The following is a 41,509-nucleotide window of genomic DNA, read 5'->3' as shown; positions in this document are numbered from 1 at the left end:
TGTAGCCCTTGGTGTAGTCGAACTTCTCGACCGCACGGATCAGGCCGAGGTTGCCCTCCTGGATCAGGTCGAGGAAGAGCATGCCGCGGCCGGTGTAGCGCTTGGCCAGCGAGACGACGAGGCGGAGGTTCGCCTCGAGCAGGTGGTTCTTCGCCCGGCGACCGTCCTCGACGATCCACTCGAGCTCCTCGTGCACCTTCGCGGAGACCTTGCCGCCGGAGGCGAGCTTCTCCTCCGAGAACAGGCCGGCCTCGATCCGCTTGGCGAGCTCGACCTCCATCTCGGCGTTGAGCAGCGGGACCTTGCCGATCTGCTTCAGGTAGTCCTTGACCGGGTCGGCCGTCGCGCCGGCCACCATGACCTGCTGCTCGGGCTCGTCGGTGTCGTCGGCCGCGGAGACGACGAAGGAGGCCTCCTTCTCGTCCTCCTTGATCGACGGGTCGGCGGCGAGGTCCTTCTCGAACTGCTCGTCGGGGAGGTCCGGCAGCACCTTCTTGCCGTCCGGCCCGACGACGACCTCGGCCCCTTCGGCGGCCGGCGCGGCCTCGTCCTTCGCGGTGGCGGCCTTCTTCGCCGGGGGCGCCTTCTTCGCGGTCGCCTTCTTCGGTTCCGCCGCGGCCGTAGCGGTGGTCTTGGTGGCGGTCCGGCTCGCCGCCGCGGTCTTGGCCGGCGCCTTCTTCGCGGGGGCGGCCTTGGCCTCGTCGGCGGCCTTCTTCGCGGGCGCCTTCTTGGCGGTCTTCGCGGTGGTGGTCCGCCGGGTGGACGTCGCCGCCACGGCACGGTGGTCGTCGGCGTTCAGGGCGACCGTGATGCCCTGGCTGCTCAGGTGGACCATCAGCGCCTTCAGATGGCGGGGCTCGATCTCGGCCGCCTCGCTGGCGCGCCGAACCTGCTCGGGGGACACGGTGCCGGTGACCTTGCCCTGCTCCAGGAGCCCGGTGATCTCCGGGTGGGACAGGACTGCAGCGGGGAGCAACTTGCGCGAGCTCGCAGACACGAACAACCTCTCGGAAAAAGCATTCGGGGCGCGGCAAAGCCCGGTGTCGTCAAGAGCCGCACGAGCCATTCTGCCACGCCCAGCGTGTGATCCAAGCCCGACCCCACCGATGGACGGTGTGATCTGCGTAGTTCGTCCCTCAGCCGGCCGGTTGCGCCGCCCGGGCTGCGGCCTTCTTGGCCTTCTTGTAGTCGCGGACCTTCTGCAGCGAGACCGGGTCGACGACGTCGGCCACCGACCGGAAGCCCTCCTCGGCGTAGCCGCCGGCCGCGGCCTCCCACCCGTCAGGGCGTACGTCGATCTGCTTGGCGAGCAGGGCCACCAGGATCTGGGCCTTCTGCTTGCCGAAGCCCGGCAGCTGCTGCACCCGGCGGAGCAGGTCCCTGCCGTCCTTCGCCTCGGTCCACAGCCGGGTCACGTCGCCGTCGTACTCCTCGACCACCAGGGTGGCCAGCGCCTGGATGCGCGCGGCCATCGACCCGGGGAACCGGTGCACGGCGGGCGGGGTCGAGGCCATCGCGGCGAAGTCCTCCGGGTCCGCGGCGGCGATCCGGGCCGGGTCCAGCGTGCCGAACCGGTCCAGCACCTTGGCCGGGCCGCGGAACGCGTGCTCCATGGGGTACTGCTGGTCCAGCATCATCCCCAGCACCAGCGCGAACGGGTCGTCGGTCAGGACCTGGTCGGCGCGCTCGTCGCCGGTGATGTGGATCGCCATGGCCCCCATCCTCCCCCATGCTCGAGCGCGGCGTGAGCGACGGATCGTACTCATCGGGTGACCCGGTCCCGCCCCGGGCCCAGCAGCATGGGTCGGGTCTCGGGCCCAGCGACCGAGGCACGGAAGAACGAGGCCGGGAATGAGTGACGTCGCCTTCGCCGTCGTCGCGCTCCTGATGTTCGGGTGGGCGGTTGCGTCCCGCGCCCTGGCCCGCCACGACGTCACCGGTCCGATCATCTTCACCGTGGTCGGTTTCCTCCTGGCCAACCCGGACTGGGGAGTCCTGGCCGTCGACGTCGAGACCGGGACGGTGCACACGATCGCCGAGGTGACCCTGGCGCTCGTCCTGTTCTCCGACGCCGCACGCGTGAACCTCACCGAGCTGCGGCGCGACGTCGGGCTCTCGGTCCGTCTCCTCGCCATCGGGCTCCCGATCACCCTGGTCGTCGGCGGGCTCGCCGCGGCCGTCGTGTTCGACGACTTCACCTGGGGGCTCGCCGGCTTCGTGGGCGCGGCGCTGGCCCCGACCGACGCCGCCCTCAGCGCCCAGGTGATCAGCGACCGCCGGGTCCCGGGGCGGCTGCGCACCGCGCTGAACGTCGAGAGCGGCCTCAACGACGGGATCGCGACCCCCGTGGTCAGCTTCATGCTGGTCGCGTATGCGTCGCAGGCGGACCTGGGCGGTCACGGGGAGGCCGCCGCGACCGGCGGTTCGGCGGGCGACCTGCTCCTCGGCACCGGCATCGGCCTCCTGTGGGGCCTCGGGGGCGCGGCGGCCGTCACCGTCGCCACCCGCAGGAGCTGGGTGGCGAGCGGCGGCCGGCAGATCGCGACGCTGGCGCTGGCGCTGGGCGCCTTCTCCGCGGCGCTGGCGATCGAGGGCAACGGGTTCATCGCCGCCTTCGTGGCCGGGCTCGCGTTCGGGTCGGTGCTGGACGACCCGGACGAGATCGAGGGGATCGTGGAGCTCCCGGAGCTCGGCGGCCAGCTGCTGGCCCTGGTGGTGTGGTTCCTGTTCGGTTCGGTCCTCCTCCCCATCGCCTTCCACCAGGTGGACGAGGTGACCGTGGTCGTCTACGCGCTGCTCGCCCTCACCGTCTTCCGCATGGTCCCGGTGGCGATCGCCCTGGTGGGCTCGGGGCTCTCCCGGAAGGACGTGGTGTTCGTCGGGTGGTTCGGCCCGCGGGGGCTGGCGTCGGTCGTGTTCGCGCTGCTGGCGCTCGAGGAGCTGGGCGACAGCTCGGAGCTCGTCCTCGAGGCCGTCAGCGTGGTCACGTTGACCGTGCTGCTCAGCGTCGTCCTGCACGGGGTCTCCGCCGGACCTGCGGCCCGGAGCTACGGACGGGCTGGTTCGACCGGAGACGGGGCGACCGGGGACGGGGCGACCGACACCCGCGCGACGCCGCGCGGCTTCGTGCACCACGCGAAGCGCTCCTAGTACTCGTGCCGCGCAGTCACTCGTACCGCGCAGCCTGGCGCAGGCGCTTCCACCCGGCCTGTGGAGGACGCCGGCACCGGACGCCGTACGTCGGGCAGGGTGGCGGGCATGACCGCGACCGGAGCGCGCACGGGCCGCACCGCGCGACCGCCGTCGCTCAAGGCACGGGCGGCCGCACGGCGGGCGCTGCGTCGCGACCTGCGGCAGGCGGTCTCCGACCTCCGCACCGGCGTGCGCCGGCGCCGGTTCGCCCCGATGCTGCACGTCGGGCGCCTCGGGGGCCCGGTGGTGACCTGGCCCGACGACGGTACGGACGACCTCGACGGTGGCCTGCGGGAGGAGGTGGCGGCCGCCGTGCTCAGCCGGGCGCTGCTCACCTCGGCCGAGCCTGAGGCGTGGCTGACCCGCGAGGGTCATCCTGAGCCGCACGACGTCGACCTGGCCTGGCTGCCCGTGGTGCGCCGGGTCTTCGCCGAGGCCGGACTGGCACCGCGCTGCGTCGCGGTGGTCACCAAGAACGGGTGGTACGACCCGGTCCTGGAGGAGCGGGTCGTCTGGGAGCGGCTCCGGATCCGCGACCGCTGAGCTGCCGGGTCCGCGGATCACTCGACCCAGGTGTGGACCGGCTCGTTGGTGTGCATGAGCTCGCGGTAGGCCACCAGCGTCCGGCGCAGCGCCTCGGGGCGCTCCTGCGAGGCCGCCTCGGCGTGGAACCGACGGACGAACCACTCGGAGCCGTTGGTGCCCACCAGGCAGCGTTGCTCGATGATCCCGAGCAGCCGGGACGCCTCGTCCTCCGGCACGCCCCAGCGGGCCAGCCCCTCACGCGCCATCGGCAGCAGCCGGCGCAGCACCAGCTCGGTGGCGCGGACCTGCCCGATCGCCGGCCAGTAGACCTGGGCGTCGATCCCCTGCCGGGCGGCGGTCTGGAAGTTCTCCTCGGCGGCGCTGAACGACATCTGCGACCACAGCGGCCGCTCGGCCTCGGCGAGCTGCCGGACCAGGCCGAAGTAGAACGCCGCGTTCGCCATCGTGTCGACCACGGTCGGGCCGGCCGCCAGCACGCGGTTCTCGACCCGGAGGTGCGGCGTGCCACCGGCGATGTCGTAGATCGGGCGGTTCCAGCGGTAGATAGTGCCGTTGTGCAGCCGCAGCTCGTGCAGCCCCGGCACTCCCCCACCCTCGAGCACCGCGAGCGGGTCCTCGTCCTCGGTGACGGGGAGCAGCGCCGGGAAGTAGCGGACGTTCTCCTCGAACAGGTCGAACACGGAGGTGATCCACCGCTCGCCGAACCAGACCCGCGGCCGGACCCCCTGGGCCTTCAGCTCCTCGCTCCGGGTGTCGGTGGCCTGCTCGAACAGCGGGATCCGGGTCTCGCGCCACAGCTCCTTGCCGAGCAGGAACGGTGAGTTCGCACCGACGGCCAGCTGGATCGCCGCGATGCACTGGGAGGCGTTCCAGTACTCCGCGAAGTCGTCGGGGGACGTCTGCACGTGCAGCTGGGTGCTGGTGCACGCCGCCTCCGGGATGATCGAGTCCGCGGTCGTGATCAGCCGCTCGACGCCCCGGATGTCGATGGTGATGTCCTCGCCGCGGGCAGCCAGGATCTGGTCGCTGAGCAGCTGGTAGCGCGGGTTGCTGCTGAGGGTGGTCGGGCTCATGTGGCCCTCGGCCAGCGTCGGCAGGATGCCGATCATCACCATGTGCGCGCCGATGGTGCTCGCCTTGGACTCGGCGTCGTTGAGCGATTCCCGCAGGTTCTTCTCGTACGTCGCGAACCCGCCGTCGCGCAGCCGCTGGGGAGGCACGTTGATCTCGACGTTGAACTGCCCGAGCTCGGTCTGGAAGTCCGGGTTCGCGATCTGGGCCAGTGCGTCGGCGTTCTTCAGCGCGGGGTCACCGGCGTCGTCGACCAGGTTGAGCTCGATCTCGAGCCCGGTCATCGGGTCGTCGGTGTCGAACGCGGCCTCGCGGAGCATCCGGGCGAACACGTCGAGGCACCGTCGCACCTTCTCGCGGTGACGCGTGCGATCCGCCCGGGAGAACTCTTGTGCCGCGACCTCTTCGCCCATGAATGCACCCTAGTGTCTGGTTCCCCGCGCTGTCTGTGAGCGCACCCGGAGTGCGGTCGCGTCGGCGGCGAGGTCCGGGTCCGGGTCGCGGGGTGGGTGCCAGGTCGACGGCGGGACGGCGTGGTCGAGCAGGGTGGCGACCAGCCCCGCCAGGCGGTAGTCGGGGTCGGCCCCACGGCACCGGTCGAGCGCGCACCACGCCAAGGCCCCGTGGCCGGCCAGCCACGCCGCGAACGCGAGCAGGCACGCGGGCGCCGGGAGGAGGTGGGCCGGGCACCGGCGCACCACGTCGCGCCATACCTCGACGTGGCCGGCAGCGCTGCTGCGGGTCATCCGCAGCCAGGCCAGGTCGCGGAGCCGGACGTCTCGCAGGTCGACCAGCAACCGGGCGACGTCCCCGTCGGACCAGGCCTCGCCGGCGAGCCGGCGGTCGAGGGCTGAATCCACCCACTGCCGCTCGGACTCGTGGCCCTCCGGACCGGCCCGGTCGAGCGAGCGGGCCAGCTGGTCGACGGCCTCGACCGCCGCCTGGTCGTCCGCGATGAGGCCGGCCGCGAGGGCGTCGCGGGAGCCGAGCGTGACCCGGCCGTCGAGCACGGCCTGGGCCAGGAACGGGTGGCTGCGGTCGTCGTACGGCGTGCCGGCGTAGGCCTCCGGCGGCCGACCGGGAAGCAGCGCGAACCAACGCTTCCCGTCGGCGTGCAGGAGGTCGACGAGGTCGACGCCAGCCTCGGTGAACCTTGTCGCGAGCACGCCGGCCGCCTGCGCCGCCAGAGCGGCGTCGGGGGTGTAGACGACCAGGGCCACGCGGTCGATGCGGTGCCGCAGCACCGGGTCGAGCAGGGCGTCGGCGACCTCGGGCAGGTCGGCGGGGCTCGCGGGCAGGTCGATCCGGGCGTGGAACGCCTCGGGCTGGCGCGACGGACCGGCACGTCGGCGACGACGTGGTGGCGTGCGGGGGAAGGTCAGCATCACGACGGAGTCGGTGGCCCGGAAGCCGAGCACCACCGGGACCGCGGCCAGCAGGTCGCCCGGCGATCGGGCCAGCAGGGTCCGTGCCGGCAAGCCACCGCCGGGTGACGGGACGGGAGTGGGCGAGGGGAGGGACGGATCGGTGTGGGTCATGCCGACCACGCTTCCCGCGGGCACCGACGCGGCCCGGCCGCCGTGCCCCGTCCTGTGGACGACAACCGCCGACGCGCGCCCTGTGCACGGAAAGTGGGTCGTCGGCGGTAGTTTCCGGCCCATGAGGGCGGGTCGGGCCACCGTGGGGGCGGCAGCGAGGACGGCGGGATGAGAGGCGAGGCTTCCGTCCTGCACCTCGACCTCGACGCGTTCTTCGCCGCGGTCGAGCAGCGCGACAAGCCCTCGCTGCGCGGCAAGCCCGTCGTGGTCGGCGGGGTCGGCGGCAGGGGCGTGGTGTCCACGGCGTCGTACGAGGCCCGCGCGTTCGGTGTCCGGTCGGCCATGTCGACCCGCGAGGCGCGCGCCCGCTGTCCGCACGCGGCGTTCCTCAGCGGCCGGTTCCACGCCTACCGTGACACCAGCCGGGCGGTCATGGAGGTGCTCCGGGCCGCCTCGCCCCTGGTCGAGCCACTGTCCCTCGACGAGGCCTTCGTCGACCTGCGGACCGCGCCGGGGCTCGCCGGCCACGACGTGGCGGCGGTGACCGCGTTCGGCGAGGAGCTCCGGGCCCGGGTGCGTGAGGCCACCGGCGGCCTGACCGCGAGCGTCGGCATCGGCACCTCGAAGTTCATCGCCAAGGTGGCCAGCGACCTCGACAAGCCGGACGGCCTGGTGGTGGTGGCGCCCGGCACCGAGCAGGACCTGCTCCGGCCGATGAAGGTCACCGTCATCCCCGGCGTCGGTCCCGCCACGACGGAGCGGCTGCGCCGGGCCGGGGTGCACACGGTCGAGGACCTCGAGGGGGTCAGCGAGGACGAGCTGGTCCGGCTGGTCGGGAAGGCCCATGGACACGGCCTGTGGCGGCTGGCGCGGGCGCTCGACGACCGCGCGGTCGAGCCGGAGCGCGAGACCAAGTCCGTCAGCGTCGAGGGCACCTACGAGGACGACCTCACCGACCGCCGGTTGATGGAGGGGCTGCTGACCCGGCAGGCGGGCAACGTCGCCGAGCGGCTGCGCAAGCACGGCATGTCGGGCCGGACCGTCACGATCAAGGTCCGGCTGCACGACTTCACGACGCTCAACCGGTCCACCACGCTCGCGTCGCCCACCGACAACGCCGCCGTGATCGGGCGCCTCGCGCGCACCCTCCTGGGCGACCTCGACACCTCCGGCGGCGTCCGGCTGCTCGGCGTCGGAGTCTCCGGACTGGCCGACTGGGTGCAGGACGACCTGTTCCAGACCGAGGAGGGGGCGCAGCCCGAGGAGCCGGTCGCGCTCCCCGACGTGCCGCGCCGGGTCTGGTCGCCGGGGATGGACGTCGAGCACGCGGAGATGGGTCGCGGCTGGGTGTGGGGATCCGGCAAGGGCGTGGTCACGGTGCGCTTCGAGACCGCGGACACGGCTCCCGGCCCGGTGCGGTCGTACGCCGCCGACGACACCGACCTTCAGCCCTGGCCGACTCAGTCGCCCGAGCCCGCCCCGGGTCTCCCGTAGCCACCTCCGCCCGGCGTCTGGATCACGAAGACGTCGCCGGCGGCGACCTCGACCGTCACCCGGCCAGGCAGCCGGTCGACGCGGCCGTCGACGCGCTCCACCCTCTGCTCGCCCAGGCTGCCCGGCCCACCACCTGCCATGCCGTACGGCGCCACCCTCCGGTTGCTGCTCAGCAGGTTGAGGGTCATCGGCTCCAGGAACCGGATGCGGCGCCGCCCGCCGTCCCCGCCCCGCCACCTGCCGGGTCCGCCGGTCCCCGGGACGACCTCGTAGCTCTCCACCCGCACCGGGTAGCGCCACTCCAGCACCTCGGGGTCGGTCAGCCGGGAGTTCGTCATGTGCGTCTGCACCACGTCGGTGCCGTCGAACCCCGGCCCCGCCCCGGAACCGCTGGCCACGGTCTCGTAGTACTGGTGGCGGGCGTTGCCGAAGGTCACGTTGTTCATCGTCCCGGCACCTTCGGCCTGGGCGCCGAGGGCCGCGAACAGGGCACCCGTGACGGCCTGAGAGGTCTCGACGTTGCCGGCGACGACCGCGGCAGGGTACCCCGGAGCGAGGAGACAGCCGTCGGGGATGACGACCCGGATCGGTGCCAGGCAACCGGCGTTGAGCGGGATGTCGTCCTCGACGAGGGAGCGGAAGACGTAGAGCACCGCCGCCATCACCACCGAGGAGGGAGCGTTGGCGTTGCCCGCCAGCTGCGCCGACGTGCCCGTGAAGTCGATCTCCACCTCACGCCTCTCGCGGTCCACCCGGACAGCCACCTCGATCACGGAGCCGTCGTCGAGCTCGTAGGAGTACGCGCCGTCGCTCAGCGCCGGCACCACACGACGTACCGCCTCCTCGGCGTTGTCGCGGACGTGCCGCATGTAGGCGGCCACGACGTCGAGGCCGAAGTGCTCCACCATCGCGCGGAGCTCCTCGACGCCCTTCTCGTTGGCGGCCACCTGGGCCCGCAGGTCCGCCAGGTTGGCCTCGGGGTTGCGGGAGGGGAACTCGGCGGTGCTGAACAGGTCCAGGGTCTCGGACTCCCGCAACCGGCCCTGGTGGACCAGGAGCCAGTTGTCGACGAGCACCCCCTCCTCCTCGATCCGGGTGCTGTCGGACGGCATCGAGCCGGGGCTCTTCCCGCCGATCTCGGCGTGGTGCCCGCGTGAAGCCACGAAGAACAGCAGCCGCTCCCCCGCCTCGTCGAAGACCGGGGTCACCACGGTGACGTCCGGCAGGTGCGTGCCGCCGGCGTAGGGGTTGTTGAGCACGTAGGAGTCGCCGGCCCGGATCCGCCCCGCGTTGGCGCGCAGCACCGCCTTGATGCTCTCCCCCATCGACCCGAGGTGGACCGGCATGTGCGGCGCGTTCGCAATGAGGTTGCCCTCGGCGTCGAAGACCGCGCAGGAGAAGTCCAGCCGCTCCTTGATGTTGACCGAGTGTGCGGTGCTCTGCAGCCGCGCGCCCATCTGCTCGGCCACGGACATGTAGAGGTTGTTGAACACCTCCAGAAGCACGGGGTCGGCCCGACGCCCGCTGACGTCGGCATCCGGCCGAGCCTCCACGCGCGCCAGGATGAGGTTGCCGAGCCGGTCGACGCTCGCCTCCCACCCGGGCTCGACGACGGTGGTGGCGTTCTCCTCGGTGACCAGCGCCGGACCGGTGACCCGGTGGCCGCGGCGCAGGGCCTCCCGCTCGAAGAGCCCCACGTCCTTCCAGGCCCCCGCCTCGAAGAGGCGCACCCGGTCGGAGGGGGGCGCGGGGGTTGCCGCGGCGGGCAGCTCGGGCAGCCGGTCGCCGTGCTCGGCGACCGCCGCGACCTCGACGGTGACCGCCTCGACCACGAGACGCTTCTCCGGCATGAGGAAGGAGAACCTGCGGCGGTACGCCGCCTCGAACTCCGACGTCATGGCAGACAGAGGACCGAGCGTCACCGGCACGGCGGTGTCGGTGCCCTCGTACCGCAGCAGGGCCCTTGTCACCACGGTGGGACGAGCAGCGGTGCCCTCGTCGGTCAGCCCACCCTCGTCGGTCAGCTCGGCCTCGGCGGCCGCCCGGAGCTCGGCCACCAGGCTGTCCAGCTCGTCGAGCAGGGCGGGCTCCAGCGGCCGCTCGACCGCATGCTCCCGCAGCGCCGTGATGTCGGCCAGCCCCATGCCGTACGCCGACAGCACGCCGGCGAAGGGGTGGATGAGCACGGTCGTGATGCCGAGCTCGTCCGCGACGGCGCAGGCGTGCTGCCCGCCCGCCCCACCGAACGTGGCGAGGGCGTAGCGAGTGACGTCGTAGCCACGCTGCACCGAGATCTTCTTGATCGCCGAGGCCATGTTGGCCACCGCGATCCGTAAGTACCCGGCGGCGACCTGCTCCGGCCCCCGCGTGTCGCCCGTGGCCACGCTGATCTCCGCAGCCTGGGCCTCGAACCCCTTGCGTACGACGTCCACGTCCAGCGGCTCGTCGCCGGCGGGGCCGAAGACCCGCGGGAATCGGTCGGGGTGGATACGGCCCAGCATCACGTTGGCGTCCGTGACGGTGAGCGGTCCGCCGTTGCGGTACGCCGCCGGGCCGGGGTCGGCGCCCGCCGAGTCGGGCCCGACGCGGTAGCGGCTGCCGTCGAAGTGCAGGACCGACCCGCCTCCCGCCGCGACCGTGTGGATGCTCAGCATCGGCGCCCGCAGCCGTACGCCGGCGACCACCGTCTCCAGCTCGCGCTCGAGCTCGCCGGCGTAGTGGCAGACGTCGGTGGAGGTGCCGCCCATGTCGAAGCCGATCACCCGGGAGAAGCCGGCCGCGACCGCGGTGCGGGACATCCCGACCACCCCGCCAGCAGGTCCGGACAGGATCGCGTCCTTGCCCCGGAAGTGGTGCGCCTCGGTCAGCCCGCCGTTGGACTGCATGAACATCAGGCGGGACCTCGCGAGCGGAGCGGTCACCCGGTCGACGTATCGCCTCAGGATCGGCGACAGGTACGCGTCGACGACCGTCGTGTCGCCCCGGGCCACCATCCGCATGAGCGGGCTCACCTCGTGCGACAGCGAGACCTGGGGGTAGCCGACCTCAGCCGCGATCCGGCCGATCGCCTGCTCGTGCTGCGGGAACCGGTAGCCGTGGAGGCACAGCACGGCGACGGCGCGCAGGCCGTCGTCGTACGCCGCCTGGAGCCCCTCGCGGACCGCGTCCTCGTCCAGCGGCACCAGCACCTCGCCGTGCGCGCTCACGCGCTCGAGCGCCTCGACCACCCGACTGTGGACCAGGTCGGGCAGCATGATCCGGCGGTCGAAGATGCGGGGGCGGTTCTGGTACGCGATCCGCAGGACGTCCCGGAAGCCGGCGGTCACGACCAGCAGCGTCGGCTCACCCGTGCGCTCCAGCAGCGCGTTGGTGGCGACGGTCGTGCCCATCTTGACCACGTCGACCCGCTCGGACGGGATCGGCTCACCGCGCCGCGTGCCCAGCAGTCGACGGATCCCCTCGAGGACCGCGTCGTCGTACTGCCTCGGGTCGTCCGACAGCAGCTTGCAGGTCACCAGGTGCCCGTCCGGCCGCTGCGCCACGATGTCCGTGAACGTGCCACCCCGGTCGACCCAGAACTGCCACCGACCGGACGCCACCGTGGAATCGGCTGAGGTCATGGGGCCGAGGATAGGCCGGGGATAGGGTCACCGGCATGCAGTCTCCCACCGGTGCTCCCGCCGCTTCCGGGGCCACCCCCGCCGCCCCGCCCGCCGCCCCGCCCGTCGCCCCACCCATCGCACAGACCCGTCCCTCCGAACGCACCCTCCACGGCGAGGTGCGGGTCGACGAGTACGAGTGGCTCCGGGACAAGGACGACCCCGCCACCACGGCGTACCTCGAGGCCGAGAACGCGTGGACGCAGTCCCGCACAGCCCACCTGGCCGACCTGCGGCAGGCGATCTTCGACGAGATCAAGGCCCGCACGTTCGAGACCGACCTGTCGGTGCCGAGCCGGATCCGCGGCCACTGGTACTACTCGCGCTCCTTCGAGGGCAAGGAGTACGGCGCGAGCTGCCGCGTCCCCGTCACCGACCCGGACGACTGGACTCCCCCGAAGCCGGCCGAGGACTGCACCGTCGACGAGCCGGCGCTCCCCGGCGAGCATGTGCTGCTCGACCTCAACGTCCTGGCCGAGGGCCACGAGTTCTTCTCGCTGGGCGGCTCCTCGGTGAGCCCCGACGAGACGCTGGTCGCCTACGCCACCGACGTGGTGGGCGACGAGCGCTACACGATCCGGGTCCTGGACCTGCGCACCGGGGACCTGCTGCCCGACGAGATCACCGGCACCCTCGGCGGTGCCACCTGGGACCGGGCGGGCGAGCACTTCTACTACGCGACCGTCGACGACAGCTGGCGGCCGGACAAGATCTGGCGGCACCGGCTGGGCACTTCCCGCGAGGACGACGTGCTGGTCCACCACGAGACCGACGCCCGGTTCTGGATCGGCGTCGGCCGCTCGCGCAGCGACCGCTACCTGATGGTCGTGGCCGGATCGAAGACCACCACCGAGTACCGCGTCCTGGACGCCGACGACCCCGAGGGCACCTTCGAGGTCTTCCATCCCCGCGAGCAGGACCTGGAGTACCACCTCGAGCACGCCGTGATCGGCGGCGAGGACGTCTTCCTGGTCATGCACAACGGATCCGGCCCCGACTTCGAGCTGGCCCGCACCCCGGTCCGGCCGACCCCGCGCGCCGACTGGGAGCCGGTCATCCCCCACGACCCCAGCGTCCGGCTGGAGGACGTCGACGCGTTCGCCGGGCACCTGGTCGTGCACCAGCGCACCAACGGCCTGACCCAGCTGCGGATCCTGGAGCTCGGCGAGGGTGGCATCACCGACGACTACCAGGTCGGGTTCGACGACGAGGTCTACACGATCGGCTCCGGCGGCAACCCGGAGTTCGCGCAGCCCGTGGTGCGGTTCGGCTACACCACGCTCGCCACCCCCGGCGGCGTGCACAGCTACGACGTCCGCACGCGCGAGACCACGCTGCTGAAGCAGACCCGGGTCCGCGACTTCGACCCCGCGGCGTACGAGCAGCACCGCACGTGGGCCACCTCTCAGGACGGCACGCGGGTGCCGATCTCGATCGTGGTGCCGGCCGGGGCGCCGCGGGACGGGTCCGTCCCGTTCCTGCTCTACGGGTACGGCGCCTACGAGATGTCGACCGACCCGTACTTCTCGATCGCCCGGCTCTCGATGCTCGACCGCGGCGCCGGGTTCGCGATCGCGCACGTCCGCGGCGGCGGCGAGATGGGCCGGCACTGGTACGAGGACGGAAAGCTCGCCCACAAGCAGCACACCTTCACCGACTTCGCCGCCTGTGCCCGGCACCTGGTCGCCGAGGGCTGGACCTCCCACGACCGCCTGGTCGCCGAGGGTGGCAGCGCCGGTGGACTGCTGATCGGCGCGGTCGCGAACCAGGCGCCCGAGCTCTTCGCCGGGCTGGTGGCGCAGGTGCCGTTCGTCGACGCCCTCACCAGCATGCTCGACTCGTCGCTGCCGCTGACGGTGATGGAGTACGAGGAGTGGGGCAACCCCGAGGACGACGCCGAGGCCTACCGCACGATCCGCGCCTACGCGCCGTACGACAACGTGGCCGCGCACGACTACCCGCCGATCCTGGCGGAGAGCTCCCTCAACGACACCCGGGTGCTGTACGTCGAGGCGAGCAAGTGGGTCGCCCGGCTGCGGGCGCGCGCCACGGGACGTCGCGACTTCCTGCTCAAGACCGAGATGTCGGCCGGCCACGGGGGTGTCTCGGGCCGCTACAAGGCCTGGCACGACCGGGCGTTCACCCTGGCCTGGGTGCTGGACCGGATGGGTCTCGCGGACGCCCCCGGACACGCTTCCTGAGCGCTCCCCTGAGAAGTCCCTGAGAAGTGCTCCGACCGGCAACTCACGACGTTCCTCGCACGTCTATCTGGGTACAGACGCGCCGACGGCAGCGGGAATCTCCGCAGCGCGACGGACGTTGGACCGATTGCGTGGTGACTCACCAGTAACGAGTCGCCAGCGAAGTGAGGAGGGCGTGCACGATGGCCACCAGGACCGCTACCGCGACGCGCGAGATCGAGGGCCGCGACAGCGTCGGCCTGTACCTCGACGAGATCGCTCGCAACCCGCTGCTCGACGCGGAGACCGAGGTCGAGCTCTCCAAGACGATCGAGGCCGGGCTCATGGCCGAGCACCTGCTCCGTGAGGGCCGCGTGGGTCGCCGGAAGGGCGGCGCGCCGAAGTCCGCGACCGAGGAGGAGCTCGAGTGGCTCGCCGAGGAGGGCCGCAAGGCGGTCCGGCGCTTCACCGAGGCGAACCTCCGGCTGGTGGTCTCGATCGCCCGCAAGTACGGCCGCGCGCAGATGCCGATGCTGGACCTCATCCAGGAGGGCAACACCGGACTGATCCGGGCCGTCGAGAAGTTCGACTACACCAAGGGCTACAAGTTCAGCACCTACGCCACGTGGTGGGTGCGCCAGGCGATCACCCGGGGCATCGCCCAGCAGGCGCGCGTCGTGCGCCTCCCCGTGCACGTGGTCGAGGAGCTCAACCAGGTGGGGAGTGCCCGCCGCACCCTCGAGCGCCAGCTCGGCCGCGACCCGGAGCCGGAGGAGATCGCCGCCGAGCTCGACATGGACATCGAGCGGGTGCTCGACCTGCTGCGGTGGGGTCGCGAGCACGTCAGCCTCGACTCCCCCGTCGACGAGGACGGCGACACCTCGCTGGGCGACCTGATGGCGCAGGAGACCACGCCCAGCCCCGACCTCGAGGTGCTCGACGTCGAGAGCCGCGACCGGCTCAACAGCCTGGTCTCGCTGCTCGACGACCGGGCCGCCGACATCATCCGGTCCCGCTACGGGCTCGTGGACGGCCGGCAGCACAAGCTCGCCGACATCGGCGCGAAGCACGGCATCTCCGCCGAGCGGGTGCGCCAGCTCGAGCGTGAGGCGATCCAGAAGCTCCGGAAGTTCGCCGATCCCGACCTCGCGGCATGAGCCGCTCGCCCGGGACCTCCTGATACTGCTCGGCGGGTCAGGGTCGCGTCCCTCCAGCGCTGCTCGGACCCGCCGAGACCACCTGCGCGAAGACCTCCGCCACTCTCAGGCGGAGGTCTTCGAGCGTCCCGGCGTTGTCGATGACGTGGGTGGCGATCGCCAGCCGCTGCTCGCGGGTCGCCTGGGCCGCGACCCGGCTCTCCGCCTCCTCGCGGGTCATCCCGCGCAGCTCGACCATGCGGCGTACCTGCACGTCGGTGGGGACGTCGACCACGATCACTGCGTCGAAGTTCCGTGCCTGGCCGGTCTCGGCGAGCAACGGGATGTCGTGCACGACGACCGCGCCGTCGGGTGCCGCGGCCTCGAGCGCCCGGCCCCGGGCCCGCACCCGCGGGTGGATGATCGCCTCCAGCGCCCGCCGCTTCGCCTCGTCGCCGAACACGATCGCGCCCATCGCCGGCCGGTCCAGTCCCCCGTCGGCGGTCAGCACTCCCTCGCCGAACGTCGCGACGACCTCGGCCAGGCCGTCGGTGCCGGGTGCGACCACCTCACGGGCCAGCAGGTCGGCGTCGACGACGACCGCGCCGAGCTCGGCCAGGATCGCGGACACCGTGCTCTTGCCGGAGGCCACGCCTCCTGTGAGTCCCACGCGCACGCACCGATCCTAGGGTGCGTCTCTCACGTCGGCGCCGTCGCGGGCGGCTGTCAGGATGGCCGGGTGAGCCCGACCGTCCTGCACCCCGGCGACCGGGTGGCGCTGCTGGTCCCCGGCTCCGCGACGTACGTCGACGCGGTGCTGTCGCTCCTGGCGGCCGGGGTGTTCCCGGTCCCGCTGGACCCGACCCTGACGCCGCGTGAGCGCGCCTCGATGCTGGACGACGTCGCTCCCGCGCTGGTGGTCGAGGACGCCGCGAGCGTGGCCGCCCTGGTCGACCCGGAGCGCAGCCGGGCGCTGCCGCTGGGCCGGCCGATGCACGTCACCAGCGGCACCACCGGTCGCCCGAAGGGCGTGTTCTCGGGCCTGCTCGACGAGCGGTCGGCGGCCTCGCTGGTCGCCGAGGAGCGGGACCTGTGGGGGTTCGGGCGAGAGGACGTCAACCTCGTGCTCAGCCCGCTGCACCACTCCGCTCCCCTGCGCTTCGCGACCGGCACCCTGCTGGCCGGCGGCCGGATCGTGGTGCCCGGACCGTTCGACGCGGCGGCCGTCACCGCGGCGATCGAGCGGGAGCGGCCGACCACGATGTTCTGCGTGCCGACGCACCTGCAGCGGCTCTTCGCGCACTGGGACGAGGTCGGGGTGCCCGACCTCTCGTCTTACCGGCTGGTCGCGCACGCCGGCGCCCCGTGTCCCGTCGCGGTCAAGGAGCGGCTCGTCGAGCTGTTCCCCGACGGCTCCACATGGGAGTTCTACGGCTCCACCGAGGGCCAGTTCACGGCCTGCCCCAGCGAGGAGTGGCAGCGGCGCCCGGGGACCGTCGGGCGGGCCCGGCCGGGACGACGGCTGCGGGTGGACGAGGACGGCACGATCTGGTGCCGGGTCCCGGAGCACGCCCGGTTCTCCTACTGGGGTGCGCCCGAGAAGACAGCCGCGGCGTGGCACGAGACGCCCGACGGGCCCGAGTTCACGGTCCGCGACGCCGGCCGGCTCGACGAGGACGGCTACCTCTACCTCGACGGCCGGCGCGAGGACCTGGTGATCAGCGGCGGCGTCAACGTCTACCCCCTGGAGGTCGAGAACGCCCTGCGCGAGCACCCCGGAGTCGAGGACGTCGCCGTGTACGCCGTCGACGACGACGCCTGGGGCCAGCGGGTCTGCGCCGGGATCGTCGGCACCGCAACCGCGGCCGACCTCGCCGCGTTCGCCCGGACCCGGTTGGCGCCGGCCAAGCGCCCCAAGGAGTACCACCACCTCGACGCCCTCCCCGTCACCTCGACCGGCAAGGTGCGCCGCAGCGCGGTGGCGGCCACGGTCGACGCACGGGAGGAGGGCTGATGGCCGACATCGCCCCCGGGCTCGACCGGCTGGCCGTCGCCGTCGCCGCGCCGGAGGTCCTGCTCACCGAGCCCGACGGGCGGCTCCGGGGTGACGGCGTGCAGGGCTGGTACGTCGACGACGTGCGCCTGCTGCGCAGGCTGGAGACGCGCGTGTCCCCGGCCGGGTCGGCGCGCGCGCAGGTCGGTCACACGCTCTCGCCCGACGGCCTGGTCACCACGGTCGAGGTGATCGCAGATCGACCGGTCACGGTGGACCTCGAGATCACCCTCGCCGTGGACCTGGCGCCGGTGGCAGTCGTCCGGCAGCAGCAGTCGACCGAGGACGCGGCCTCGCTGCCCACCACGGAGGGCCTCTCGTGGACGGGCGAGGCGAGCGGCTGCGCGCTGTCCTGCACCCCGGCCCCGGCGTCGTACGAGCGGCTGGGCTGGCGGTTCGACGTGTCCCCGGACGCCCCGGCCCGGGTCGACCTCCGCTTCGCCGCGCGCGGTGACCCGCAGTTCGCGCCCGGCGGTCCCCCGCCGTGGTCCACCGCGGTGCCCGTCCCGGTCGACGACCCGCGGTGGACGCCCCTGGTCCGGCAGGGGCTGGCGGACCTGGCCGGGCTGCTGCTGCGTGACGGCGAGGACGCGTTCGTGGCCGCCGGCGCCCCGTGGTACCTCACGATGTTCGGTCGGGACGCGCTGTGGACCGCACGGCTGATGATGCCGTTCGGGACCGGGCTCGCGCTCTCGACCCTGCGCGCGCTGGCCCGGCGGCAGGGCGTCAGCGACGACCCCTCGACCGAGGAGCAACCCGGGAAGATCCTGCACGAGGTCCGCTCGGGCACGGTCCGCCTCGGCGGCATGGTGCTGCCGCCGGTCTACTACGGCACGGTCGACGCGACCCCGCTGTTCGTGGGCACCCTGGCCGACGCCTGGCGGGCCGGAGCCGACCGGGACGAGGTGGCGGCGCTGGTGCCGGCCGCCCGCCGCTGCCTGGAGTGGATGATGAGCCAGACCCGGGAGTCAGGTTGGCTGCGGTACGTCGACTCCTCGGGCCACGGGCTGGCCAACCAGGGCTGGAAGGACAGCGTCGACTCCGTCCGGTACGCCGACGGCGGCATCGCCGAGCCCCCGATCGCGCTCTGCGAGGTTCAGGGCTACGCCTACGAGGCCGCGGTCCAGGGCGCCGCACTCCTTGCCGAGCTCGGCGAGCCGCCCGTCGAGGGGCTCGCCGCGTGGGCGGCATCGCTGCGCCGCCGGTTCGCCGAGGCGTTCTGGGTGGACACCCCGGAGGGCGGCCACGTGGCGATCGCACTCGACGGCAGGGGGCGGCCCGCGGACGCCGTCGCCTCCAACATGGGCCACCTGCTGGGCACCGGCATCCTCACCCCGCAGCAGGCGCGTCGGGTGGCCACCGTGCTGACCGGCCCGGCGATGTCCTCCGGCTACGGCCTGCGGACGCTCGCGCTGGACTCCCCGGCGTACGACCCGCTGAGCTACCACTGCGGCTCGGTCTGGCCGCACGACACCGCGATCGCGGTGCGCGGGCTGGTGGCCGAGAGCTTCCGGACCGAGGCAGCCGGGCTGGCGCGCGGCCTGGTCGAGGCGTCCGGCGTCTTCGGCGCCCGGCTGCCGGAGCTGTGGAGCGGCGACCCGCGGGTGCCCGGAGAGGAGGGTCCGGCGGCGTACCCGTCGGCGTGCCGGCCGCAGGCGTGGGCCGCGGCGGCCCCGCTGGCCTGCCTGGCCGCGCTCGCGGGTTAGGTGGGTCAGGCCGTGGCCGCGCCGGAGAAGGTGCGGCGGTACTGCTGGGGGCTGACCCCGCGCGCCCTGCTGAAGTGGTGGCGCAGCGTGGCGGGGTTGCCGAAGCCCACCTCGGAGGCGATCCAGTCGACGGAGTGGTCGGTGGACTCCAGCAGCTCCTCCGCAGCCATGATCCGCTGCCGGGTGACCCACGAGTGCGGCGTGCTGCCGGTCTCCTCGCGGAAGCGGCGGGCAAAGGTCCGGCTGGACATGTGGGCCCGCTTGGCCAGCTGGTCGATGCTGAGGTCCTCGGCGAGGTTGTGCAGGATCCAGGTGAGGAGCGGGCCGAGGGTCTCGGCCTCGCAGTCGGTGACCGCCCGCTCGATGAACTGGGCCTGGCCGCCGTCGCGGTGGGCCGGGATCACCATGCGCCGGGCTGCCGCAGCCGCCACCTGGCTGCCGAACTGCTGGCGCATCACGTGCAGGGCCGCGTCGAGGCCGGCCGCGGAACCGGCCCCGGTGATGATCGTGCCGTCCTGGACGTAGAGCACGTCCCGGTCCACCGAGACCGCGGGGTAGAGCTCGGCCAGCTCGTCGACGTACCGCCAGTGGGTGGTCGCCCGCCGTCCGCCCAGCAGGCCCGACTCGGCCAGCGTGAACGCGGCCGTGCAGTGGGCGAAGACCATCGCGCCGCGGGCGTGCGCGGCGCGGACCGCCTCGACGATCTCGGGCGAGGGGTTGCGGTAGTCGCGCTTCGGGCAGATGCAGACCAGGTCGGCGTCGGCCGCCGCGTCGAGGCCGTGCTCGACGTGGAGGTCGAAGCCGCTGGCGCCGCTGACCCGCCCCGGGACCGGCGTCGCGACCACGAAGTCGAAGACCGGGTTGTCGTCCTCGGGGTGGTGGGGCTCGGCCCACACCTCGCACATCGCGCCGAGCCCGAACGGCTCCGCACCTTCGTCGACCAGGACCGCCACCTTGTGCATGAGACCAGCATCACCCCGTTCTGGCCGAAAATCAACGCCCTGACCACTTCTGCCGGTCATGGCAGCATCTGGCCCCTGATAGAATTCGTGCCATGACCATCGCCTTCCTCCTCCTCTTCTTCCTGGCCTACGCCGCGTTCCTGGTGGCCTTCATCGACAATGACGGCCACGGCCGCATGCCGACCTTCCGGCACCCGCCGCGCAGCCACCACGCCGACATGTTCGAGCCGCGCGAGCTCGTCTGACCCACTCGGAGGACGCTGGCAGGATTTCGACGAAGGTAGGCATTTTCGCCACTAGTGGCAGATTCTCAACTACGGCAGTATTACTGCCATGACCATCGCAGCAATCCTGATCCTGGCCGCAGTCGCCTACGGGGTACTGTTCGCGGCCTTCGTGCGCAACGACGGGTACGGCGCTCGCGCGTCGAACGACAACCCGCCTCGCAGCCACCCGGCTGACGTCTTCGAGAGCCACTCGTTCGTCTGAGCCTCGACTCCGACGACCGACCGCCCGCGACGCGGGTCGCCCCTCCTCCGGTGGCGGCCCGCGTCGCGGCATCTCGGCACCTGTCCCGGGACGCCTCAGCTCAGGGCGAACCGAGCGTCCACCCTGGCCACCACCGCCACGTCCTGCGGCACGAACTCGACGTCGTCACCCGCAGTGGCCGCGGCCCGCGAGAACATCGCCGGGCCCTCGCTCCGGGGCTCCAGCCCCTGGCCGAGCATGCCGGCGTCCGCCAGGGCCACCGGGTGCACCCGTCCGAGCTCGAGCGCGTTCGCGTAGGCCTGTGCCTTCTCGGCCGCCTGGCGCACCGCCGCCGTCCGGACCTCCCGGGTCACCGTCTCCTGCCGGGCAGCGGTGAGCGCCCACGCGATCCGGCCCACGCGGAAGCCCGGCACCGGCGTCACCTCTCCGAGCCAGGAGCTCATCCGGGCGAAGTCGCGGAACTTCACCTCCAGCACCAGCTGGGCGTGGTGCACCAACGGCAGCTGCTTGCCCTCCTGGTTCCACGGCCGGCGGGCCCAGGTGCGGATCTGGTCGCTGGACCACCAGGTCACCGGACCCGCCTGCGGGTCGTGCAGGGCGGTCACGGCGTCGGTGACCCGACGTGCGGACGCCACGGCGCCGTCGTACACGCTGACCGCGGTCGGGCCCTCGAGGCCCACCTCCGCGTGCACCGTCGCCCGCTCCGGGCGCAGGAAGGCGGTGTGCTCGCCCCGGACCGTGATCTCCACCCGTTCCACGCGGGGAACCCTACTGAAATGCCGGCGGGGCGGCACGGCTGTCGCCGTACCGCCCCGCCCGTGCGTCAGGTGCGAGACCCGGGTCAGTTGCCCCCGGTGAGCTTCTCGCGCAGTGCCTGCAGCGCCTCGTCGGACGCCAGCGAGCCGCTGGTGTCGCTGGACGTGGTGGTCTCGCCGCCGGAGGAGTACGAGGTGGCCTCGCCGGCCTCCGCCTCGGCCTCCTTGGCCTCGGCCTGCTGCTTGACGTGGGCCTCCCAGCGAGCGTGCGCCTTGGCGTACTGGTCCTCCCAGGTCGCGCGCTGCTCGTCGTACCCCTCGAGCCACTCGCCGGTCTCCGGGTCGAAGCCCTCGGGGTAGATGTAGTTGCCCTGCTCGTCGTAGGACGCGGTCATGCCGTAGAGCGTCGGGTCGAACTCCTCGACGTCGGCAGCGGTGGCGGTCTCGTTGGCCTGCTTGAGTGACAGCGAGATCCGGCGACGCTCGAGGTCGATGTCGATGATCTTGACCATGACGTCGTCGTTGACCTGGACCACCTGCTCGGGGATCTCCACGTGGCGCTCGGCCAGCTCGGAGATGTGCACCAGGCCCTCGATGCCCTCCTCGACGCGGACGAACGACCCGAACGGCACCAGCTTGGTGACCTTGCCCGGGACGATCTGGCCGATCTGGTGGGTGCGGGCGAAGTGCTGCCACGGGTCCTCCTGGGTCGCCTTCAGCGACAGGGAGACACGCTCGCGGTCCATGTCCACGTCGAGGACCTCGACGGTGACCTCGTCGCCCACGGTGACGACCTCGGACGGGTGGTCGATGTGCTTCCAGGACAGCTCCGAGACGTGCACCAGGCCGTCGACGCCGCCGAGGTCCACGAACGCACCGAAGTTGACGATCGAGGACACGACGCCCTTGCGGATCTGGCCCTTCTGGAGCTGGGTCAGGAAGCCCTGGCGGACCTCGGACTGGGTCTGCTCGAGCCACGCACGACGCGACAGGACCACGTTGTTGCGGTTCTTGTCGAGCTCGATGATCTTCGCCTCGAGGGTCTGGCCGACGTACGGCTGGAGGTCGCGGACGCGACGCATCTCGACCAGCGAGGCGGGCAGGAAGCCGCGAAGGCCGATGTCGAGGATGAGACCACCCTTGACGACCTCGATGACGGTGCCCTCGACGACGCCGTCCTCCTCCTTGACCTGCTCGATGGTGCCCCAGGCGCGCTCGTACTGGGCGCGCTTCTTGGACAGGATGAGCCGGCCTTCCTTGTCCTCCTTCTGGAGGACCAGGGCCTCGACCTTGTCGCCGACGGTCACGACCTCGGAGGGGTCGACGTCGTGCTTGATCGACAGCTCGCGCGAGGGGATGACGCCCTCGGTCTTGTAGCCGATGTCGAGCAGGACCTCGTCCCGGTCGACCTTGACGATGGTGCCATCCACGATGTCACCGTCGTTGAAGTACTTGATGGTCTCGTCGATCGCGGCGAGGAAGTCCTCTTCCGACCCGATGTCGTTGACCGCCACCTGGGGCGCGTCGGTGTCCGGAAGAGTGGAGATGGAGCTCGTCATAAGGGAAGTGATTCCTTGGGTGGATGTGGTGTCGTGCGGGCGCGCCACAAGTCCCGTTTCACTACCGATGGAGCCTGTCCGGCCGAATGCCGGGTGATAGCGAGCGAGAGTCCACTCCGTCCGGGACGCAGGCAGACTTCTGGCGCAATTGTGAATTCTATTGCGTTGTTGCGCGCTGCGTCCAACCGGGGTCCCCGCTGCGGGCGATCCCGAGCAGGCGGTCGTGCGCCGCGTCCGCCACCGGATTCTGCCCGGCGCGGGCCGCGAGGTCCACCAGGGCGAACAGGTCGGCTGCCCGGGCCCGGTCGAGGACGTCGTCCGGGACGGCCGGAAGGAACCCGCGGTAGGCGTCCAGCGCGGCCTCGGTGAGCACCGGGTCGCGCTCGAATCGCAGCAGGTTCCCCAGGTCGGCGTACGGCGACCCGGCATGGGCGAACTCCCAGTCCAGGACCGCGGTGACCTCGAGCGTGTCAGGGTCGACCAGCAGGTTCTTGGGGTTCAGGTCGCTGTGCACGAGGCAGGTCCGGCTCTCCGTGTCGAGGAGGTCCTGCGCGGCGTCGGCGACCGCGGCGAGGGCCGCGAGGTCGTCGGCCGCCCAGCCCAACCGGTCGACGTGGGCGGCCACCCAGGTCGGCAGGTCGCGGGCCTCGGCGGGCATCGGGGTGATCGCCAGCTCCGGACCGGCGAACAGGCCGGGTCGCGGCATCGCGACATGACCGAGCCGGCCCAGCAGGGTCCCGAGGTGGCCGCCGAGCGTGCGCCGGGCGTCCGACCCGAGCGATGGCAGCAGCAGGTCGAGCCGCTCCCCCGGCTGGTAGGACGTCACCAGCAGCCCGGGCAGGTCGGTGGCCGGGTCGCCGCGACGCACCTCCAGCACCCGCGGCACCGGGACCAGCCCGCGCACCAGGGCGAGGACGGCCGCGTCCACCTCCGGGGCGTCGGGGCCGCGCCACGCCGACCGCGGTCCGTAGATGCGCACCACGGCTCGCTCCCCGACGTACTCGCCCAGGAAGGTCTCCCCGCTGTGCCCGCCGGCCAGCGGCTCCAGCGATGGCACTCCGGGGTCGACGGGTCCGGGTTCGGGGTGCATGGGGCGCAGCCTGCCAGAGCGGACTAGCCTCGTCCCATGGAGTCAGCGGACGACCCGGGCGCCGGCGTCGCCCTCCCCCACGAGCCCGAGCCCGACTCCGCGGCAGGGCCGAGCGTCCGTGCGCTCCGGGTCGAGGTGGGCGAGGAGACCTCGCGGCAGGCGAACCGTCGGGACTGGGACCGGTACGCCGACGAGTACCAGTCCACGCACGGCGCGTTCCTCGGCGACGCCGGTTTCGTGTGGGGGCCGGAGGGGTTCACCGAGGACCGGGCCGGGCTCCTCGGCGACGTCACCGGCAAGCGGGTGCTCGAGCTCGGGTGCGGTGCGAGCCAGTGCTCGCGCTGGGTGATCGACCACGGCGGTACGGCGGTCGGGATCGACCTGTCCTTCCGTCAGCTCCAGCACTCCCACCGCCTCGACGAGGAGACCGGGACCCCGGTCCCGGTCGTCTGCGCCACCGCCACCGACGTGCCGTTCGTCGACGGCTCCTTCGACGTCGTGTTCTCGTCCTTCGGGGCGTTGCAGTTCGTCGCGGACGCGCGAGCCGCGGTCGCGGAGGTACGACGGGTGCTGCGGTCCGGCGGCCGGTTCGTGTTCTCGGTGACCCACCCGACCCGGTGGATGTTCCCCGACGACCCGACGGAGGCCGGGCTGGTGGCGTCGCAGTCCTACTGGGACCGCACGCCGTACGTCGAGGTCGACGACGTCTCGGGCGCCCCGAGCTACGTCGAGCACCACCGCACGATCGGCGACTGGGTCGAGCTCCTCCAGGGCGCCGGGATGGCGCTGACCGGCTTCGTGGAGCCGGAGTGGCCCGAGGACCACGACCGCACGTGGGGCGGATGGTCGCGCACCCGCGGTCTGCTCACGCCCGGCACCGCGATCTTCGTGGCCCGGGTCATCTGACCGGACGCCCCATGACGAAGGGGCGCGACCGGACGGGTGTCCGGCCGCGCCCCTCGCGCGTCGTACGGGTCGCTCAGGCCGCCACGGCCGGCTCCGGCCGCCGCTCGTCGGTCTCGGTGGTCTTGGGACGCAGCAGGAGCAGCAGTCCGAGGCCCACGAAGAGCAGGCCGACGACCAGGCCGCCGATCGGGAGGCCGACGCCCAGGACCCACAGCTGGCGACCGTTGGACTTCGCGTCGTCGACGTTGGCCTGCACCGTCTCGTCGGTGTAGGAGACCGAGATGTCGAGCACCTTGGTCCCGTCCTCGAGGGTGAGCACCTGGCCCCCCTCCTGGTCGATGATCGAGCCGGTGCGGGGGTCGACCCACGTGGTCTGCTCGGTCTCGTAGGTGCCCTGGGTTCCCTCGAGGATCTCCGCCTCGGTGGGGGGGACGGTGACCTGGTACTCGTAGGTCTCGAGCCCGTCGATGTCCCGCGTGCCGGTGTACTTCGCGTCGACCGCGTGGTCCAGCGTGCCGTCCCAGTAGGGGTAGGTCTTCTTCTCGGCGTTGAAGGGCCACTTGTTGACCAGGCCCTCGTGCGGGACGGCGTCCTCGGCGAGGTACTTCGGGTCGTTGACCGCCATCGCCGTGCGCCGGTCGGTGGCGAAGGTGTCGACGGTGTTCGTGATCAGCCGCTCGTCGGTGTCGTCGAGGCAGGGCGGGGGGTCGTTCTCGTCGATGTTCACGCACTTGGTGTTGACGAACGCGACCACGTCGTCGTCGGACTTGTCCGGGTCCGCCTGCGTCAGGCTCCGGTAGGCAACCGGGACGTGCACGAGATTGCCGGTCTCGGGGTTGAGCTTGTCGGCCTCACCGGTGAGATAGGTGTAGGTGTTGACATCGAGGGGCGTGCGCTCGGCCGCGTCCAGGCCCCAGAACCGCGAGACCCCCGCGGCGACGATCAGGAATCCGCCCAACAACAGCAGGGCCAAACCAACCCACTTGCGCACCGAAAGCCCCTCCCAGGGAGTCGTAGTCGCCGCACCCTAGCAGTCAGGGAGCGCGATGTGCAGTCGCACACACGCAGTATCTACCCATGAGTAGGACCGGTGGTACTACGGGCCGGTAGGTCGCCCGCGCGGACCCCTGGATGCCTGGCCCGACATCACGCCGGAGATTCCGTTCCGACGCCTGTGCTATGGCATAGTCCGGGGGTGCCATCGCCGTCCCACCTGCTGCGTCGTTCGACGCCTCGAAGCGACCGACGCTCCGGTCGCGGGGTCGTGTGGGCGGGCCTCCTGATGATCGTCGCGCAGCTCGCCTTCCGGGCCTGGGCGATCTCCGGCTCGTGGTTCCAGTTCGACGACTTCGCGTGGCTGTCGATCGTCACGTCGGCGGACAGCCCGCGCTTCCTGCTCGAGGGCTACGGGGGCCACCTCATGCCCGCCGGCTTCGCGCTCACGTGGCTCCTCCGCGAGCACTTCGACCCCCTCGACCACACCCCCGAGGCGCTCGTCCTGCTGGGCCTCCAGGCACTCGCGAGCGTGGGCTGCTTCCGCCTCCTGCGGTCGATGTTCGGTGATCGCTGGTTCACGCTCACCTGCCTGGCGGTCTACCTCTTCTCGGCCGTCTCCCTGCCCGCCTACCTGTGGTGGGCCGCGGGGATCAACCAGCTCCCCCTGCAGGTCGCCTTCTTCTTCGGCCTCACTGCCCACCTCGAGTACCTCCGGTCCCGGCGCAGACGCCACGCCGTGTGGGCGGCGCTCTGGCTGGTCGCGGGCCTGCTGTTCTACGAGAAGACCCTCCTCGTGGGCCTCGCATACGTGATCCTGGCCTTCGGCTGGTTCTGCTCCGGCACTCCGCTCGAGCGGATACGGCGGCTCTGGCGGGACTACACCTTCGGGGTCGTTCTCTACGCCGTCCTGGCCATCGCGTACGTCGCCGCCTACGTGGCGTTCGGTCTCAACTTCGAGCCGGGTGAAGCCAACCGCACGCCCCTGATCCCGGTCCTGTCCAAGATGGTCGGCGAGGCCTATGCCACCGGGGTCACCGGCGGTCCGCTCACGTGGACGGAGGCGGGACCGATCGGCTCCGTCGCGGATCCGAGCCAGCTGGTGGTGGCCGCCGCCTGGCTGTTCATCGGGCTTGTCGTGTACCACGGATGGAAGACCCGCCCGGGATCGCTTCGCGCATGGTCACTGCCGGTGACGTTCCTGCTCGCCAACCTGCTGCTGGTGACCGCGGGACGAGCGTCCCTCGTCGGCTCGATCATCGGTCTGGAGTATCGGTATCAGACCGAGCTCGCTGCGGTCACCGCCGTTGCCCTGGGCCTGGCCTTCCTGCCCCTCCGTGGAGCCGTCGAGGGCGTCAGCGAGGTGCGCCACGACGCCGCTGCCTCGGATCTCGAGCGGCCCGCCGTGGTCGCCCTGCTCACCGTGCTCGTGTCGACGCTCGCCCTCTACTCGTCGTACCAGTTCGCCGACGACTGGAACTCCGACACCCGGTCGCGTGACTACTTCACGTCCGTCCACGACGAGCTGAAGTCCGGGGACGAGCCGGTCCCGCTCATCGACCTCGGCGTCCCGCTCGACATCATGTGGGCCTACCGCTACCCGGAGAACACCTATTCGCACGTCTTCGGTGTCTACGCGGACAAGACCGCGTACCCCGACGCCGCGACCGACCGGATCTACGTCTTCGACAACGACGGACGCCTCGCGCCGGCGGGAATGACCGACGTGAGGCGCGCCAAGACCGCCGACGGCAAGGGCTGCATCACCCGGATCGACGACCAGGGCACGATCGAGCTCGACGGGCCGGTGGTCGGCCAGGGGTGGTGGCTCCGGCTCGGATACAGCTCGCCCGAGCCCGGGATCGCGCGACTGACCCTGGGCGACCGTGTGGTCCAGACTCGCCTGGACGGAGGGTTGCACGCCCTCTACGTGAATGCAGGCAGCGAGACCCCTTACTACGACATCCCCATGACCGTGGCAGGCGTCGACGGGGAGGTCTGCATCACCGAGCTGACCATCGGGCTTCCGGAGCCGGTACCGACGTCATGACCGCCATCGACGAGCGCGAACCCACGGTTCGCTCCTTCCCGACCCTCAACGCCGTCCGCGCCGTCGGCGCGATCATGGTGGTGCTCACGCACTGCGCGTTCAACACCGGCAAGGTGGTCGACGGGTGGTTCGGCGGGGTGCTGTCCCGGTTCGACTTCGGCGTGACGCTCTTCTTCATCCTGTCCGGCTTCCTGCTGACGCGACCGTTCCTCCTCTCGTCCGCGCTCGGCCAGGGCGGACCCTCGGTCACTCACTACCTGTGGAAGCGGGCGCTGCGGATCCTGCCGCTCTACTGGACGGTCGTGGTGGTCGCGATGACCCTCGACCCGGCGAACGACGACGCCACCAGGCGCGACTGGGTGGCGCAGCTGACGCTCACCCAGATCTACCGCCCCGAGCTGCTCGCGAGCAGCCTCACGCAGATGTGGAGCCTGTGCACCGAGGTCGCCTTCTACCTGCTCCTCCCCGTGCTGGTGCTCGGGCTCGTCGGCCGCCGGTTCTCGCTGCCCAGGATCCTGGTCACGCTCGGGGTGCTCTCGGTCCTGGGCGTGGCCTGGCAGACGGCCGCCGCCACCTGGCCGGCCGAGTGGCACCTCAGCCAGTGGCTGCCCGGCTACGTGCCCTGGTTCGCGATCGGCGTCGCCTTCGCCGCGATGTCGGCCGACCACGTGGCCCGGCCACGCCTGCGTCCGAGCCGGCTCGACCGACTCGGCAGCGATCTCACCGGCTGCTGGATCCTGGCGACAGCGGTCTTCGCCCTGGCCTGCACGGACGTGGCCGGACCGCGCACCCTGATCCCCGCGACCCCCTGGGAGAGCCTCGCCAAGTGCGTCCTCTACGCGATCGCCGGCACGTTCTTCGTGCTGCCCCTGGTGTTCGGCCCCGAGCGTGCTGGTCGCGTGCGCACGTTCATGGCCTCGCCGGTCCCGTTCTTCCTCGGCGACATCTCGTTCGGCATCTTCGCCATCCACATGTTCGTGCTCGTGCAGGGGATGCGCCTGCTGGACATCGAGGTCTTCACTGGGCACTTCTGGGGCGTGCTCGCCCTGGTGCTGTCCGTGACGATCGTGGTCTCGACGGTGAGCTTCTACGTGCTCGAGCGCCCGTTCCTGCGTCTGAAGAACAGCGGGCCGTTCGCGAAGAGCGCGGCGGCCGCGACCGAGACCGCTCCCATGGCGAGCAGCTGACTCCACTCCTCCACGGTGGTGTGGTCCGCGACCCACGGCCAGTACCGTGGAGCTGCCGCGGCGAGCAGGAGGCCTCCCGCCAGCAGCGGCCACGGCTCGACCCCCCGGACCGTTCGTACGACAAGGATGGCGCCCAGCGACAGCACCACGCCGACCCATCCGGTGAGCAGCCCGCCGAGTGCGAGCACCAGTGCGAGGTCCGCGAAGCCGGGTCCACCTCCCGTCAGGGACGGCAGGCGCCGACCGCGCGCCGGCAGCAGCCAGCAGCCGACGACGAGCAGCACGGCGAGTCCACCGAGTGCGAGCGCCCACGCGTAGACCGGTTGCGGCCGGTAGTCGAGCCGGACCGTCCCGGCACCACCCTCCGGGAGGACCCAGCCCTGCTGCCAGCCGGCCACCCGCTGGGGGGTGAGCTCGACGCCGTCGAGCGTCGCCCGCCAGCCCGGGTTGTAGTTCTGTCCCAGCACGAGGAGGGTCCCTGACGCGCGCCGGGGCACGTCGACGCTCTCCGGGGCGCCCGCGGAGTCCCGGGCGAGCGGGACAGGACGGGACGACGCGGCCACGGCACTCGCGTCGCGGAAGGACAACGAGTCGACCCGGAACAAGCGGCTGGGAGTCGCCTCCACGAGGTTGTCGCCGGTCTGGAGGGCGACGTCGCCCCCGTCGCACGGCGCCAGGCGGACCCGCTCTCCGCGCAGCAGCGCGGCGACGGAGGCGAACACGGAGGTCTGGACGGTGCGCCCGTTCACGTCGATGTCGGGCCCGGCGCCACACTCCCAGCGCACCCAACCACGGGGCAGGCGCTGCTCCGCGATCCGCTGTCCGTTGACGCGCAGCTCGGAGACGCCGGCGGGGAGACGCTGGAGCTGCTGGCCGCTGACGTCGACGCCGGACGCGGTCGCGAGCACCTCCACGGTGAACCGCCGGACCCGCCACCCGGGCAGCTCCACGGTGCCGTCGTCACCGACGGTGCGGACCGCCGCACGGCCGTCTGCGCGGACGCGGACGACCTGCGGCCGGGAGACCGGCGCCGCGTCCCCCACCTCGAAGGTCAGGCTCTTCACCGGCCGTCGCGACGGCAGCCGGACCGCGAACGCGGGGCTCTGGTTGCCGGTGCCGACCCAGCTGGTGCCGAGGTCACCGTCCACCATGGCGGCCGTGCTCTCCGCGATGTCGGAGGGGCGCGATGCGGGAGAGGTCACCCGGGCGCCGAGCAGCCGGGACAGCCGGGCCGCGTTGTGCGGGTGCCGCCGGAGCGAGCCGACCGCTTCGAGCCGGTACTGGTTGCCCGCATTCAGCGTGAAGGAACGGTCCAGCCGGTCGCCGTCCTCGCCCGAGGAGCCGAGTAGCGGCTGGCACACCACCGTCACCACGACCGTCGGACAGGACGAGGCTCCCTGGTCACGCTGCAGCACGATGCGGTCGACGAGGGACGTCTCGGGAGGCGGGGGAAGCCGCAGGACCCGGTGCGGCTCCACGTCGCCCAACGAGAGCTCCGAGACGGCGAGCTGGGCGCCGGCCCGGTCCGGGCCGCCGAGGAAGGTGACGCGCACCCGGTCCACGCTCGGGAGGCTCAACCGGTACGTCGACCTGCTGCCGGGCTCGGGGGCGGTGAGGTCCAGGTCCTCGCCACCGGCGGACACCCGGACCCGCGGCACCGGCGCGGAGTCCGGCGCCAGGGCGAGGCGCAGCTGCGCCAGGGGCTGGCTCCCTGCCAGGCGCACCTCGATCCACTGACCGTCGACCCCCTGGTTGCGGGCGGTGCGCCATGCGGTCCCCCGGTCCTCGTCGAGCGCGGCCCCGGGGTGGGTGCCACGGTCGAGCGGTGGGCCTGCCTGGGTCCAGGCCTGGGACGAGCTGGCGCCGACGCCCGCGATCCCCTGCCAGGTCTCCGTCACCTGCCAGCGCTCCTGGTCCGCCAGGATCCGGTGGAACTGTTCGGGACCGGGAAGCTGCGGGCTGGAGCCGGCATGCGTGGTGGCGGAGGTGTTGCGCCGCACGGCCTGGAAGGCGGTGGACCGACGTCGCATGCCGTCGCTGAGGACCACGCGCCGTACGTCGGTCGCGGGGGCGTCGCCGGTGAGCACCTTCGGCCCGTCCGGTACGGCGCCGGCATCCGGCAGCGGCGTACCCGGGTCCCCCATCAGGGTGGCCGTCGGATCCGCGAGCACCGCCGGCCCCGGCGCATCGTCGACGCGGTAGACCTCGATCGCCGGGTAGGTGCCGCTCAACCCGCCGTTGACGACCACGCGCGTCCCGTCCTCGCCGCGGAACGCGCGCCGCTCCCCCACGAGCGGTCCGAAGGAGGCGACCCGCGTGAGGCCCGGTGAGCGGTCGAGGGCGGCGTGGACGTACGCCGGGTCCGGGGCTCCGGTGAGCAGGCGTTGCAGGTCGTTGCGCACGACCAGGTGGTCGACGCCGGAGCGGCCGAGGAGCGGCGCCAGCCGGTCCGAGGGCAGACCGCTCTCGAGGATCTCGGTCACCCCGTCGAGCAGGACGACGTTGCCGGGCTCGGCCAGCGGCACGACGTTGCGGGCCGCCCAGGGCGCCCGGGCGAACGGCTGGATCGCGTCGTCGTGGGTGCTCCCCCACGTGTAGTCGCCGAAGTCCGCGGCCGGCACCTCCAGCGCCGTGCCCCCCTCGGGCAGGTCGTCGAGGTAGGTCGCGGCGTCGTTCCAGTACGCCGGCATCGCGGTGAAGCCTCCGGGCGCGGCGACGTCCCCCCGGGCCCACGGCACCGCCAGCCCGACCAGGGTCACCACCACGGCCACCCAGATCACCCGGGCCGCCCGCACGCCGAAGCGACTCGAGCCGACGACGAGCGGGGAGCTCAGGGCGTGGGCGAGGCCGAGCGCCAGGACCAGTCGGAGGACGACGTCGAACTTGTGGGTGTTGCGCAGCGGCGACAGCGCCTGGTCGAGGAGCTCCAGCCGGGCGTCCGCGAACCAGCCACTGTGCTGCCCGGCGTACCCGAGGCCGACGAGCGTCAGGCCGGTGAGGAGCCCCCAGAGCAGGAAACGGCGCTCGGGGTGGTCGGACTTGACGAGCCCGGCCAGCCCGACGGCGGCCAGCGCCGCCGCGTCCAGCATCATGAACGGGGTCGTGACGAGGCGCGCCCCGGCCGGGTAGTTCTCGGGGGCGAGGTAGACCACCCAGTCCGAGGTGCCCAGGAACGTGTTGACGAGGTCCGTCGTCACCGAGGTGACGTGGGCGTTCTCGATGTAGTCCAGGAACGGCGGGCTGTAGCCGCCCTGGAGGACCAGGGGCACCAGCCACCACGCGGTTGCGAGGATCGTCAGCCCGGTCCACCAGCAGAGCAGCCGCCACCGGCGGGGACCCGGTGCCCGGGTGAGGATCCAGATGGCGCCCAGCGGCAGGACCGCGGCGACGGCGGTGGCGTTCACCCCGCCGCAGCAGGCGACCAGCAGCGCCGAGGCCGCCGCCGCCTTGCGTACCGAGCCCTCCCTGCTGCCGATCACGAGCGGGACCAGCACCCAGGGCGCCAGCGCCGTGGGCCACAGCTCCACCGAGGTCTCGCCCAGCAACGACGTCATCCGTGGGGCAAGGACGAACGCGAAGGCGGCGACGACCTGGGCCCAGGGCTTGCCGACCCGGAGCTCGCGGCACAGCCTGAGGACGCCGAAGAACGCCAGGCTCATCAGCAGCGTCCACCACAGGCGCTGGACGACCCACGGCGCCAGGCCGGCGACGTCGCCCAGGACGAAGAACGGGCCCATCGGCCAGAGGTAGCCGTAGGCCTGGTTCTGGATCTGGCCGAAGGCCTGGTTGGCGTCCCACATCCGGGTGCCGTCGACGAGGAAGCGGAGCGGGGTGGCGGCGAGGTCCCACTTGGTGTCCGCCACCGTCCGCCCGGAGGACTGGGCAAAGGCACAGGCCGCGAGCACGGCGACGTACCCGACGAGCCGGAGCGGAGCCGTCGCCAGGGACGGCTTCTCCTCCAGCACGACCCGGGTCGGTGTCGTCGCCGCCTGCTGGTCCGACGTCATGGTCACCGCTTGCGCACCACGACGAGGAGGTTCCAGGTGACGAGCTCGCGGACCAGCGGGACCCGCGTGAGGAACCGGGCCCACCAGGGGTTGTAGCGCGGGACCGTGTCGAGCACCTCGCCGTGCTGCTGCACCGCAGCCCAGGCCAGGCCCGCGCGCACGGTCACGGGGTAGAGGGACTCGCCGTACTTGTTCTTGGGCTCGTGTCCGTGCTTGCGGCGGTAGCGACGACGGGCGAGGCCGCCGCCGAGGTAGTGCCAGGGGGCGGTCTCGTGCCCGCCCCAGGGGCCGTACCAGACCGTGTACGAGATGAACGCCACCCCGCCGGGTCGGGTCACCCGCAGCATCTCGTCGGCCATCCGCCAGGGATCGGGCACGTGCTCGAGGACGTTCGAGGAGTAGCAGAGGTCGACGGAGGAGTCGGCGAAGGGCAGCCGCATCCCGTCCCCGATCACCGTCCCGCCGGCGATCGTGCCGAGCCCGGAGAGCTCCCCCACGTCGGCATCGAGCGCCACGTACGTCGCCCCGGCCGCGCGAAACGCGTCGCGGAAGTAGCCGGGCCCTCCCCCGACGTCGAGGACCAGCGCTCCGGTCAGGTCGAGGTACGTCGACAGCTGGCCGATGGAGTCGTCGGCGATCGCCGTGTAGAAGCGGCGGGGGTCGCTCTGCTCGAACCGGAACTCCCGCAGGAGCCGGACCGACCGCCTCAGGGTGGGCTTCCAGGCGGTCCGGGGAGAGCGGGTCGAGCGTGGCACCCGCAGACCTTACCCGAGAGTAGGGGCAATGCGGTCACCGGCGACGAGCTCGGATAATCTCCGCAGGTGACCAGCCCCGACGGCGCTCTCCTGGACGGCCTCCACGTGGCCATGTTCAGCTGGCGCGACACGACGAACCCCGAGGGCGGGGGTGCCGAGCGCTACCTGGAGAAGATGGCAGCCGGCCTGCGTGACCGGGGCTGCCGGGTCACCATCTTCTGCGCCGCCCACCGCGGCGCACCGGCCGACGAGGTGGTCGACGGGATCCGGTTCGTCCGTCGCGGCTCCAAGATGTCGATCTACCTGCGGGGCATGCTGATGCTCCTCACGCGCCGGTTCGGACGGGTCGACGCCGTGGTCGACGTCCAGAACGGGCTGCCGTTCTTCACCCGCCTGGTCACCCGCAAGCCGGTGGTGGTGCTGGTCCACCACGTCCACCGCGAGCAGTGGCCGGTGGTCTACCCCGGCATCACCGGCAGGGTCGGCTGGTGGATCGAGGCCCGGCTGGCGCCCTGGCTCTACCGCCGCTGCCAGTACGTCGCCGTGTCCCGCGCGACCCGTGAGGAGCTGCGTCAGCTGGGCATCACCGGCCCCCGGATCGCCGTGGTTCACAACGGGACCGACCGCCTGGTCCAGGTGTCGGCCACCAAGTCCGCGCACCCCAGCGTGTGCGTGGTCGGCCGACTCGTCCCGCACAAGCAGGTCGAGCACGCGGTCGACGCGGTCACCGCACTCCGGCCGACCCTGCCGGGGCTGACACTGACCGTCGTGGGGAGCGGCTGGTGGGAGGACGCCCTGCGCGACCACGTGGCCGCGTCCGGCGCCGGCGGCTACGTCGCCCTGACCGGCCATGTCGACGAGGTCGTCAAGCAGGAGATCTACGAGCGCTCGTGGGTGATGGCGCTGCCGTCGATCAAGGAGGGGTGGGGGCTCGTCGTCGGCGAGGCGGCCATGCACGGCACCCCGACGGTGGCCTACCGCTCGGCCGGGGGGACCCGGGAGTCGATCGACGACGGGGTGTCCGGCCTGCTGGTGGACAGCTGGGCCGAGTTCACCGAGGCCCTCGGCCGGATCCTCGGCGACACCGACGTGCGCCGGCGGCTCGCCGACGGCGCGCGCACGCACAGCGGGCGGTTCACCTGGGAGCACTCGCAGGCAGCCTTCGCCCACGTCGTGGCGTCAGCGGTGCAAGGAAGCCGGGTGTCGAGTCAGGACGACGGGGGCGAGGACGGTCACTCGCCCGCGGCGGAGCTCGTCGACCCGTAGTTGATGGTGGGCGAGGTGATGTCGCCGGGATTGTCGGAGCCGGAGTTCACCGATCCCGACACCAGTCCGATGATCGTCACAGTCGCGACAGCGCCACCAACGACGATGCTGGCGATCGCGCCCAGAGCCGTACCCACGTTGCGTTCCCTCCCTGATTCCCTCAGCGACGAACTGTAGCAGTAGTTTCCTCACCAGTAACCATCCGCCGCGCCCGCCGTGTGACCAGCGTCACCGCGCCCACGAGGGGCAGTGCGGCGAAGGCCGTCCAGGCCAGTGCGGTGGCCACCAGCTCGGTCCGGGACTGATCGCGCACCGCCACCGGGGACCGGATCTCGACCACCTCCAGCCGCTGCCCGTCGTGGATCGTCCGCCCGGCGACCGCGGCGTCGTACACCGGGTTGTCGGCGGCCGGCGCGTCGGCCTCCCGCGCCACCCAGCGGACCCCCAACCGACCGAGCGCCTCGGCCCGGTCGGTCGCCGACGGGAGCCGGAGCGCCGCACGCACCGACGACGCCCGCGGGTCCTCGCCCGGGATGACGTCGCCCGAGACGGCGAGGTCGTCGCTGGCCAGGTAGTTCGGGGTCAGGTACCGCCCGAGCGGGTCGAGCACCTTCCGGTGGCCGTTCCAGTCCGGCGCCCGGTAGCTCGTGAACGGCAGCACCAGCAGGTCACCGTCCCTGCCGGCGGCCGCGGCCACCACCGCGCTCCGGGCGGCGGCGTACTCCGCCGGGTAGTGGGCGGGCCTCAGGGCTCCGCCGATCCCCCAGGCTGCGTCGGTCAGCAACGCGACCGGCACGAGGGTGCAGGCCACCGCGAGGGCCACCGCGGCGACGCGCCCACCTGCCCTGGCCACGACGACCTCGGCGCCCGACGCGACCAGGGACACCAGCAGCGGGAGGCACAGCGCGAGGGAGCGGGCACCGTCGCGCAGCAGGCCGCCCCCCGGCAGGTTCTCCCCCAGCCAGGACGTCGCGCCGGGCGCCGCCCAGGTCAGGACGGCCAGCCCGTACCCCGCCAGCCACAGCACGGCGACGCCCACCGCGTCCGCCCGCCGCTCACGACGCCACCACGCGCGGGCGCCCAGGGCAGCCAGCAGCACCACCACGGCCCCCCACAGCCAGCCGGCTGCTCCGTCGCGCGAGCCCGGCACCACCTCGGCGTTCCAGATCCCGCCGAGCCCGAGCGCCGCGAGCGGCGCGGGAACCGCCCCGTCCGGGCCGAGCCCGAAGACGCTCGACCCCGTACCGGTCCGGGCGTCGCCTGCATGGGTGGCGCCGGCCACCAGCCACGGGGCATTGGCCGCGAGGCAGAGCGCGGCCAGTCCCGCCCACCGCCTCGCCGGCGCCCCGGCGGCGGACACCAGGAGCGCGGCCGCCGACACGAGCCCGGCGCTGGCGCTCAGGCATCCCAGCGGCAGCAGGAACCACAGAGCGAGCGGGACGCCGGCCGCGTCGCGGACGCGCCGACCCAGGACGACCAGCCACGGGACCACCGCATACCCGAGCAGCACCGGCCAGTGCCCGATCCACAGGCGCTCGACCACGAACGGGTTCCAGACGGTCACCGTGACCGCGACCATCCGGGCGACCGTGGACGCGCCGACCAGCCGGACCGCACCGGCCGCGGCGAGCAGCGGGGTCCCGAGCAGGACCAGCTTCTGGAGCAGCATGCCGGTGCCGCCCGCGTCGAGGACGGCGACCACGGCATCCGAGGGAACCGCACGCGGGAGGGCGGGCGACAGTCCCAGGAAGTCGCTGCGGAGCGCCAGGTCCGGGACCCAGACCATGTCGTAGCTGAGCACGTAGCCACGCCCGAGCGCGGGCCCGAGCAGGACGAGCGTGAGCAGCGCGGCCCAGGCGAGGGGCAACCAGCCGAACCTGTCCGCGGCCGGCGCGGGCTCGTTCGGGAGGGGTCTGCTCACAGCGGCAGGCGCCGGAACAGAGGACGGGGCACGTGCCGCAGCCCCGACATCACGGCGCGCAGCGGCCCCGGCACCCAGACCAGCTCCCGGCGCTCGGCCACGGCCCGCACGATGGCCGCGGCCACGTCGTCCGCGTCGACGGCCAGGGGGGCGGCCTCGCGACCCTCGGTCATCCGGGTCCGCACGAAGCCCGGCCGTACGACGGCCACGTGCACGCCGGCGTCGCGCACCGCCTCTCCCAGGCCGAGGTAGAAGCCGTCCATCCCGGCCTTCGTCGACCCGTACACGAAGTTCGACCGACGCACCCGCTCACCGGCGACCGAGGACAGCACCACGATCGACCCGTGCCCCTGCTGCTGCATGACCTCCGCCAGCACCACCCCGACGCTGACCGCACCGACGTAGTTGACCCGGGCCAGCTCCACGGCGGCCGCGTGGTCCTGCCAGGCCCGTTCCTCGTCCCCGAGCAGCCCGAACGCCACCAGCGCCACGTCGATGTCCCGCTGCCCGGCCACAGAGCGGATCAGGTCGGGGTGGGCGTCGGTGTCCTCGGCGTCGAAGTCCACGGCCTCGACCTCGAGCCCGAGCCCGCGCACCTCCGCGAGGGCGTGGTCACGTCGGGGTCCGGGCCGCGCGGCCAGCACGACGTACGGGCGGCAGGTCCGGGACCAGGCACGCAGCGTCGCCATGCCGATGTCGCTGGTTCCACCGAGCACCAGCACGGACTGGGGCTGGCCCAGGGAGTTGATCACGTCGCTCCTTGCGGGGAAGGGGTCGGCAGCGAGGCCGGCCCGCCGGGCCTAGAGGTGGAGCCGGCGGGACAGGTCTGATTGGAACACGCCCCCCGGGTCCACGCGAGCACGGACCGCCCGGAACTCGTCGAGCCGCGGGTACATCTCGGCGAGCAGGCCCGGCTCCATCCGCGAGTCCTTGGCCAGGTAGACCCTGCCTCCGGAGGCCACGACGAGACCGTCGAGGTCGGCGAGGAATCCGCGCAGCGTCGGGCTCGTCGGGAGGTCGATCGCCAGCGTCCATCCGGCCATCGGGAAGGACAAGGGCCCGGGGTCGCCCGGACCGAACCGCTTGAGGACGGCGAGGAAGGAGGGGTAGCCGGCCCGGCTGATGCGTCCGAGGATCCGGCGCAGCGCCTCGTCCTCGTTCTCGGGCACGACGAACTGGTACTGGAGGAACCCGCCTCGACCGTAGACGCGGTTCCAGTGCCGCACCCCGTCGAGCGGGTGGAAGAACGCCGCGACGGTCTGCACCTGGCCCTCGCGCCGTCGCGGTGCCTTGCGGAACCACATCTCGTTGAAGGCCAGCGTGGTCGGCCGGGAGATCAGGTGCGGAGGCAGCAGGGAGGGCATCGCGACCCGCGCGTCGTGCGGGACGACGTCGGCGCGGTGCCGCGGCGACCCGGCCAGGTCTTCCCGCCTGGCGTGCTCGCCCCGGGTCAGGACCGAGCGCCCCATGGACCGGCCGCGGGCCAGCGTGTCGATCCAGGCCACCGAGTAGGTGAACGCGTCGTCGCTCTCCGCCATCCGCGTCAGCACCGCGTCGAGGTCGTCGAGGCGCTCGGTGTCCACCACCATCTGGCCGGTCTCGACGGGGAGCAGCCGGAGCACCGCCGACGTGATGACGCCGGTCAGACCCATTCCCCCGACCGTCGCCCAGAACAGGTCCAGGTCGCGTCCGGGCCCCACCGTCCGCACCGTGCCGTCTGCACCGAGCAGCTCCAGCTCGACGACCTGGCCACCGAGGGCGCCGACGCGGTGGTGGTTCTTGCCGTGCACGTCGGCGGCGATCGCACCGCCCACCGTCACGTAGCGGGTGCCCGGGGTGACGGGGACGAAGAATCCACGCGGGATCAGCTCCCGCATCAGGTCGTGGAAGCTCGTGCCGGCCGACACGCGCACCGTTCCGCGGCCGGCGTCCAGCTCGTACCAGCCGGGCAAGGGCAGGACGACCGTGCCGCCGGCGTTCTGCGCCGCGTCGCCGTACGACCGCCCCAGGCCGCGCGCGATGACACCGCGCCCCCCGGAACCGGTGACCACCCGGGGAAGGTCGGCCGCTGCGACCGACACGGTCGAGGCGGCCGTCGGCGCGGTCCCGCCCCATCCGGTCAGCAACCGTCGCTCAGACACCGAGCACCCCCAGGCACAGCGGGGCGAGCCAGCACACGCCGATCGCCTGGAGCAGCCGGTCGGCGACCACGATGTCCTCGGGCTCGGCAGCCCGGCCGGCGTCGATGTCGACGGCGTACCGCAGCAGGCCGACGACGAACGGCAGGATCGAGATCGTGTGCCAGGGCACCTCGGTCGTGCCGGAGTTCTCGAAGGCCCACAGGCTGTACGACATGACCGTTGCCGCCGCAGCCACGCTCCAGACGAACCTGAGGTAGGTGTCGGTGTAGCGCACCAGCGACCGGCGGGTGCCGGCCTCACTGCCGATCGTGTGCAGCTCGGAGTAGCGCTTGCCCGCCACGATGAACAGGGATCCGAAGCCGGCCACCAGCAGAAACCACTGGGAGATCGCGAGGTCAGCCGCGACGCCGCCGGCGACGGCACGGAGGAGGAACCCGACCGTCACGACGGTGATGTCGAGGACCGGTTCGTGCTTGAACCAGAGCGCGTAGCCGACCTGCATGAGGAAGTAGCCGGCCAGGATTGCCGCCAGCGACCAGCCCGCCACGAGCGCCAGCGCGAGACTGGCGGCGACCAGCACGCCGGCCACGACGAGGGCGGTGCGCACGGTGAGCTCGCCCGCGGCGATGGGCCGGAACCGCTTGCGGGGGTGGACGCGGTCGGACTCGACGTCCGCACAGTCGTTGACGAGGTAGACCGCCGACGACATCAGGCAGAACGCAGCGAAGGCGAGGGCTGTCGGTCCTGCGACCGACGGGTCGAACAGCTCGCCCGCGGCCAGCGGAGCAGCCAGCACCAGCAGGTTCTTGATCCACTGCCGCGGGCGCATGGCGCGAACGACGGGACTGGTCATGCTCACCGGCGAGAGTCTAGGGCCGCCCCGCGCCGGGTCTCCGGAACGCCGCACGACCGACTGCCTGCGACGCAGGCCGCGCGCCGGTCGCGGGCTTCCCGAAGGGCACCCCTTAGGCTCGCGTGGTGAGTTTCGCGGGGAAGACGCTGCCGAAGTGGCTGGTCGGCGGCAGCTCGATCGCTGTGGCGATCGGTCTCATGAACGTGGCGACGTACGCGTACACGATGGTCGCGGCACGCCTGCTCGGCCCGAAGCAGTACGGCGCGTTCGCCGGCCTCATGGCCACCCTCCTCGTGATCAGCGTGCTCCAACTCGGCCTTCAGGCGACCGCCGCGCGGCGCATCTCCGCCGAGCCCGGCCACGTCGGGCAGATCGAGCAGACGATCATGGCGGTCACCTACCGCGCGGCACTGGCGGTCGGTGCGCTGCTGCTCGTGCTCACGCCGCTGGTCAACCTGGTGCTGCGGCTCGACAGCTACGCGGCCGCCGCACTGGTCGCGGTCGCCGCGGTCCCGATGACGGTGATGGGCGGCCAGGCCGGCATCCTGCAGGGCGAGCGCCGCTGGGAGGCGCTGTCGCTGGTCTACGTGGCCAACGGTCTCCCCCGCCTGCTCGTCGGCACCGCGCTGATCGTCCTCGAGCCGAGCGAGCTCACCGCCATGCTCGGTGTCGTCATCGGGCAGTTCGCGCCGATCGTGGTCGGCTGGTACGCCCTGCGCAACGAACGTGCCCCGGGCGACGTCGGCGAGCACCACAGCCTGCGCCCGGTCATTCGCGAGACCGTGCACAACAGCCAGGCGCTGTTCGCGTTCTTCGCGCTCTCCAACGCCGACGTGATCGTCGCCCGCAACGTGCTCTCCGACCACGACGCCGGCCTCTACGCGGGTGGCCTGATCCTCACCAAGGCCGTGCTGTTCCTGCCGCAGTTCGTGGTGGTGCTGGCCTTCCCGGCGATGTCGTCGGCGAGCGAGCGGCGCCGCGCGTTGACCCGGAGCCTGGCCCTGGTCGGGGTGCTCGGCGTGGTCGCGACCGCCGGTGCCTGGCTGCTGTCCGGGCTGGCGCTGGTGTTCGTCGGTGGCCAGGAGTACGCCGAGATCCAGTCGCGGCTGTGGCTCTTCGCGGTCCTCGGCACGGTGCTGGCGATGCTGCAGCTGCTCGTGTACTCGGTGCTGGCCCGCCAGGGCCAGCGCTCGGTCTACCTGGTCTGGGGCGGGCTCGTCGCGCTGGTCGGGCTCGGTCTCACCGTCTCCACGCTGGACGCACTGATCGCCGTGGTGCTCTCCGTCGACATCACGCTGCTGGTGCTGCTGACCCTGGTCAGCCTCTACCTGGTCCGGCACCACACCGAGCGGCCCGGCAGCGGCTTCGCGCTACCGGCCGCCGGCGACGTTCCCGACTAGGCCTCGTCGACCCACTCGAGCAGGTCTCCGGGCTGGCAGTCCAGCACCCGGCACATCGCCTCCAGCGTGCTGAACCGCACCGCCTTGGCCCGGCCGTTCTTGAGCACCGCGACGTTCGCCGGGGTCAGCCCGACCCGCTCGGCGAAGTCGCCGACGCTCATCTTGCGGCGCGCCAGCTCGACGTCGATCCGCACCACGATCGGCATCAGATGACCGCTTCCATGTCGGTCCGCAGCTCGGTGGCCTGCCGCAGGAGCGCCCGGAGCACCACCATCAGGAGACCGAGCACCGCTCCCCCGGTCACCATCAGGAACAGCAGCAGCGGGAGCCCCGGGTCGTCGGCGGTGAACCCGACGTACAGGAAGAAGCCGACCAGCACCGTCCAGCCGGCACCGACCGCCCACACGATCGTGTCCACCCACACCAGCGACGCCTCGCTGAAGATCCGGTCCTCCTTGACCCGGGTGAGCAGCTTCCAGGTCGCCACCACGACCACCTGCACGCACAGCACCCAGAACACGGTGACGGCGGTGAGCGGCCACCGCAGGTGGGCCCGGTCCGGCGACTCCTCGGCCATGTGGGCGAACTGCCCGGGCAACG

Annotated in this window: 33 protein-coding genes (1 of these 33 cut by a window edge); 14 read left to right on the top strand and 19 right to left on the bottom strand. The window is 72.3% G+C overall.

Annotated features, from left to right (window positions below; genetic code table 11):
* Nucleotides 1–1,003: sigma-70 factor domain-containing protein (locus EKO23_RS14500; protein ID WP_281280938.1), on the bottom strand; the 1,003-nt coding region annotated here is incomplete at its 3' end.
* 133 nt (nucleotides 1,004–1,136) lie between these two features.
* Nucleotides 1,137–1,712, bottom strand: coding sequence for an HhH-GPD-type base excision DNA repair protein (locus EKO23_RS14495; protein WP_134718492.1), 576 nt, complete (start codon nucleotides 1,710–1,712; stop codon nucleotides 1,137–1,139).
* Between the two features lie 139 nt (nucleotides 1,713–1,851).
* On the opposite strand from EKO23_RS14495, the gene EKO23_RS14490 reads away from it, so the two are divergent.
* Nucleotides 1,852–3,150 carry a cation:proton antiporter gene (locus tag EKO23_RS14490; protein WP_134718490.1) on the top strand — a complete coding sequence of 433 codons (1,299 nt, stop codon included), beginning with the start codon at nucleotides 1,852–1,854 and terminating at the stop codon, nucleotides 3,148–3,150.
* 108 nt (nucleotides 3,151–3,258) lie between these two features.
* A complete protein-coding gene (locus EKO23_RS14485) occupies nucleotides 3,259–3,735 on the top strand; it encodes a hypothetical protein (protein WP_134718488.1) in 477 nt (158 codons plus the stop codon).
* Nucleotides 3,736–3,752: 17 nt separating this feature from the next.
* Here the strand turns inward: EKO23_RS14485 and EKO23_RS14480 are convergent, their stop codons facing one another.
* Both EKO23_RS14480 and EKO23_RS14475 read right to left on the bottom strand, forming a co-directional pair.
* Nucleotides 3,753–5,222 (bottom strand): glutamate-cysteine ligase family protein, encoded by a 1,470-nt coding sequence (locus EKO23_RS14480; RefSeq protein ID WP_134718486.1) that lies wholly within the window; start codon nucleotides 5,220–5,222, stop codon nucleotides 3,753–3,755.
* A 9-nt stretch (nucleotides 5,223–5,231) separates the two neighbouring features.
* Nucleotides 5,232–6,347 carry a DUF4192 domain-containing protein gene (locus EKO23_RS14475; protein WP_167880483.1) on the bottom strand — a complete coding sequence of 372 codons (1,116 nt, stop codon included), beginning with the start codon at nucleotides 6,345–6,347 and terminating at the stop codon, nucleotides 5,232–5,234.
* A 168-nt stretch (nucleotides 6,348–6,515) separates the two neighbouring features.
* On the opposite strand from EKO23_RS14475, the gene EKO23_RS14470 reads away from it, so the two are divergent.
* A complete protein-coding gene (locus EKO23_RS14470) occupies nucleotides 6,516–7,841 on the top strand; it encodes a DNA polymerase IV (RefSeq protein WP_134718482.1) in 1,326 nt (441 codons plus the stop codon).
* Here the strand turns inward: EKO23_RS14470 and EKO23_RS14465 are convergent.
* Complete coding sequence (locus EKO23_RS14465; RefSeq protein WP_134718480.1) at nucleotides 7,808–11,461, bottom strand: hydantoinase B/oxoprolinase family protein; 3,654 nt, start codon at nucleotides 11,459–11,461, stop codon at nucleotides 7,808–7,810. The two genes, EKO23_RS14470 and EKO23_RS14465, sit on opposite strands and share 34 nt — an antisense overlap.
* 35 nt (nucleotides 11,462–11,496) lie before the next feature.
* Between EKO23_RS14465 and EKO23_RS14460 the strand changes: the two genes are divergently transcribed.
* Together EKO23_RS14460 and EKO23_RS14455 are read left to right on the top strand one after the other, a co-directional pair.
* Nucleotides 11,497–13,701, top strand: coding sequence for a S9 family peptidase (locus EKO23_RS14460; protein WP_134718478.1), 2,205 nt, complete (start codon nucleotides 11,497–11,499; stop codon nucleotides 13,699–13,701).
* Between the two features lie 182 nt (nucleotides 13,702–13,883).
* Entirely contained in the window at nucleotides 13,884–14,837 is a 954-nt protein-coding gene (locus tag EKO23_RS14455; RefSeq protein ID WP_134718476.1) for a sigma-70 family RNA polymerase sigma factor, read from the top strand.
* 37 nt (nucleotides 14,838–14,874) lie between these two features.
* Here the strand turns inward: EKO23_RS14455 and coaE are convergent, their stop codons facing one another.
* Nucleotides 14,875–15,492 (bottom strand): dephospho-CoA kinase, encoded by a 618-nt coding sequence (gene coaE / locus EKO23_RS14450; RefSeq protein WP_134718474.1) that lies wholly within the window; start codon nucleotides 15,490–15,492, stop codon nucleotides 14,875–14,877.
* Between the two features lie 63 nt (nucleotides 15,493–15,555).
* Between coaE and EKO23_RS14445 the strand changes: the two genes are divergently transcribed.
* Nucleotides 15,556–16,830: a class I adenylate-forming enzyme family protein gene (locus tag EKO23_RS14445; RefSeq protein ID WP_134718472.1), complete on the top strand. Its 1,275-nt coding sequence runs from the start codon at nucleotides 15,556–15,558 to the stop codon at nucleotides 16,828–16,830.
* Nucleotides 16,830–18,575, top strand: coding sequence for an MGH1-like glycoside hydrolase domain-containing protein (locus EKO23_RS14440; RefSeq protein ID WP_134718470.1), 1,746 nt, complete (start codon nucleotides 16,830–16,832; stop codon nucleotides 18,573–18,575). Before EKO23_RS14445 ends, EKO23_RS14440 begins: the two co-directional genes overlap by 1 nt.
* A gap of 5 nt (nucleotides 18,576–18,580) precedes the next feature.
* Here the strand turns inward: EKO23_RS14440 and EKO23_RS14435 are convergent, their stop codons facing one another.
* A complete protein-coding gene (locus EKO23_RS14435) occupies nucleotides 18,581–19,537 on the bottom strand; it encodes a GlxA family transcriptional regulator (protein WP_134718468.1) in 957 nt (318 codons plus the stop codon).
* A gap of 92 nt (nucleotides 19,538–19,629) precedes the next feature.
* On the opposite strand from EKO23_RS14435, the gene EKO23_RS25320 reads away from it, so the two are divergent.
* Nucleotides 19,630–19,782: a hypothetical protein gene (locus EKO23_RS25320; protein ID WP_167880482.1), complete on the top strand. Its 153-nt coding sequence runs from the start codon at nucleotides 19,630–19,632 to the stop codon at nucleotides 19,780–19,782.
* An 88-nt stretch (nucleotides 19,783–19,870) separates the two neighbouring features.
* Nucleotides 19,871–20,026 (top strand): hypothetical protein, encoded by a 156-nt coding sequence (locus tag EKO23_RS25315; protein ID WP_167880481.1) that lies wholly within the window; start codon nucleotides 19,871–19,873, stop codon nucleotides 20,024–20,026.
* A gap of 95 nt (nucleotides 20,027–20,121) precedes the next feature.
* On the opposite strand, the gene EKO23_RS14430 is transcribed toward EKO23_RS25315, so the two are convergent.
* The 3 genes from EKO23_RS14430 to EKO23_RS14420 form a co-directional block, all read right to left on the bottom strand.
* A complete protein-coding gene (locus EKO23_RS14430) occupies nucleotides 20,122–20,784 on the bottom strand; it encodes an SIMPL domain-containing protein (protein WP_134718466.1) in 663 nt (220 codons plus the stop codon).
* An 83-nt stretch (nucleotides 20,785–20,867) separates the two neighbouring features.
* Nucleotides 20,868–22,340, bottom strand: a complete 1,473-nt coding sequence (gene rpsA / locus EKO23_RS14425; RefSeq protein WP_134718464.1) for a 30S ribosomal protein S1 — start codon at nucleotides 22,338–22,340, stop codon at nucleotides 20,868–20,870.
* 157 nt (nucleotides 22,341–22,497) lie between these two features.
* Nucleotides 22,498–23,430, bottom strand: coding sequence for a phosphotransferase family protein (locus tag EKO23_RS14420; RefSeq protein WP_134718462.1), 933 nt, complete (start codon nucleotides 23,428–23,430; stop codon nucleotides 22,498–22,500).
* 36 nt (nucleotides 23,431–23,466) lie between these two features.
* Between EKO23_RS14420 and EKO23_RS14415 the strand changes: the two genes are divergently transcribed.
* Nucleotides 23,467–24,336 (top strand): class I SAM-dependent methyltransferase, encoded by an 870-nt coding sequence (locus tag EKO23_RS14415; RefSeq protein ID WP_134718460.1) that lies wholly within the window; start codon nucleotides 23,467–23,469, stop codon nucleotides 24,334–24,336.
* Nucleotides 24,337–24,409: 73 nt separating this feature from the next.
* Here EKO23_RS14415 and pgfA read toward each other — a convergent pair whose 3' ends face one another.
* Nucleotides 24,410–25,327 (bottom strand): cell envelope lipid trafficking protein PgfA, encoded by a 918-nt coding sequence (gene pgfA / locus EKO23_RS14410; RefSeq protein ID WP_134718458.1) that lies wholly within the window; start codon nucleotides 25,325–25,327, stop codon nucleotides 24,410–24,412.
* Between the two features lie 291 nt (nucleotides 25,328–25,618).
* On the opposite strand from pgfA, the gene EKO23_RS14405 reads away from it, so the two are divergent.
* Both EKO23_RS14405 and EKO23_RS14400 read left to right on the top strand, forming a co-directional pair.
* Nucleotides 25,619–27,379 carry a hypothetical protein gene (locus EKO23_RS14405; protein ID WP_134718456.1) on the top strand — a complete coding sequence of 587 codons (1,761 nt, stop codon included), beginning with the start codon at nucleotides 25,619–25,621 and terminating at the stop codon, nucleotides 27,377–27,379.
* Nucleotides 27,376–28,566 carry an acyltransferase family protein gene (locus EKO23_RS14400; protein ID WP_134718454.1) on the top strand — a complete coding sequence of 397 codons (1,191 nt, stop codon included), beginning with the start codon at nucleotides 27,376–27,378 and terminating at the stop codon, nucleotides 28,564–28,566. Before EKO23_RS14405 ends, EKO23_RS14400 begins: the two co-directional genes overlap by 4 nt.
* Here the strand turns inward: EKO23_RS14400 and EKO23_RS14395 are convergent.
* Nucleotides 28,467–32,573: an alpha-(1->3)-arabinofuranosyltransferase domain-containing protein gene (locus EKO23_RS14395; protein ID WP_134718452.1), complete on the bottom strand. Its 4,107-nt coding sequence runs from the start codon at nucleotides 32,571–32,573 to the stop codon at nucleotides 28,467–28,469. The genes EKO23_RS14400 and EKO23_RS14395 overlap by 100 nt on opposite strands.
* A gap of 2 nt (nucleotides 32,574–32,575) precedes the next feature.
* On the bottom strand, nucleotides 32,576–33,328 hold the full coding sequence (locus tag EKO23_RS14390) for a class I SAM-dependent methyltransferase (protein WP_134718450.1): 753 nt from the start codon (nucleotides 33,326–33,328) through the stop codon (nucleotides 32,576–32,578).
* 66 nt (nucleotides 33,329–33,394) lie between these two features.
* Between EKO23_RS14390 and EKO23_RS14385 the strand changes: the two genes are divergently transcribed.
* Nucleotides 33,395–34,594, top strand: a complete 1,200-nt coding sequence (locus EKO23_RS14385; protein ID WP_246051092.1) for a glycosyltransferase family 4 protein — start codon at nucleotides 33,395–33,397, stop codon at nucleotides 34,592–34,594.
* A 160-nt stretch (nucleotides 34,595–34,754) separates the two neighbouring features.
* Here the strand turns inward: EKO23_RS14385 and EKO23_RS14380 are convergent, their stop codons facing one another.
* From EKO23_RS14380 to EKO23_RS14365, 4 genes are read right to left on the bottom strand one after another with little or no spacing between them, the layout of a single operon-like run.
* Nucleotides 34,755–36,515 carry an MmpA family trehalose lipid delivery protein gene (locus EKO23_RS14380; protein WP_134718448.1) on the bottom strand — a complete coding sequence of 587 codons (1,761 nt, stop codon included), beginning with the start codon at nucleotides 36,513–36,515 and terminating at the stop codon, nucleotides 34,755–34,757.
* A complete protein-coding gene (gene dprE2 / locus EKO23_RS14375) occupies nucleotides 36,512–37,267 on the bottom strand; it encodes a decaprenylphospho-beta-D-erythro-pentofuranosid-2-ulose 2-reductase (RefSeq protein ID WP_134718446.1) in 756 nt (251 codons plus the stop codon). Before dprE2 ends, EKO23_RS14380 begins: the two co-directional genes overlap by 4 nt.
* 48 nt (nucleotides 37,268–37,315) lie before the next feature.
* Nucleotides 37,316–38,656: an FAD-binding oxidoreductase gene (gene dprE1 / locus EKO23_RS14370; protein WP_134718444.1), complete on the bottom strand. Its 1,341-nt coding sequence runs from the start codon at nucleotides 38,654–38,656 to the stop codon at nucleotides 37,316–37,318.
* Nucleotides 38,649–39,509: a decaprenyl-phosphate phosphoribosyltransferase gene (locus EKO23_RS14365; protein WP_134718508.1), complete on the bottom strand. Its 861-nt coding sequence runs from the start codon at nucleotides 39,507–39,509 to the stop codon at nucleotides 38,649–38,651. The genes dprE1 and EKO23_RS14365 overlap by 8 nt, the downstream gene beginning before the upstream one ends.
* 125 nt (nucleotides 39,510–39,634) lie before the next feature.
* Between EKO23_RS14365 and EKO23_RS14360 the strand changes: the two genes are divergently transcribed.
* A complete protein-coding gene (locus tag EKO23_RS14360) occupies nucleotides 39,635–40,909 on the top strand; it encodes a lipopolysaccharide biosynthesis protein (RefSeq protein ID WP_246051091.1) in 1,275 nt (424 codons plus the stop codon).
* Here the strand turns inward: EKO23_RS14360 and EKO23_RS14355 are convergent.
* Together EKO23_RS14355 and EKO23_RS14350 are read right to left on the bottom strand one after the other, a co-directional pair.
* Entirely contained in the window at nucleotides 40,906–41,115 is a 210-nt protein-coding gene (locus tag EKO23_RS14355; protein ID WP_134718442.1) for a helix-turn-helix domain-containing protein, read from the bottom strand. The genes EKO23_RS14360 and EKO23_RS14355 overlap by 4 nt on opposite strands.
* On the bottom strand, nucleotides 41,115–41,509 hold the 3' portion of the coding sequence (locus tag EKO23_RS14350; RefSeq protein ID WP_134718440.1) for a DUF2975 domain-containing protein. The gene runs 82 nt beyond the window's last position; 395 of the gene's 477 nt are visible here — the last part of the coding sequence; its start codon lies beyond the right edge, outside the window; the stop codon is at nucleotides 41,115–41,117. The genes EKO23_RS14355 and EKO23_RS14350 overlap by 1 nt, the downstream gene beginning before the upstream one ends.

The organism is Nocardioides guangzhouensis (assembly GCF_004519545.1).
GTDB classification, from domain to species: Bacteria; Actinomycetota; Actinomycetes; order Propionibacteriales; family Nocardioidaceae; genus Nocardioides; species Nocardioides guangzhouensis.
This window is presented reverse-complemented; position numbering and strand designations above follow the sequence as displayed.

Bases quoted from the DNA above. Each gene is read 5' to 3' on its own strand.
- EKO23_RS14495 (WP_134718492.1), bottom strand. From the start codon at position 1,712: ATGGCGATCCACATCACCGGCGACGAGCGCGCCGACCAGGTCCTGACC.
- EKO23_RS14490 (WP_134718490.1), top strand. From the start codon at position 1,852: ATGAGTGACGTCGCCTTCGCCGTCGTCGCGCTCCTGATGTTCGGGTGG.
- EKO23_RS14485 (WP_134718488.1), top strand. From the start codon at position 3,259: ATGACCGCGACCGGAGCGCGCACGGGCCGCACCGCGCGACCGCCGTCG.
- EKO23_RS14480 (WP_134718486.1), bottom strand. From the start codon at position 5,222: ATGGGCGAAGAGGTCGCGGCACAAGAGTTCTCCCGGGCGGATCGCACG.
- EKO23_RS14475 (WP_167880483.1), bottom strand. From the start codon at position 6,347: ATGACCCACACCGATCCGTCCCTCCCCTCGCCCACTCCCGTCCCGTCA.
- EKO23_RS14470 (WP_134718482.1), top strand. From the start codon at position 6,516: ATGAGAGGCGAGGCTTCCGTCCTGCACCTCGACCTCGACGCGTTCTTC.
- EKO23_RS14465 (WP_134718480.1), bottom strand. From the start codon at position 11,461: ATGACCTCAGCCGATTCCACGGTGGCGTCCGGTCGGTGGCAGTTCTGG.
- EKO23_RS14460 (WP_134718478.1), top strand. From the start codon at position 11,497: ATGCAGTCTCCCACCGGTGCTCCCGCCGCTTCCGGGGCCACCCCCGCC.
- EKO23_RS14455 (WP_134718476.1), top strand. From the start codon at position 13,884: ATGGCCACCAGGACCGCTACCGCGACGCGCGAGATCGAGGGCCGCGAC.
- EKO23_RS14440 (WP_134718470.1), top strand. From the start codon at position 16,830: ATGGCCGACATCGCCCCCGGGCTCGACCGGCTGGCCGTCGCCGTCGCC.
- EKO23_RS14435 (WP_134718468.1), bottom strand. From the start codon at position 19,537: ATGCACAAGGTGGCGGTCCTGGTCGACGAAGGTGCGGAGCCGTTCGGG.
- EKO23_RS25320 (WP_167880482.1), top strand. From the start codon at position 19,630: ATGACCATCGCCTTCCTCCTCCTCTTCTTCCTGGCCTACGCCGCGTTC.
- EKO23_RS25315 (WP_167880481.1), top strand. From the start codon at position 19,871: ATGACCATCGCAGCAATCCTGATCCTGGCCGCAGTCGCCTACGGGGTA.
- rpsA (WP_134718464.1), bottom strand. From the start codon at position 22,340: ATGACGAGCTCCATCTCCACTCTTCCGGACACCGACGCGCCCCAGGTG.
- EKO23_RS14420 (WP_134718462.1), bottom strand. From the start codon at position 23,430: ATGCACCCCGAACCCGGACCCGTCGACCCCGGAGTGCCATCGCTGGAG.
- EKO23_RS14415 (WP_134718460.1), top strand. From the start codon at position 23,467: ATGGAGTCAGCGGACGACCCGGGCGCCGGCGTCGCCCTCCCCCACGAG.
- EKO23_RS14405 (WP_134718456.1), top strand. From the start codon at position 25,619: ATGATCGTCGCGCAGCTCGCCTTCCGGGCCTGGGCGATCTCCGGCTCG.
- EKO23_RS14400 (WP_134718454.1), top strand. From the start codon at position 27,376: ATGACCGCCATCGACGAGCGCGAACCCACGGTTCGCTCCTTCCCGACC.
- EKO23_RS14395 (WP_134718452.1), bottom strand. From the start codon at position 32,573: ATGACGTCGGACCAGCAGGCGGCGACGACACCGACCCGGGTCGTGCTG.
- EKO23_RS14365 (WP_134718508.1), bottom strand. From the start codon at position 39,509: ATGACCAGTCCCGTCGTTCGCGCCATGCGCCCGCGGCAGTGGATCAAG.
- EKO23_RS14355 (WP_134718442.1), bottom strand. From the start codon at position 41,115: ATGCCGATCGTGGTGCGGATCGACGTCGAGCTGGCGCGCCGCAAGATG.